53 protein-coding genes and 2 rRNA genes (2 of these 55 running past the window's edge) are annotated in these 57,671 nt (G+C 39.6%); 27 read left to right on the forward strand and 28 right to left on the reverse strand.

Going from position 1 to position 57,671, the window contains the following annotated elements; genetic code table 11:
• The 4 genes from G8E00_RS03435 to G8E00_RS03450 form a co-directional block, all read left to right on the forward strand.
• A 23S ribosomal RNA gene (locus G8E00_RS03435) occupies window positions 1–2,782 on the forward strand; it begins 110 nt to the left of the window's first position.
• Between the two features lie 198 nt (window positions 2,783–2,980).
• Window positions 2,981–3,095: ribosomal RNA gene (rrf, locus tag G8E00_RS03440) — 5S ribosomal RNA — on the forward strand.
• Window positions 3,096–3,283: 188 nt separating this feature from the next.
• Window positions 3,284–4,186, forward strand: coding sequence for an acyl-CoA desaturase (locus tag G8E00_RS03445; RefSeq protein ID WP_166221976.1), 903 nt, complete (start codon window positions 3,284–3,286; stop codon window positions 4,184–4,186).
• A gap of 172 nt (window positions 4,187–4,358) precedes the next feature.
• Window positions 4,359–5,522: an acyl-CoA dehydrogenase family protein gene (locus G8E00_RS03450; RefSeq protein ID WP_166012682.1), complete on the forward strand. Its 1,164-nt coding sequence runs from the start codon at window positions 4,359–4,361 to the stop codon at window positions 5,520–5,522.
• 49 nt (window positions 5,523–5,571) lie between these two features.
• Here G8E00_RS03450 and G8E00_RS03455 read toward each other — a convergent pair whose 3' ends face one another.
• On the reverse strand, window positions 5,572–6,180 hold the full coding sequence (locus tag G8E00_RS03455) for a TetR/AcrR family transcriptional regulator (protein WP_166221978.1): 609 nt from the start codon (window positions 6,178–6,180) through the stop codon (window positions 5,572–5,574).
• Window positions 6,181–6,341: 161 nt separating this feature from the next.
• On the opposite strand from G8E00_RS03455, the gene G8E00_RS03460 reads away from it, so the two are divergent.
• The 6 genes from G8E00_RS03460 (at window position 6,342) to G8E00_RS03485 (ending at window position 14,897) form a co-directional block, all read left to right on the forward strand.
• Window positions 6,342–8,144: an acyclic terpene utilization AtuA family protein gene (locus G8E00_RS03460; RefSeq protein WP_166221980.1), complete on the forward strand. Its 1,803-nt coding sequence runs from the start codon at window positions 6,342–6,344 to the stop codon at window positions 8,142–8,144.
• 80 nt (window positions 8,145–8,224) lie between these two features.
• Entirely contained in the window at window positions 8,225–9,106 is an 882-nt protein-coding gene (locus G8E00_RS03465) for an SDR family oxidoreductase (RefSeq protein WP_166221982.1), read from the forward strand.
• An 11-nt stretch (window positions 9,107–9,117) separates the two neighbouring features.
• Window positions 9,118–10,731, forward strand: a complete 1,614-nt coding sequence (locus G8E00_RS03470) for an acyl-CoA carboxylase subunit beta (protein WP_166012678.1) — start codon at window positions 9,118–9,120, stop codon at window positions 10,729–10,731.
• Between the two features lie 135 nt (window positions 10,732–10,866).
• A complete protein-coding gene (locus tag G8E00_RS03475; RefSeq protein ID WP_166012677.1) occupies window positions 10,867–12,024 on the forward strand; it encodes an acyl-CoA dehydrogenase family protein in 1,158 nt (385 codons plus the stop codon).
• 11 nt (window positions 12,025–12,035) lie between these two features.
• The gene (locus G8E00_RS03480) at window positions 12,036–12,872 is read left to right on the forward strand and encodes an enoyl-CoA hydratase/isomerase family protein (RefSeq protein WP_166221984.1); all 837 of its coding nucleotides are present in this window, start codon (window positions 12,036–12,038) and stop codon (window positions 12,870–12,872) included.
• 84 nt (window positions 12,873–12,956) lie between these two features.
• Entirely contained in the window at window positions 12,957–14,897 is a 1,941-nt protein-coding gene (locus G8E00_RS03485; protein ID WP_166221986.1) for an acetyl-CoA carboxylase biotin carboxylase subunit, read from the forward strand.
• Window positions 14,898–15,037: 140 nt separating this feature from the next.
• On the opposite strand, the gene G8E00_RS03490 is transcribed toward G8E00_RS03485, so the two are convergent.
• From G8E00_RS03490 to G8E00_RS03500, 3 genes are read right to left on the reverse strand one after another with little or no spacing between them, the layout of a single operon-like run.
• Window positions 15,038–15,451: a roadblock/LC7 domain-containing protein gene (locus tag G8E00_RS03490; RefSeq protein ID WP_166012674.1), complete on the reverse strand. Its 414-nt coding sequence runs from the start codon at window positions 15,449–15,451 to the stop codon at window positions 15,038–15,040.
• 14 nt (window positions 15,452–15,465) lie between these two features.
• Window positions 15,466–15,999 (reverse strand): GTP-binding protein, encoded by a 534-nt coding sequence (locus G8E00_RS03495; protein WP_166012673.1) that lies wholly within the window; start codon window positions 15,997–15,999, stop codon window positions 15,466–15,468.
• A 12-nt stretch (window positions 16,000–16,011) separates the two neighbouring features.
• Window positions 16,012–16,983 (reverse strand): hypothetical protein, encoded by a 972-nt coding sequence (locus G8E00_RS03500; protein WP_166221988.1) that lies wholly within the window; start codon window positions 16,981–16,983, stop codon window positions 16,012–16,014.
• A gap of 515 nt (window positions 16,984–17,498) precedes the next feature.
• On the opposite strand from G8E00_RS03500, the gene G8E00_RS03505 reads away from it, so the two are divergent.
• Window positions 17,499–18,368 (forward strand): IS982 family transposase, encoded by an 870-nt coding sequence (locus G8E00_RS03505; RefSeq protein ID WP_166221390.1) that lies wholly within the window; start codon window positions 17,499–17,501, stop codon window positions 18,366–18,368.
• A 129-nt stretch (window positions 18,369–18,497) separates the two neighbouring features.
• Here the strand turns inward: G8E00_RS03505 and G8E00_RS03510 are convergent, their stop codons facing one another.
• Genes G8E00_RS03510 through G8E00_RS03520 form a run of 3 tightly spaced genes read right to left on the reverse strand, consistent with a single transcriptional unit; the run spans window position 18,498 to window position 20,282 of the window.
• Window positions 18,498–19,148: a hypothetical protein gene (locus G8E00_RS03510; protein WP_166012671.1), complete on the reverse strand. Its 651-nt coding sequence runs from the start codon at window positions 19,146–19,148 to the stop codon at window positions 18,498–18,500.
• 19 nt (window positions 19,149–19,167) lie between these two features.
• A complete protein-coding gene (locus G8E00_RS03515; protein ID WP_166221990.1) occupies window positions 19,168–19,602 on the reverse strand; it encodes a ClpXP protease specificity-enhancing factor in 435 nt (144 codons plus the stop codon).
• A gap of 23 nt (window positions 19,603–19,625) precedes the next feature.
• Complete coding sequence (locus G8E00_RS03520; protein ID WP_166221992.1) at window positions 19,626–20,282, reverse strand: glutathione S-transferase N-terminal domain-containing protein; 657 nt, start codon at window positions 20,280–20,282, stop codon at window positions 19,626–19,628.
• Window positions 20,283–20,422: 140 nt separating this feature from the next.
• Here G8E00_RS03520 and G8E00_RS03525 point away from each other — a divergent pair, with 140 nt between their 5' ends.
• On the forward strand, window positions 20,423–20,668 hold the full coding sequence (locus G8E00_RS03525) for a hypothetical protein (protein WP_166221994.1): 246 nt from the start codon (window positions 20,423–20,425) through the stop codon (window positions 20,666–20,668).
• 49 nt (window positions 20,669–20,717) lie between these two features.
• On the opposite strand, the gene rpsI is transcribed toward G8E00_RS03525, so the two are convergent.
• Complete coding sequence (gene rpsI, locus G8E00_RS03530) at window positions 20,718–21,104, reverse strand: 30S ribosomal protein S9 (protein WP_004652544.1); 387 nt, start codon at window positions 21,102–21,104, stop codon at window positions 20,718–20,720.
• Between the two features lie 12 nt (window positions 21,105–21,116).
• Window positions 21,117–21,545: a 50S ribosomal protein L13 gene (gene rplM, locus G8E00_RS03535; protein WP_004811299.1), complete on the reverse strand. Its 429-nt coding sequence runs from the start codon at window positions 21,543–21,545 to the stop codon at window positions 21,117–21,119.
• Between the two features lie 323 nt (window positions 21,546–21,868).
• Here rplM and pdxA point away from each other — a divergent pair, with 323 nt between their 5' ends.
• The 3 genes from pdxA to G8E00_RS03550 are packed head-to-tail and all read left to right on the forward strand — an operon-like array spanning window position 21,869 to window position 24,535.
• Complete coding sequence (gene pdxA / locus G8E00_RS03540; protein ID WP_166012667.1) at window positions 21,869–22,837, forward strand: 4-hydroxythreonine-4-phosphate dehydrogenase PdxA; 969 nt, start codon at window positions 21,869–21,871, stop codon at window positions 22,835–22,837.
• 33 nt (window positions 22,838–22,870) lie between these two features.
• On the forward strand, window positions 22,871–23,683 hold the full coding sequence (gene rsmA, locus G8E00_RS03545; RefSeq protein WP_166012666.1) for a 16S rRNA (adenine(1518)-N(6)/adenine(1519)-N(6))-dimethyltransferase RsmA: 813 nt from the start codon (window positions 22,871–22,873) through the stop codon (window positions 23,681–23,683).
• Window positions 23,684–23,689: 6 nt separating this feature from the next.
• Complete coding sequence (locus G8E00_RS03550; protein ID WP_166221996.1) at window positions 23,690–24,535, forward strand: symmetrical bis(5'-nucleosyl)-tetraphosphatase; 846 nt, start codon at window positions 23,690–23,692, stop codon at window positions 24,533–24,535.
• An 84-nt stretch (window positions 24,536–24,619) separates the two neighbouring features.
• Here the strand turns inward: G8E00_RS03550 and G8E00_RS03555 are convergent, their stop codons facing one another.
• The 5 genes from G8E00_RS03555 to hflX form a co-directional block, all read right to left on the reverse strand.
• Entirely contained in the window at window positions 24,620–25,027 is a 408-nt protein-coding gene (locus G8E00_RS03555) for a DUF2147 domain-containing protein (protein ID WP_227591288.1), read from the reverse strand.
• Window positions 25,028–25,214: 187 nt separating this feature from the next.
• Entirely contained in the window at window positions 25,215–25,676 is a 462-nt protein-coding gene (locus G8E00_RS03560) for a DUF2147 domain-containing protein (RefSeq protein ID WP_166221998.1), read from the reverse strand.
• 96 nt (window positions 25,677–25,772) lie between these two features.
• Complete coding sequence (locus G8E00_RS03565; RefSeq protein WP_166012662.1) at window positions 25,773–26,447, reverse strand: LrgB family protein; 675 nt, start codon at window positions 26,445–26,447, stop codon at window positions 25,773–25,775.
• Between the two features lie 13 nt (window positions 26,448–26,460).
• Window positions 26,461–26,832, reverse strand: coding sequence for a hypothetical protein (locus tag G8E00_RS03570; RefSeq protein ID WP_166012661.1), 372 nt, complete (start codon window positions 26,830–26,832; stop codon window positions 26,461–26,463).
• Between the two features lie 49 nt (window positions 26,833–26,881).
• Window positions 26,882–28,207 (reverse strand): ribosome rescue GTPase HflX, encoded by a 1,326-nt coding sequence (hflX, locus tag G8E00_RS03575; RefSeq protein ID WP_166222000.1) that lies wholly within the window; start codon window positions 28,205–28,207, stop codon window positions 26,882–26,884.
• Window positions 28,208–28,479: 272 nt separating this feature from the next.
• On the opposite strand from hflX, the gene G8E00_RS03580 reads away from it, so the two are divergent.
• Window positions 28,480–29,274, forward strand: a complete 795-nt coding sequence (locus tag G8E00_RS03580; protein WP_166012659.1) for a lysophospholipid acyltransferase family protein — start codon at window positions 28,480–28,482, stop codon at window positions 29,272–29,274.
• Window positions 29,275–29,303: 29 nt separating this feature from the next.
• On the opposite strand, the gene G8E00_RS03585 is transcribed toward G8E00_RS03580, so the two are convergent.
• Entirely contained in the window at window positions 29,304–30,932 is a 1,629-nt protein-coding gene (locus tag G8E00_RS03585; RefSeq protein WP_406741448.1) for a phospholipase D family protein, read from the reverse strand.
• Window positions 30,933–31,029: 97 nt separating this feature from the next.
• Here G8E00_RS03585 and G8E00_RS03590 point away from each other — a divergent pair, with 97 nt between their 5' ends.
• Window positions 31,030–32,040: a metallophosphoesterase gene (locus G8E00_RS03590; RefSeq protein WP_166222002.1), complete on the forward strand. Its 1,011-nt coding sequence runs from the start codon at window positions 31,030–31,032 to the stop codon at window positions 32,038–32,040.
• Between the two features lie 98 nt (window positions 32,041–32,138).
• On the opposite strand, the gene G8E00_RS03595 is transcribed toward G8E00_RS03590, so the two are convergent.
• Both G8E00_RS03595 and trhA read right to left on the reverse strand, forming a co-directional pair.
• Window positions 32,139–33,449: an MFS transporter gene (locus tag G8E00_RS03595; RefSeq protein WP_166012657.1), complete on the reverse strand. Its 1,311-nt coding sequence runs from the start codon at window positions 33,447–33,449 to the stop codon at window positions 32,139–32,141.
• Window positions 33,450–33,591: 142 nt separating this feature from the next.
• Window positions 33,592–34,233: a PAQR family membrane homeostasis protein TrhA gene (gene trhA / locus G8E00_RS03600; protein ID WP_166222004.1), complete on the reverse strand. Its 642-nt coding sequence runs from the start codon at window positions 34,231–34,233 to the stop codon at window positions 33,592–33,594.
• 103 nt (window positions 34,234–34,336) lie between these two features.
• On the opposite strand from trhA, the gene G8E00_RS03605 reads away from it, so the two are divergent.
• Entirely contained in the window at window positions 34,337–35,557 is a 1,221-nt protein-coding gene (locus tag G8E00_RS03605; RefSeq protein WP_166012655.1) for a class I SAM-dependent methyltransferase, read from the forward strand.
• A 93-nt stretch (window positions 35,558–35,650) separates the two neighbouring features.
• On the opposite strand, the gene G8E00_RS03610 is transcribed toward G8E00_RS03605, so the two are convergent.
• Window positions 35,651–36,340, reverse strand: coding sequence for a hypothetical protein (locus G8E00_RS03610; protein ID WP_166222006.1), 690 nt, complete (start codon window positions 36,338–36,340; stop codon window positions 35,651–35,653).
• A 117-nt stretch (window positions 36,341–36,457) separates the two neighbouring features.
• Between G8E00_RS03610 and G8E00_RS03615 the strand changes: the two genes are divergently transcribed.
• Both G8E00_RS03615 and G8E00_RS03620 read left to right on the forward strand, forming a co-directional pair.
• Entirely contained in the window at window positions 36,458–36,892 is a 435-nt protein-coding gene (locus G8E00_RS03615) for a GNAT family N-acetyltransferase (protein WP_166012654.1), read from the forward strand.
• A gap of 20 nt (window positions 36,893–36,912) precedes the next feature.
• The gene (locus G8E00_RS03620; protein WP_166222008.1) at window positions 36,913–37,614 is read left to right on the forward strand and encodes an HAD family hydrolase; all 702 of its coding nucleotides are present in this window, start codon (window positions 36,913–36,915) and stop codon (window positions 37,612–37,614) included.
• A gap of 60 nt (window positions 37,615–37,674) precedes the next feature.
• On the opposite strand, the gene G8E00_RS03625 is transcribed toward G8E00_RS03620, so the two are convergent.
• The 5 genes from G8E00_RS03625 to G8E00_RS03645 all read right to left on the reverse strand — a co-directional run bounded on the left by G8E00_RS03625 (window position 37,675) and on the right by G8E00_RS03645 (window position 43,550).
• Window positions 37,675–37,992: a hypothetical protein gene (locus G8E00_RS03625; protein ID WP_166221135.1), complete on the reverse strand. Its 318-nt coding sequence runs from the start codon at window positions 37,990–37,992 to the stop codon at window positions 37,675–37,677.
• 177 nt (window positions 37,993–38,169) lie between these two features.
• On the reverse strand, window positions 38,170–40,305 hold the full coding sequence (locus tag G8E00_RS03630) for a 3-hydroxyacyl-CoA dehydrogenase NAD-binding domain-containing protein (protein WP_166222010.1): 2,136 nt from the start codon (window positions 40,303–40,305) through the stop codon (window positions 38,170–38,172).
• 11 nt (window positions 40,306–40,316) lie between these two features.
• Window positions 40,317–41,522: an acetyl-CoA C-acetyltransferase gene (locus G8E00_RS03635; RefSeq protein ID WP_166012651.1), complete on the reverse strand. Its 1,206-nt coding sequence runs from the start codon at window positions 41,520–41,522 to the stop codon at window positions 40,317–40,319.
• 348 nt (window positions 41,523–41,870) lie between these two features.
• Window positions 41,871–42,086: a cold-shock protein gene (locus G8E00_RS03640; protein WP_166012650.1), complete on the reverse strand. Its 216-nt coding sequence runs from the start codon at window positions 42,084–42,086 to the stop codon at window positions 41,871–41,873.
• Between the two features lie 453 nt (window positions 42,087–42,539).
• Window positions 42,540–43,550, reverse strand: coding sequence for an AraC family transcriptional regulator (locus G8E00_RS03645; protein ID WP_166012649.1), 1,011 nt, complete (start codon window positions 43,548–43,550; stop codon window positions 42,540–42,542).
• A gap of 207 nt (window positions 43,551–43,757) precedes the next feature.
• Between G8E00_RS03645 and G8E00_RS03650 the strand changes: the two genes are divergently transcribed.
• The gene (locus G8E00_RS03650) at window positions 43,758–44,879 is read left to right on the forward strand and encodes a CaiB/BaiF CoA transferase family protein (protein WP_166222012.1); all 1,122 of its coding nucleotides are present in this window, start codon (window positions 43,758–43,760) and stop codon (window positions 44,877–44,879) included.
• Between the two features lie 223 nt (window positions 44,880–45,102).
• Entirely contained in the window at window positions 45,103–46,095 is a 993-nt protein-coding gene (locus G8E00_RS03655) for a DUF2804 domain-containing protein (protein WP_166222014.1), read from the forward strand.
• A gap of 64 nt (window positions 46,096–46,159) precedes the next feature.
• Here G8E00_RS03655 and G8E00_RS03660 read toward each other — a convergent pair whose 3' ends face one another.
• The 3 genes from G8E00_RS03660 to G8E00_RS03670 form a co-directional block, all read right to left on the reverse strand.
• A complete protein-coding gene (locus G8E00_RS03660) occupies window positions 46,160–47,992 on the reverse strand; it encodes a DUF3413 domain-containing protein (protein WP_166222016.1) in 1,833 nt (610 codons plus the stop codon).
• A gap of 453 nt (window positions 47,993–48,445) precedes the next feature.
• Window positions 48,446–49,324 (reverse strand): metal-dependent hydrolase, encoded by an 879-nt coding sequence (locus tag G8E00_RS03665; protein WP_166012645.1) that lies wholly within the window; start codon window positions 49,322–49,324, stop codon window positions 48,446–48,448.
• 240 nt (window positions 49,325–49,564) lie between these two features.
• Window positions 49,565–50,455, reverse strand: coding sequence for a metal-dependent hydrolase (locus G8E00_RS03670; RefSeq protein WP_166222018.1), 891 nt, complete (start codon window positions 50,453–50,455; stop codon window positions 49,565–49,567).
• A gap of 137 nt (window positions 50,456–50,592) precedes the next feature.
• On the opposite strand from G8E00_RS03670, the gene G8E00_RS03675 reads away from it, so the two are divergent.
• Window positions 50,593–51,639, forward strand: a complete 1,047-nt coding sequence (locus tag G8E00_RS03675; RefSeq protein ID WP_166222022.1) for a helix-turn-helix transcriptional regulator — start codon at window positions 50,593–50,595, stop codon at window positions 51,637–51,639.
• A gap of 136 nt (window positions 51,640–51,775) precedes the next feature.
• Here G8E00_RS03675 and G8E00_RS03680 read toward each other — a convergent pair whose 3' ends face one another.
• Window positions 51,776–53,113, reverse strand: a complete 1,338-nt coding sequence (locus G8E00_RS03680) for a Na+/H+ antiporter NhaC family protein (protein WP_166222025.1) — start codon at window positions 53,111–53,113, stop codon at window positions 51,776–51,778.
• 352 nt (window positions 53,114–53,465) lie between these two features.
• Here G8E00_RS03680 and trpA point away from each other — a divergent pair, with 352 nt between their 5' ends.
• From trpA to G8E00_RS03700, 4 genes are read left to right on the forward strand one after another with little or no spacing between them, the layout of a single operon-like run.
• Window positions 53,466–54,269 carry a tryptophan synthase subunit alpha gene (gene trpA / locus G8E00_RS03685; protein ID WP_166012641.1) on the forward strand — a complete coding sequence of 268 codons (804 nt, stop codon included), beginning with the start codon at window positions 53,466–53,468 and terminating at the stop codon, window positions 54,267–54,269.
• On the forward strand, window positions 54,266–55,162 hold the full coding sequence (accD, locus tag G8E00_RS03690) for an acetyl-CoA carboxylase, carboxyltransferase subunit beta (RefSeq protein ID WP_166222029.1): 897 nt from the start codon (window positions 54,266–54,268) through the stop codon (window positions 55,160–55,162). Before trpA ends, accD begins: the two co-directional genes overlap by 4 nt.
• Window positions 55,159–56,448, forward strand: a complete 1,290-nt coding sequence (folC, locus tag G8E00_RS03695) for a bifunctional tetrahydrofolate synthase/dihydrofolate synthase (protein WP_171522890.1) — start codon at window positions 55,159–55,161, stop codon at window positions 56,446–56,448. The genes accD and folC overlap by 4 nt, the downstream gene beginning before the upstream one ends.
• Window positions 56,435–57,442, forward strand: coding sequence for an SPOR domain-containing protein (locus G8E00_RS03700; protein WP_166012638.1), 1,008 nt, complete (start codon window positions 56,435–56,437; stop codon window positions 57,440–57,442). The genes folC and G8E00_RS03700 overlap by 14 nt, the downstream gene beginning before the upstream one ends.
• A 47-nt stretch (window positions 57,443–57,489) precedes the next feature.
• Here the strand turns inward: G8E00_RS03700 and G8E00_RS03705 are convergent, their stop codons facing one another.
• Window positions 57,490–57,671, reverse strand: the final stretch of a protein-coding gene (locus G8E00_RS03705) for a dual specificity protein phosphatase family protein (protein WP_166222034.1). The gene runs 403 nt beyond the window's last position; 182 of the gene's 585 nt are visible here — the last part of the coding sequence; its start codon lies beyond the right edge, outside the window; its stop codon occupies window positions 57,490–57,492.

Below are 57,671 nucleotides of genomic sequence, written 5' to 3' on the forward strand. Positions count from 1 at the left end.
ATTTCTGAATGGGGAAACCCACCGATCATAAGGTCGGTATCGTATGATGAATACATAGTCATACGAGGCGAACGAGGGGAAGTGAAACATCTCAGTACCCTTAGGAAAAGAAATCAATTGAGATTCCCTCAGTAGCGGCGAGCGAAAGGGGAAAAGCCCATTAAGTCATATCAGCTTTAGTGGAACGCTCTGGGAAGTGCGACCATAGTAGGTGATAGTCCTGTACACGAAAGGGCTGATATGATGATGTCGAGTAGGGCGAGGCACGTGAAACCTTGTCTGAATATGGGGGGACCATCCTCCAAGGCTAAATACTCCTGACTGACCGATAGTGAACCAGTACCGTGAGGGAAAGGCGAAAAGAACCCCTGTGAGGGGAGTGAAATAGATCCTGAAACCGCATGCATACAAGCAGTGGGAGCCGACTTGTTCGGTGACTGCGTACCTTTTGTATAATGGGTCAGCGACTTACATTCAGTAGCAAGGTTAACCGCATAGGGGAGCCGTAGAGAAATCGAGTCTTAATAGGGCGTTTAGTTGCTGGGTGTAGACCCGAAACCAGGCGATCTATCCATGAGCAGGTTGAAGGTTGGGTAACACTAACTGGAGGACCGAACCCACTGTCGTTGAAAAGCCAGGGGATGACTTGTGGATAGGGGTGAAAGGCTAATCAAGCCTGGTGATAGCTGGTTCTCCCCGAAAGCTATTTAGGTAGCGCCTCGGACGAATACCATTGGGGGTAGAGCACTGTTTCGGCTAGGGGGTCATCCCGACTTACCAAACCGATGCAAACTCCGAATACCAATGAGTACTATCCGGGAGACAGACTGCGGGTGCTAACGTCCGTAGTCAAGAGGAAAACAATCCAGACCGCCAGCTAAGGCCCCAAAATCATAGTTAAGTGGGAAACGATGTGGGAAGGCATAGACAGCTAGGAGGTTGGCTTAGAAGCAGCCACCCTTTAAAGAAAGCGTAATAGCTCACTAGTCGAGTCGGCCTGCGCGGAAGATGTAACGGGGCTAAAACTATGTGCCGAAGCTGCGGATTTGCAATTTATTGCAAGTGGTAGGGGAGCGTTCTGTAAGCCGATGAAGGTGGATTGAGAAGTCTGCTGGAGGTATCAGAAGTGCGAATGCTGACGTGAGTAACGACAAAACGAGTGAAAAACTCGTTCGCTGAAAGACCAAGGGTTCCAGTCCAACGTTAATCGGGGCTGGGTGAGTCGACCCCTATGGCGAGGCCGAAAGGCGTAGTCGATGGGAAATTGGTTAATATTCCAATACTTCTGTGTAATGCGATGAGAGGACGGAGAAGGTTAAGTCAGCCTGGCGATGGTTGTCCAGGTGAAAGGTTGTAGGCATGTATCTTAGGCAAATCCGGGGTACTCTATGCTGAGAACTGATAGCAAGCTAATTTATTAGCGAAGTGGCTGATACCATACTTCCAGGAAAAGTCTCTAAGCTTCAGTTACACAGGAATCGTACCCGAAACCGACACAGGTGGTCAGGTCGAGTAGACCAAAGCGCTTGAGAGAACTCTGCTGAAGGAACTAGGCAAAATGGTACCGTAACTTCGGGAGAAGGTACGCTGTCGACGGTGATTCCCCTTGCGGGATGAGCTATTGACAGCCACAGAAACCAGGCCCCTGCAACTGTTTATTAAAAACATAGCACTCTGCAAACACGAAAGTGGACGTATAGGGTGTGATGCCTGCCCGGTGCTGGAAGGTTAATTGATGGGGTTAGCGTAAGCGAAGCTCTTGATCGAAGCCCCAGTAAACGGCGGCCGTAACTATAACGGTCCTAAGGTAGCGAAATTCCTTGTCGGGTAAGTTCCGACCTGCACGAATGGCATAATGATGGGGGCGCTGTCTCCAGCAGAGACTCAGTGAAATCGAATTCGCCGTGAAGATGCGGTGTACCCGCGGCTAGACGGAAAGACCCCGTGAACCTTTACTGCAGCTTGACATTGAACTTTGATCTTACTTGTGTAGGATAGGTGGGAGGCTTTGAAGTCGCGACGCTAGTTGCGATGGAGCCAATCTTGAAATACCACCCTGGTAATATTGAGGTTCTAACTCTGCTCCATAATCTGGAGCGAGGACCATGTCTGGTGGGTAGTTTGACTGGGGCGGTCTCCTCCTAAAGAGTAACGGAGGAGTACGAAGGTGCGCTCAGCGTGGTCGGAAATCACGCGTAGAGTATAAAGGCAAAAGCGCGCTTAACTGCGAGACCCACAAGTCGAGCAGGTACGAAAGTAGGTCTTAGTGATCCGGTGGTTCTGTATGGAAGGGCCATCGCTCAACGGATAAAAGGTACTCTGGGGATAACAGGCTGATACCGCCCAAGAGTTCATATCGACGGCGGTGTTTGGCACCTCGATGTCGGCTCATCTCATCCTGGGGCTGAAGCAGGTCCCAAGGGTATGGCTGTTCGCCATTTAAAGAGGTACGCGAGCTGGGTTTAGAACGTCGTGAGACAGTTCGGTCCCTATCTACCGTGGGCGTTGGAAATTTGAGAGGATCTGCTCCTAGTACGAGAGGACCAGAGTGGACGAACCTCTGGTGTACCGGTTGTGACGCCAGTCGCATCGCCGGGTAGCTATGTTCGGAAGGGATAACCGCTGAAAGCATCTAAGCGGGAAGCCTACCTCAAGATAAGATTTCCCAAGGACTATATGTCCTCTAAAGAGCCGTTGAAGACTACAACGTTGATAGGTTGGATGTGGAAGCATAGTGATATGTGAAGCTGACCAATACTAATTACTCGTGAGGCTTGACTATACAACACCCAAACAGTTGTTGTATAAAGCGACAGTTGATTCGATATCGACTAAAACAACTTGATTTAGTGATCAAGCTGGTTAAAATGAACAAATCAAAGCACTCAAATATCTCTGTTAATCACTCATTTGACCAAAGCTAGGCATACGAAGCAAAAGCAACGTAACTAAGACCATAGCGAGTAATCATAACAGTTGTGCTGGCGACAATAGCAAGAGTGAACCACCTGATCCCTTCCCGAACTCAGAAGTGAAACCTCTTCGCGCTGATGGTAGTGTGGCGTTTGCCATGTGAGAGTAAGTCATCGCCAGCTCATTATTCGAAATCCCCCTCTACGAAAATGTAGAGGGGGATTTTTTTATGCGTGGGGTTTACACGTAAGAGTGATCGATAAAATATAAAATTGAGCTTTGAAATTGCTGTAGCTTTATCTGAAAAAGAATGTGGTGAAACCAAGAAGTTGGTATATTGCGCTCAATCATAATGATAAATATAAAAACAATGTATATAAAAACAGAAGTTCCAACAATTTATGTCAATAAATTAACCAATGCAGTTTCAGGCCGTGTCGTTTGGTCACCATTAAAGTCAATCTGGGTGACAACTATGTATTTGCTTGGTATCTATGCAATTTTTTATACGTTTTCATTTCAGAATTTATTAGTCTTTTTAGTTACTTCAGCAATAACTTTATGTTTAGGTCATTCGCTTGGTATGCACAGAAGGTTAATTCATCAAAGTTATACATGTCCAAAATGGTTAGAATATTTATTTGTGCATTTGGGTGTCATTGTTGGATTAGCGGGACCATTTGGAATGGTACGCACACACGATACTCGGGATTGGGCGCAACGACAGGGTAAATGTCACACTTATTTTTCTCATGGAAGCTCATTTATAAAAGATGGATTTTGGCAATTGCATTGTGATTTGATCCTAGACCATCCTCCTCAATTCAAAGCGGAACCTATATTAGATACACCTTTTTACCAATTTATGGAAAAGACTTGGATAGTTCAACAATTGCGTTTAATGTGCATTTTATGGCTCATTGGTGGATGGCAATGGGTGTTATGGGGAACTTGTTTACGTGTAGCTGTTTCTGTTACAGGTCATTGGTTAATCGGCTATTTTGCTCATAACGTTGGACATCGATCCTGGCATGTCGATGGTGCAGGTGTACAAGGCTATAATATTAAATTTTGTGGCTTAATCACTATGGGGGAATGTTGGCACAATAACCATCATGCATTTCCAGGATCAGCAAAACTGGGCTTAGAAAAAGGGCAAACGGATCCGGGGTGGTGGGTATTACTTGTATTAAAGAGAATGGGTTTAGTGAATCATTTGGTTCTTGTTGAAGATCTACCGAAAAGAAATGAACTCATAAAAATTGACCAGTAAAGATTTTTAATGTCTGTATTGAAATTAAAATCAGTAGAATCAAATAATTTAAAATGGCTTTAGTTACGAGTGTTTCTTTATGCCAAGAAAATGACGATTCTTGCTATTAAAAAAATAAAAATAACTGTCAGTATAAAAAGGACGAAATATCAAAATATTAGGGAAATATTTGATGCAATACAATCCAATTTATTATAAAGATGAACACTTTGCATTTGCCGATGCTGTACGAAAATTTGTAGAAAAAGAAATTTTACCTCATGTAAATGAGTGGGATGAGGCAGAGACATTTCCACGTGAGCTTTATAAAAAAGCAGCAGAAGTTGGATTAATGGCATCAGGATTTGATGAGCGATATGGGGGTATCCCAGATACTGATGCTTTCTATACCTTATTGGGTTGTGTGGAGTTAGCAAAAGCTGCTTCAGGTGGTTTAATTGCATCTTTACTTTCACATATGATTGGTGCGCCTCCAATCAATAGTTTTGCAAGTGAAGAAGTTAAAGCAGAAGTATTGCCACAGATTCTGTCTGGAGAAAAAATTTCTGCGCTTGCGATTACTGAACCGGGTGGTGGCTCAGATGTAGCTGCATTAAAAACCAAAGCCGTTAAAGATGGCGATGATTATATTGTCACTGGTGAAAAGACTTTTATTACTTCAGGGATCCGTGCAGATTATTATACGGTTGCTGTGCGTACTGATCCTGAAGGAAAAGGTCCAAATGGAATTTCAATGCTATTGATTGATGCTCATACACCAGGTATTACCAAAACAAAACTGGATAAAATGGGTTGGTGGGCATCTGATACGGCACATCTACACTTTGACAATGTTAGAGTTCCTGCAAGAAATCTGATTGGTCCTGAAAATATGGGTTTCTTCGTGATCATGAATAACTTCAATATGGAGCGTTTCTTCCTTGCTGCAAGTAGTTATGGTTATGCAAAAGTCTGTTATGAAGAGGCATTAGATTGGGCACAACAACGTCGTACTTTTGGTAAGCGACTCGTTGATCATCAAGTGGTTCGTCATAAATTGGTAGATATGGCAACACGTCTGCAAACGACGCGGACATTGCTTGAAGATACTGCATATAAAATGGGACGACCAGAACTTCAAGGCAATGAAATGATTGCACAAATTTGTATGTTGAAAAATGTCGCAACGCAAACCATGCAGTTCTGTGCGGACGCAGCTGTTCAAACCTTGGGTGGTATGGGCTTTATGCGTGGCATGAAATCTGAACGTATCTATCGTGAAGTGAAGGTCAATATGATTGGTGGTGGTGCTGAAGAAATCATGAAAGATTTGGCAAGTCGTCAGTTAGGATTTTAATCGTATTCATTATTCATCATAAAAATAGGTGGCTTCTGAGTCACCTATTTTATTGAGCTGGATTTAATGTCATATCCCAAACGATATCGGTCAATTGATCTAAAGTCATTTTCCCTTCAGGTTTAAACCAAGTTACAGTCCATGCAATTGATCCACCAATCAGACGGCGCCAAATAAAAGGATCATGTTTAATTTTGCCTTGATGATGGAGCTTTTGAATAATATCGAGCCAAATTTGCTCGTAATCATTTCTGAGTTTTAACAGTCTTTTTTGATTTTCAGGCGAAAGCGCAAACCATTCGTAAACCAATACGGCCATGGCTGCACCTGTATCTCCAGATATGGCTTCTAATTCAGCTTTGATTAAAGCACGAAGTTGCTGTTTTGGATCATCAGAATTCGCAATTGCACTTTCTAGACAAGCATGATTGTAAATAATGGTTTGTTCCATCACATTTGCCAAAATATCATCTTTGGTTTTGAAATGATGAAATAAGCTACCCGATTGAATGCCGATAAATTGAGCGAGTTCACGAACAGTGGTTTTGGCATAACCTTGTTTATGAAATAAATAAGCAGCCCCTAACAATAAACGACCACGTGGTGTGTCATCAAAGCATGCAATCGGTTGGATTTGGTCAAGAGAAGTCGCAATCATTTAATTATTTTATCCCTTTTCATTGTTTGAAAGCCTTATATCTAGCGGTATTTAATTCAAGTTAAGCACTTTTGCAAATAATCATAACATTTTGCACTTTACAAACCAAGCGCTTGCTTGGTAAATTGAGTTTAAATTCTAAACAGAATAAAGAGAAGGTTATGACAACGATACATCAGGATGATCAAAAAATCGTAAAAATCGGCTGTGCATCAGGCTTTTGGGGCGATACAAATACGGCTGCCTTTCAATTGGTGCATATGTCTGACATCAATTATTTGGTTTTTGATTATCTTTCAGAAATTACCATGTCGATTATGGCAAAAGCCAAAATGAAAGAGCCGACACATGGTTATGCACTGGATTTTGTTAGTCGTGTGATGACCCCTTTAATCAAAAAAATTGCAGACAAAAAAATTAAAGTGGTCAGTAATGCTGGTGGTGTAAACCCATTGGCATGTCGTGATGCATTGCAACAAGTGATTCAAAATGCAGGACTCGATTTGAAAGTTGCGGTGGTCTTAGGCGATGACTTGCTTGATCAGCATGCTGAACTGCAGAAAACAGGCATTAAAGAGATGTTCAATGGGGAAGATTTACCTCCTCATGTGGCAAGTAGTAATGCCTATTTGGGTGCAGTCGCGATTCGTGATGCTTTAGATTTAGGTGCAGATATCGTGATTACTGGGCGAGTTGTGGACTCGGCTGTGGTGCTTGGTCCTTTATTACACGAATATAAATGGTCTTTAGACGACTATGACAAATTAGCTCAAGGCTCACTGGCAGGTCATGTGATTGAATGTGGCGCACAGTGTACAGGTGGTAATTTTACAGATTGGCGTTTGGTTGAAGGCTTTGACAACATGGGCTTTCCGATTGTTGAAGTCAAAGCTGATGCAACATTTGTGGTGACCAAACCTGCTGGAACGGGCGGTTTAGTCTCTGTAGGTACTGTGGCAGAACAAATTATTTATGAAATTGGACATCCGCAAGCGTATCTGTTGCCAGATGTCACAGCTGATTTTAGTCAGGTTAAACTGGAACAAGTTGGCGAGCACCGTGTATTGGTACAAGGAGCAATTGGTTCTGCACCAACATCGCAATATAAAGTGAGTACAACTTATCCAGACGGCAACCGTGTTTTGGTCAGTTTCTTACTGGCTGGACAAGATGCAGAAGAAAAAGCACTTGCTGTTTCAAATGCGATTCTGACCAAAGTCGAGCGTGTACTCGCACTACGTTCTGTACCACCGTTTTCAGAGAAATCAGTTGAAATCTTAGGTACAGAAACAACCTATGGTGCAAACCGTCGCATTCAGGGCAACCGTGAAGTTGTGGTGAAAATTGCAGTGAAACACATGTTTAAAGAAGCATGTATGTTCTTCGCATCTGAGATCGCTCAAGCATCTACAGGTATGGCACCCGCATTAACAGGTATTGTCGGTGGTCGTCCAAAACCATCGCCAGTGATTAAACTCTTCTCTTTCTTGGTGGATAAATCTTCTTTGAATATTGAAGTGGATATTGATGGCTCACGTCATGCTGTCGAAATTCCACAAGGTTCAACCTTAAATACGCAAACTTTGCCAGCAGGTGAAGTGGCTCAGTTACAAGGCGATGAAATTGAAGTGCCATTGGTTCAAGTTGCACATGCGCGAAGTGGTGATAAAGGTAATTACAGCAACATTGGTGTGATTGCGCGTCAGCCAGAATATCTGCCTTGGATTCGTGCATCACTCACTGAAGCCAATGTTGGCGAATACATGAAACATGTTTTTGATGGGGATACGCATAAAGTTGAACGCTATGAGTTGCCTGGCTTGAATGCATTGAACTTCTTATTGATGGATGCGCTTGGAGGTGGTGGTGTTGCAAGTTTGCGAATTGACCCACAAGGTAAAGCCTTTGCACAACAACTATTGGACATGCCTGTGAAAATTCCAGCCAATTTACTCCAAAAATAATTGCAACATTATCCGATATTTTAGATCAGACAAATTTAGACAAGATAAATAAGTAAGAATGAAAAAAGGAAAAGGGAACAATGGGTTATCACTCAATATTTAGACCAGATGCATTTGCTGACAAAGTCATCATTGTGACAGGTGGCGGTTCAGGCATTGGACGCTGTACAGCACATGAGCTAGCAGCCTTGGGTGCTCAAGTGGTGATTACAGGGCGCAAGGTCGAGAAACTGGAAAATGTCAGCCAAGAAATTACTGAAGATGGTGGGAAAGTTCATTACATCATCTGTGATAACCGTGAAGAACAGCAAGTGAAAGACATGATTGCTGAAGTGGTTGAGAAATTCGGCAAAATTGATGGCTTGGTGAATAATGCAGGCGGCCAATTCCCATCGACTTTGGAAAGCATTTCTGCCAATGGTTTTGATGCAGTCATTCGTAATAACTTGCATTCAACTTTCTTCTTAATGCGTGAAGCCTATAACCAGTGGATGGAAAAAAATGGCGGTAGTATCGTCAATATGACCGCTGATATGTGGGGTGGTATGCCAGGAATGGGGCATTCCGGTGCAGCACGTTCTGGTGTCGATAACCTGACCAAGACAGCTTCGGTGGAATGGGGGAAATCTGGGGTTCGCGTGAATGCGGTTGCACCAGGTTGGATTCTATCTTCAGGCATGGACACCTATTCGGGGCCTGTAGCCGAATTTATTATTCCAAATTTGTCAGGTAACGTGCCTTTACAACGTATGGGGACTGAATCCGAAGTGTCGTCAGCAATTGTTTACTTGCTTTCGGAAGCAGCTGCTTTTGTATCGGGTGTAACGCTACGTATTGATGGTGCAGCATCACTCGGGACACGTATTTTCCCACTATCAGATGCTAAGAATAGTGAATCCTTCAATGGTTTCCATCGTGCATTTATTCCAGACGTTATCAAAAAAAGAAATAATCAATCATAGGGAGCGTGATCATGACGATACTCCAATCTGAAATTACAGTCGGTAGTGAAGTTTTTGAAACCAATAAAAAAGCTTTATTGGCGCAAATTGAAGAAGTGCGAGCAGTACAACAAAAAGGGGTTGAACGTTCATACGCAGCCAAAGCCAAATTTGAAAAGCGAGGCAAAATTTTGCCTTATGAGCGAGTCCGCTTATTGCTCGATGCAGATTCTCCCTTTGTAGAGCTCTGTGGTCTTGTTGGCTATAACATGCATGATGACAAAGATGGTTCAGATGCAGGTGGTGGGATTATTTCAGGCATTGGGTTTGTCAATGGCGTACGTTGCTTAGTGACTGCAAGTAATAGTGCAATCAAAGGCGGAACCATGGCGCCAATGGGTGTGCATAAAACTTTACGCTTACAGCAAATTGCAATGAAGCAAAAATTGCCGATTGTGACTTTGGCTGAAAGTGGAGGTGCAAACCTCAACTATGCGGCGGAAGTATTTACTCATGGTGGAACAACATTTGCCAATCAGGCACGTATGTCAGCAATGGGTATTCCACAAATTTCAGTGGTACACGGTAATGCGACCGCAGGTGGTGCGTATCAACCTGGTCTTTCAGATTATGTGATTACGGTTCGTAAGCAAACTGAAATGTTACTGGCAGGACCTCCACTTCTTTTGGCTGCTACAGGTGAGGTAGCGACGGCTGAAGAATTGGGTGGTGCAGAAATGCATGCTCAAGTAGCAGGAACAGCAGAATATTTGGCTGAAAATGATGCTGATGGGATCCGTTTAGCACGTGAAATCTTTGAACATTTAAATTGGAAAGAACAAACACAATCGCTAGAAGTTGACTATAAAGAGCCACGTTATTCTGCTGAAGAGTTACTGGGCATCATTCCTTCAGATCCGAAACAGCCTTTGGACATGAAAGAAATTATTGCACGTATTGTCGATGATTCAGATTTCTTTGAATTTAAAGGCGAATATGATTCGCATACTGTTTGTGGTTGGTCAAAAATTGGGGGCTTACATATTGGAATTATTACCAATAATGGCCCAATTACGCCGCAAGGTGCAGCCAAAGCAGCGCAGTTTATTCATTTGTGTGAGCAAACACGTCGTCCACTTTTATTCTTGCATAACACCACAGGATTTATGGTTGGAACAGATGCAGAGCAGAACGGTATTATCAAACATGGTTCTAAACTGATTCAAGCTGTTGCCAATACCACCGTTCCAAAGATCTCCATTATTGCGCATGGTTCATATGGTGCAGGGAACTATGCGATGTGTGGTCGTCCACTGGGTCCAGATTTTATTTTTGCTTGGCCAAATTCGCATGTGGCAGTTATGGGCGCTGCTCAAGCAGGAAAAGTCTTGCGTATTGTGGCTGAAGGTAAGCAAAAAGCTTCAGGTATGGAGCCGAATGAGCAAATGCTTGATTTCTTAGAGCAAAGTACAGCTGCCAAACTCGAATCACAGTCAACAGCATTATTTAACACCGCGATGTTACATGATGACGGCATTATTGACCCTCGTGATACACGTAAAGTGCTGATCTTCTTATTAGAAACGATATATGAAGCAGAAAATCGTGACTTGAATCCAACTCGATTTGGTGTATCAAGATTCTAACTAATTACAACCTCTCCCTAACCCTCTCCTAAGAGGAGAGGGAAAATAGCTTACTTCATAAATAGGTAAGCTCCTCCCTTTATCAAAGGAAGGTTGGGAGGGATTAAAAATATTCAAAATTTAAGGAAATACAAAATGAAATTTACAGCAGAGCATGAAGCACTACGTCGTACCACACGTCAATTTATTGAAAATGACATCAATCCATTTGTGGCTGAATGGGAAGCAGCAGGGCGTTTCCCCATTCACGAAGTATTTAAAAAAATGGGTGACTTAGGTTTGCTCGGTATTTGTAAACCTGAAGAAAACGGTGGTTTGGCACTGGATTATTCGTATAACTTAGTGGTTGCGGAAGAATTAGGTCGTATCAACTGTGGCGGTGTGCCATTGGCGATGGGCGTTCAAACGGATATGGCGACCCCAGCGATTGCGCGTTTTGGTAGTAAGGAACTGCGTGATGAATTTTTAACACCAGCGATTGCAGGTGAATATGTCGCAGCGATTGCGGTATCAGAAGTTCAAGCAGGCTCAGACGTTGCCGCTTTAAAAACAACTGCAGTGAAAGATGGCGATGACTACGTGATTAATGGTCATAAAATGTGGATCACTAACTCACTTCAAGCCGACTTCTTCTGTCTTTTGGCAAATACCTCAGATGGTAAACCGCATTTCAATAAATCGATGATTGTTGTTCCTGCTAAAACACCAGGTATTAGCTTCTCGGAACCTTTAGATAAATTGGGTATGCGTTCGAGTACCACAGCGCAAGTGTTCTTTGATAATGTGCGTGTACCACAGCGTAACCTTGTTGGGACCGAAGGCATGGGCTTTATGATGCAGATGCTACAGTTCCAAGAAGAACGTATGTGGGGTGCAGCGAATGCTATGGGTGGCATGTTGAGCTGTATTGAAAAAACGATTGAATATACCAAAGAGCGTACGACATTTGGTTTACCACTGATTGATAATCAATATATTCATTTCCGTTTTGCAGAATTGATGACTGAAATTGAAGCATTGAAAGCATTAACTTATCGAGCATGTGATCTGCATATTGCAGGTGAAGATGTGACTCAGATTGCATCTATGGCAAAACTTAAAGCAGGTCGTTTAACGCGTGAAGTTGCTGATAGTTGCTTACAGTTCTGGGGGGGGAATGGCTTTATGGCAGATAACCCAGCAGCACAGTTATATCGTGATGGTCGATTGGTGTCGATTGGTGGTGGTGCAGATGAGATCATGCTCGGGATTATTTGTAAGCTTATGGGCACATTACCTGGCAAACGCAAATAAGGAGAGCAATGATGGCCGATCTACAATCGCTCAATAGCGTACTAGCAGATGACAGCATTGAGCTAGAACAATCAGGTTCGATCTTAAAAATCTGGTTAAACCGTCCTGATAGCCGTAATGCCATGAGTTTAAACATGGTCAAATCGATCATGAATGTTTTTAATGCCATTGCTGATGATAGCTCGATTCGTGGCGTGGTATTCCGTGGTCGTGGTAATCACTTCTGTGCGGGCGGTGATATTAAAGATATGGCTGCAATTCGTGCAGAAGCAGCTTCATTGGGCAGTAACAAGCCTTATATCGATTTTAATCGCCAGTTTGGTGCCATGATTGAATTGGTCGATCAAGCACCTCAAACCGTTGTTGTTGTGCTTGAAGGTGCAGTACTGGGTGGTGGTTTTGGTTTGGCCTGTATTTCGGATGTGGCGATTGCACATCAAGATGCACAGTTTGGTCTACCTGAAACAGGACTTGGTATTTTACCTGCTCAAATTGCGCCGTTTGTGGTGAAACGTGTGGGGTTAACACAAGCTCGCCGCTTGGCATTGTTGGGTGCGCGTTTTAATGGCAATAAAGCGCTACAGTTTGGTGTGATTCATGAAGTGGCTGAAAATGAAAACGAACTTGAGCAGCTGATTGAAACCACACTTGAACAGGTCAAACGTGCGGCGCCTTTAGCATCTCGTGCAACCAAAGCTTTATTGCATCGTGCATCGAGCAATGAATCTTTAAGTAATTTACTGGATGATGCAGCTGTACAATTTGCAGATGCGGTGAATAGTGCTGAAGGTATGGAAGGCACGATGGCGTTTATTCAAAAGAGAAAACCAAGTTGGGCTGATGAATAAATACATCATCAAAGCAAAAGCTCAAAGATAAAGAATGTCATGACCTCCATAGACAGGAGGTCTTATAAGAATAGTGGTGATGATATGGCGTTTTCTAAAGTTTTAGTTGCAAACCGTGGCGAGATCGCTGTACGTGTGATGCAAACAGCCAAAGCAATGGGGTATAAAACTGTTGCTGTGTATTCAGATGCAGATCAACATGCACGTCATGTACAGGTCGCAGATGAAGCAGTATATATTGGTCCATCCAAAGTGTCTGAATCATATTTGTCGATTGCAAATATTATTGAAGCATGTCAAAAAACAGGTGCAGATGCTGTCCATCCGGGTTATGGGTTTTTATCTGAAAATACTGATTTTGCTCAAGCTTGTATTGAAAATAATATTACCTTCATTGGACCAACAGCCGCTGCAATTGAATTGATGGGCAGTAAACGCCTGTCTAAAATCGCAATGATTGAAGCAGGTGTACCTTGCGTACCGGGTTATGAAGGTGATCAACAAGATATCGAATTCTTGGCTGAGCAAGCGCGAAAAGTCGGTTTCCCTTTAATGGTGAAAGCTTCTGCGGGGGGCGGTGGTCGTGGTATGCGATTGGTGCACCAAGAAGCAGATTTGTTGGAATCGTTAAAAACAGCACGTTCAGAAGCTGAAAATGCATTTGGTTCAGGCGAGCTGATTATTGAAAAAGCAGTGATTGCACCTCGTCATGTAGAAATCCAAGTTTTTGGTGATACACATGGCAATTATGTGTATCTGTTCGAACGTGATTGTTCAATTCAACGCCGTCACCAAAAAGTGGTTGAAGAGGCACCGTGCCCAGTCATGACACCTGAACTACGCCAACGTATGGGTGAAGCTGCGGTAGCTGCAGCAAGATCTTGTGATTATGTTGGTGCAGGTACGGTTGAATTTCTGCTTGATGCATCGGGCGAGTTCTATTTCTTAGAGATGAATACTCGTCTACAAGTTGAACATCCTGTCACTGAGTTAGTGACAGGTTTGGATTTAGTGGAATGGCAATTACGTGTTGCCAATGGTGAAACGTTGCCACTACAACAATCTGAACTCACATTAAAAGGTCATGCGATTGAAGTGCGACTATATGCTGAAGACCCACGTTTAGACTTCTTACCTCAGACGGGCAAAATCTTACGCTGGAAGCCAGTTGAGTCGAAAAATGTCCGTATTGACCATGGCATGTTGGCGCAAGGTGAGATCAGTCCTTTTTATGATCCAATGGTAGCGAAGGTCATTGCCTATGGTGAAACGCGTAATGATGCAATTCGTACTCTGGCACGTGCCGTAGAAGAAAGCGTATTATTGGGTGTGAACAGTAATAAAGAATTCTTAGTGAATCTACTGCGTCATCCTGTCGTGGTGAAAGGGGATACCAATACTGCATTTATTCAAGAACATTTCCAAGAAGATGTAAGCTTGAATAAACAAAGCTTAAATTTAGAAACTTTAGTCTTGGTTGCGGCATTACTGACCAATGCCTCTACACAAAGCAGTTGGAATACAGGCATTGCATTGTCATTGCCATTAAAATTACGTTATGACGACAACAAGCTTGAGCTTTTGGTCAAGCGTGATGCAACCGAAGTCACTGTTGAGTTATGTGGCGAATCACAAAGTATTCAACTGGTTGAACAAAATGCTGAGCAGTTGATTTATGTGATCAATGGTGTACGCCGTAAGATTGATTATGTGATCGAAGGCAATTTTGTTTATTTAGACACTGCAAATGGAAACGTTGCAGTTGAAAATATTACTTATTTGCCACCTGAGACGGCTGATGTTGCTGGTGATGGCAAGATCCGTGCACCAATGGATGGTTCCATTATCAATATCGTTGTCAATGCCGGGGATACTGTAACCAAAGGGCAAACTTTACTGATTCTTGAAGCGATGAAAATCCAACAACAGATTAAGTCAGATGTTGATGGTGTGGTTGGTGAAATTATTGGTCAGGTGGGTCAGCAAGTGAAAAAACGTCAGATTTTATTTAATATTGATTGCTAAAATCTGCATGTAATCTTGTTGAATCTACATGGAATAAAGGGGCTTATATAGCCCCTTTATTGTTTAATCTAAAAATTAAAAGCTTTAATTTCAATATGCGTTAAACATCAATATGCATTATTTTAACTTCAGTGATTGCATTATTTATCACTTTTGATGATCGCGACACTGGCTTCTTTTAGTGCATACAATAATTGACCAAGTAACACATCCTTAGCAACCAAAGTCACAATAACCATAGGATGCTTGGGTGCAGGTACTGACGTGAGCACGGCTTTACCATTCTCTGCATCTAATGTGATGCTATGGCATCCTGTTAAATTGATTTCATTAAGAAAGGCACTGACCATTGCTAAAATCGAGCTACCGACTGCAGCAAGCTTACTGGTATTGTAATTGCTCTTACGATACACAGAGCCAAGTTCAAAACCATCTGTTGAACACACCATCACAAATTCGACACCTTTGACATTCATCAAGACGTCATTAATCTGCGCTTTTGCAAAATTAACAAGTGATTCTGGAGCTGTACGTTTGTCTAGTGCATCGAGCATGCTTTTTTATCCTGTTATAGGTATTTAACTTCTAATGATGTAACGAGTACTTCAATGAGCATCAGTACATCGTCGTGTTGTCGAGCATCAATAAAAAATAATGGGAACTGATAATGATTATCTAAGAGCCATTGTCTATATTGATGGGTCGTTTTTTTAGGATCTTGGTCTATATGTGTTATTCCTATCGTTATATTCTCACTAAAATTTTTAAAAATATCAACATAATGTGTTAATTCTTCTATTGGATTTTTTAAGGAATGATCGACCAGAACAACAATTCCAATTGCACCTTTACAAATCAGATTCCACATGAAGTTAAATCGATCTTGACCAGGGGTACCATATAATCCAATTTTACTGCCATCGTCGAGGGTGACTTCACCATAATCAATACCAACTGTTGTTTCCATTTTTTGATGGCTAATATTGTCAGTATTGAGTACTTCGGTTGCTAAAACCGGAATTTCAGATAAAGATTTGATGGCTTCTGTTTTACCTGAACCAATAGAACCAGCAAAGACGATTTTAAGTTTATGTAAGATCATATGTAATCCAGTTTAGAATCCAAATCGTTTTTTGAGTTTAGAGAAAAAGCCACTAATTAAAGCTGTATCTTCATTGTCATCTTGCCCTACAATTTTTTTGCCAAACTGGCACTGTTTTTCAGTTTTTTCAAAAGCATTATTGATGGCTAAGTGCGCAGCGATAAATTTTTGTACAAACTTTACGGGTAGCTTTAAACGATTTGCGATCTCGGAAATTTGTCCGCCTAGGGAAAAGCTTGCAGAGAGCTGCAAAAGACTTTTTCTATCAATGTCCATCGGTTGGACAAAATACTGGATTTGATAATAAAGATTTTCATCTGGCAAATTTATGAGATTCTTAGAGTTCCAGATCAAATGGAAAATCCAATCTTCTAAATTAAACTGATGTTTAAATGAGACTTGTGAAAAATCAATTGAAGATGCAGGTGAATGATGTAATGAAATATCGGTTTCAATATTGCTTCTCGTTTCTGGCATCCAAGCAAAATGACCACGATGATCAATGATTGATAAAGTGCCTAAATGATCGCTCAGATGGAGCTTTCCACTATCGTAATTGAATAATGACGTAAAAAAACTTGGACTGAGTAGACCTGTTTGATTATCGGTTGATTGAGCGCTCGAGCTTGAATCTAAGAGTTGATCATCTGAAGCTCTAGGTTGCATTAAACTTCGATCAAACCAGTTTTTAATATGACCTTCATGCATGATTGGAACGCTTAAAATATTTTCTTCTAAATTATTCTTCTCACGATCTTTGGTTATTTTTAAATATGGTGTGTTTCTGGTATTAATAATGGTTTGTATATTTTTTTGATCAAAAAATATTTCATTAATCAGTAAGATTTCTGCATCAGGATCAGAAATATTTGTCCAATGAATCAAAACTTTGTTTTCAAATACCTTTTGTAAGTCTGATTTTAATTCTGTTGTAATACCAATACCTAACCCCGAGATTGCAATATTCACACTTGTGGGAAGCATAAAACCCTCCTTTTATAAAGTGACTTATTTAACATTTTAATTTATATTTAACTACTATTTATCAATTTGAATTTATAATGATTAAATATCATTAATTTTCATAATATATATCTTTAGTCGCATGTTTTAAAAATGAATTGATTATCTATTAAATTAAAATAATTTTTATTTAATTTTTTAGAAAAACTTAATTTTGTATTTGTGTTTATATTCTAGCATTACAGAATATAATTAAAGCATAATGCAATTATTATATTTAACTAAGAAATACAAAAAACACAATAAAAACAATAGCACATATCGTTTTGTATTTTGTATCTAATTGTATATATAAATAAGTGAAATAATTTTAATGTGTGATTTAGTTTGATTATTATAAAAGATATATTAATTAATAGATTTATTTTTTAAAAAATGATAACTAACCCGAATCGCGGATAAGAAATTGACTTGAAAAATAGAAGGACTAGAGCCATCAGTTGAGTTACCACACCAAACTCACAACCCTAGTCCTAATGTTCAATAGTACCGAATTATTCTGCTTAATTGATGACTTTTTTCTACAATTTGAAGCAACTTATTGGAAATTTCTCAAGCAAGATGGCAAACTTTCAAGAATCCGAGTTGCTCAACTCAGTCTTTCAGAAATTATCTTTATTGCTATTTGGTATAAATCCTCTCATTTCACTAATTTCAAAGCCTTTTTCACTTGGTTAAAAGAAGATAAAAGCTATTTATTTAAATACTTGCCTTGCTATCAAAGGATGATTCATCTGATCAATATGCACCAATTGGCTCTACACGCTTTGCATGTGGCGCTGATGAAAGGTCAAGAAACACAATATTTATGGATTGATTCAACAACTCTGCCAGTTTGTAAAAATCAACGTATTCAACGCCATAAATCATTAGTCCAAATTGCATCACGCGGTAGAAGCTCAATGGGTTGGTTCTATGGCTGTAAATTACATATTGCGATGAATCAATTTGGTGAAATTACCTGTTCTGCTTTATCGAATGGACATGTTGCTGACATAAAAATGGTTGAGCAATTAGTTGATGGCCTAAAAGGAAAAATTTACGGGGATCGAGGCTACATCAGCCAAGAATTAAAGCGCAGGCTGCAAGTTCAAGGTATTGATTTAATTACTTATCATCGGAGGAACATGGAATCTGTTCAACTCAGTGCATCAGATGAATATCACCTAAGGCAACGCAATAAGATAGAAACATTATTCAGCTTATTGAAAGGGCAATATCATTTAGTGACGAGTAAAGCACGTAGTACTTATGGATTTCTCAGCGGAATTTATGCTTCGTTATGTGCATATCAATTAACCCATCGAAATAAGCCAACGATTCAAATTATGGAGTCATCGGCTTAAGCAGGATTCGGGTTAACTAATAATTGTTAATATGGTTTTAATGATTTTTTTAAGAAAATAAAAAAAGCGACCTTAAGGTCGCTTTGGGTTTTGTAAAATTTTAACTGGATCAAATGAATGTTGCGAAAATTAAAATACAGCTTTAAGGGCAGTATACAGAATCCATAATATAACCAATGCTACAACAGGCTCTAAAACTTTGGCCCATGCAGGAACTTCTGCAACTGTAGGCTCAGCAATTACGTGTGTATCATCAGAATGTTGGTTATTCACCATGTGATTAAACTCCTTCATCGTGTCTTCCAATGATAGCTCTTCCTGCTCGATTCGTTGAGAGCCAATTAACTCATTTAGCTCATTTGTCGACCAAACCCAATCCTTGGCTTGACCAGAGAGGTGTTCAATTTGTCCTAATAACAGTTCACGCATCCCTGAAATTTTGTAATTTCCAGTATCGTCAAGCTGTTTGAGCTCATTGAGTTGTAAACTTAGAATATCACTGGTCGATGATTCCAATTCAGATTTCGGTAGTGTCGACTGATTGGACTGTGCGGTCGTGAGATGGCGTGCAACTTCTTGGATGTAGAGTTGATCTTGAGATTGTATCTCTTGATAAATTTTTTGCTCATCCTGACGCCACAAATTGATCAATTTACCTAAGGTTAAAGCATTGATTTCGCTGATATAGAGATTTTGCTCTTCAATAGAATACTGCTTAAATAACTGAGGCTTCTGAATCTTAATCTGCTCAGTAAAATATTGTACTAAATCAAAAGCCATCAAAATCTCCTATTGTTGTTTACTCTAAAATTCTCAAGCTTGGTTTTTTCTTAGGTGTTTCATTTTCTTGTACATCTGTATGTGATGATTCTATAGGATTATCATCCAGATTAACATTGGCATATTCATCAGGATCAAAAAATAAGCCTTGACCATTTTCTTTGGCATAAATACCCAGTACCGCATTGAGTGGTACATAAATATCTCTAGATGCACCGCTAAAACGTGCAGAGAAGGAAATGGCATCATTACTCATATGCAGTTGATGTACCGCACTCGGTAAAATGTTGAGGACAATTTGTCCTTCTTGTACAAATTGAGTCGGTACATCGGTATTTGGTCTTGTCGCATCAACCAATAAGTAAGGCGTAAGATTGTTGTCGCAAATCCATTCATAGATTGCACGAGCAAGATATGGACGGGTAGGGGTTAAATTCAATTCTTGTTCAGACATGAGCAATAACTCTTTTGATTTGCTTAGGCAGATGGGTTGATAAATGCACTATAGCGATTTTTTTCTTGAATCGTCATGGACTTAACAAAAGCAGGACGATTAAAAATACGTTGACAGTACAGCAATATAGGTCGACATTGTTGTGCAGGGAGTTCAATGCCCATATGTTTTAACCGTATGAAAATTGGCGCTAACATGCAATCTAAAATTGTAAAATTTTCCGACATAAAATAGGGAAAATGTTGAAATAGGGGCGTTAGAGAAATTAGCGTATCTCGAAGTTTTTTCTGAGCAGCCGCCTTGGCTTTCGTATCTAAAGTATCAGGATGACGCAACATAATATCGGCGAGTTTTAGCCAGTCATTTTCCATGCGCCAAATATATTGACGTTGTTCGGCACGCGGTGCTGGTGCATCGGCATACAGTTTATTTTGACGATAACGATCATCTACATATTCAGAAATAATCGCTGTATTGAAAAGTTTAAGATTATTTTCAATCAGCATCGGAAGTTGATTATAGGGATTGAGACTTGCAATATCTTCATCCTGTTCATCTGCAATAATCAGCTGGTATTTGATCTGCTTTTCTGCAAGGACATAACGTATCCAGTGAGAGCGAAAATCATCTGCATGGCTGTACAGCGTAATACCTTGAAGTTGTGCGTTTTCGAGTGTCATATTCCAAAAACAGTGCAGAGTGAATGGGATAGCATACTAAAAATAGCCGTTAAAATCACGATACAAATTTTTGAATCATCCTACTTTTTGATTTAGTGAGGCAATTGAATGGCTCATTGGATCTTTTAAGGATCTAGATGATGATTGACCTGAAAATTTTGAGCACATTTTTGGCTTGTATGGATTTTATTGGGTTGGGGGTAGATCTCTATGTCAATAAAGCCTTTTGGCAAAGCGAAGAACTTTGCTTAGATGAAGGTGATGTTGATGAAGAAATTGATCATTGCTTAAAAATGGCGAATATCATCAGGAAGCGCTCAATCGGAAGTGTGTTCGTTGCATGCTTGATTTTACTAATTTTACTTCTTAAGACTTTTCAGGCGTAAAAAAAGCCTTGGAAAATCCAAGGCTTTTTTGTCCGATTCGGTAAACGAATTAACGTTTAGAGAATTGAGGACGTTTACGTGCTTTACGTAAACCAAGTTTCTTACGTTCAACTTCACGAGCATCACGAGTAACGAAACCAGCTTGACGAAGAGCAGGTTTTAAAGTTTCGTCAGAAGCGATCAACGCACGAGTAATACCGTGACGGATAGCGCCAGCTTGACCACCAATACCACCACCTTTAACAGTGATGTAAAGGTCAAACTTTTCAGTAACTTCTAAAAGTTCTAAAGGTTGACGAACAACCATACGAGCAGTTTCACGACCGAAGTACTGTTCTAATGTGCGGTTGTTAATTACGAGTTTACCAGTACCAGCTGATAGGAAAACACGTGCAGTTGCGGTCTTACGGCGACCTGTACCATAGTTAGTAGCCATGTGCTGTATCCCTTAGATGTCCAAAACTTGTGGCTGTTGAGCAGTATGTGGATGCTCAGTACCAGCGTACACTTTCATTTTTTTGATCATTGCATAACCAAGAGGACCTTTTGGCAACATACCTTTAACAGCACGTTGGAAAATTTCTTCTGGTTTGTGAGCAACTAACTTCTCGAAGTTAGTTTCACGAATACCACCAGGGAAACCAGTATGGCGATAGTATTTCTTATCAAGTGATTTTTTACCAGTCACTTGAACTTGTTCAGCATTGATCACTACGATGTAGTCGCCAGTGTCAACATGAGGAGTATAAGAAGTCTTATGCTTACCGCGTAAACGACGAGCGATTTCAGTCGCAAGACGACCTAAAGTTTTGCCAGAAGCATCAACAACATACCAGTCGTGTTGAACTTCAGCTGGCTTAGCGCTGAGAGTTTTCATTAACCACTACCTATTATAGTTGGTTTGGACGGTGGAGTCTGTCCAAACAAAAGGAGACCGAATTCTAGCGGAAATAACGCAGAATCACAATCGAAATATAAAGATTTTAAGCGTCGCATTTTAATGGATAACGCAAGGAAATGAAAGTGTTTAAAAGTTATTCAATTAATAATTTACAAATTAATTTGCCAGCGTGATGTAAGACGCGCTTTTCATGCATTTAACATGATTTGAATAAATTTTAGCGTGAATAAAGATCTTTTCAGTTTAATGAAATACTTCAGGTATATAATAGTTAGATTCAGCAAGTTTTTAGGTGAAATATGCTTCCTCTTTACGTGACGAGTGGTGAACCCGCAGGAATTGGACCAGATATCTGTCTAAGTCTTGCCGATCGTATCGATGAGCGACCTATTGTGGTTTTAGCCGATATTCACATGTTAAAACAACGTGCTGAACTATTAAAACTGAATATCGAACTGATTGAATATCAAGCTCAGACTCAATCATCTTTAAAAGGTCAGTTGTATGTTGAACATGTTCCATTACAACAAGACGTGATTTTAGGTGAGCTGAATCCTCACAATTCAGCCTATGTTTTAGAACAACTTCGCCGTTCAGCAGAATATGCCATGTCAGGGAAAAGTGTCGGGGTTGCCACTGCGCCAGTACAGAAATCAGTCATTAATGATGCAGGTATTCATTTCAGTGGACATACTGAATATTACCAAGAGTTCGCTGGCGTAGACCGTGTGGTGATGATGCTTGCCACAAAAACCTTGAGAGTTGCTTTAGCCACGACGCATTTAGCACTTCGTGATGTGCCTGACGCAATTACCACTGAGCGTTTACATCAAGTCATCGATATTCTTATCCATGATTTAAAAACCAAGTTTAAAATTGATCATCCGCACATTTTAGTCTGTGGCTTAAATCCACATGCTGGTGAAGACGGTTATTTGGGCATGGAAGAAATTGAAGTGATTAATCCTGTACTTCAGACGTATCGAGCGCAAGGGATTGATATGAGTTTAAGTTTACCCGCGGATACTTTATTTACCCCTGAAAATTTAAAAAATGCAGATGCGGTTTTAGCGATGTATCACGATCAGGGCCTACCTGTGTTAAAATCTCAAGGATTCGGGGAAGCCATTAATATTACCTTAGGTTTACCTTTCATTCGTACATCAGTTGACCATGGTACAGCACTCTCCCTTGCAGGTACTGGACGCGCAAAAAGTTCAAGTTTGCATGTTGCTGTTGATTTAGCGCTAGATTTGGCTCGTCACTGATTTTGTATCACTTATTCACGTTGGAAATGTTTTATGTATCAAATTAATGCCTTAAACCCAAAAGAAGAAGGGCATCAGGCTCGAAAACGATTTGGTCAAAACTTTTTACATGACCAACGTGTCATTGCGAAAATTGTCCGTTCGGTGAATCCGCGTCCGGGTGACAATGTTTTAGAAATTGGTCCTGGTTTAGCGGCATTAACATCACCACTAATTGGTGAATGTGATGCATTGACAGTGTTGGAGTTAGACCGAGATTTAGCAGCAGGTTTGCCTGGTCGTGTGCCACATCCTGAACGTTTAACCATTATTGAAACTGATGCATTGCGTTACGACTATTCACAGTTATTTCAAGAAGGTCGTCCTTTACGTGTTGTAGGCAATTTACCCTATAACATTTCTACCCCTTTGCTTTTCCATCTCTTAGAGTTTGGTGGTCAAGTGAAAGACATGCATTTCATGCTACAAAAAGAAGTGGTGGATCGTATTACCGCAGAGCCAAATACCAAAGAATATGGTCGTTTGTCAGTGATGATTCAATACTTTTGTAAACCAACTTTCTTATTTGAAGTGCCACCAGGATCATTCAATCCACCACCGAAAGTGACATCTGCTGTATTCCGCTTAGAACCATACCAAGACAAACCCATTGTGGCGAAGAATGAGAAAGCCTTAGCTCGATTGGTTTCACATGTATTTACCCAGCGTCGTAAAACACTGCGTAATAGCTTAAAGGGCATGTTGGTGGAAGATGGTTTTGAAAAAGCAGGTGTCGATCCAATGGCACGTCCTGAAACGTTGACTTTGGCTCAATTTGTGGCTTTATCTGACAATATGGTGGCTTAACTCATTATGGCACATGCGATTCGATACAATTATGTGATAGGGGATGTGCAAGGCTGCTTTGAAGCACTCAAAGCTTTGCTGAAAGAAATCCAATTTGATGCTGATCAGGATTTTATCTGGTTTGCAGGTGATTTGGTTGCTCGTGGTGAAAACTCGGTAGGTGCTTTGCGCTTTATCAAAAAACTTGTTGATAATGGTGTTGCGGCAACGGTATTGGGTAATCATGACCTAAACTTATTGGCCGTCGCACGTGGCATTAAAAAGCTCAAAGATAAAGACCGTATTGATGATGTAATTCATGCACTTGAAAGCGATGAATTGATCGATTGGTTACGTCGTCAACCTTTATGCTTATTTCCCAATGAACAGACGGTTTTAACGCATGCGGGTATTCCAAATATTTGGAATGCTGAAAAGACAGTGGCTTTAGCTAAAGAAGTAGAAACAGTCCTTCAAGGTGATTTTGATCAACTCGATGACTTTTTAAAAGATATGTATGGTACAGAACCTGATCTATGGTCCGATGATTTACACGGCAATGCTCGCTTACGTTGTATCACGAACTATTTGACACGTATGCGCTTAACTGACGAGGCAGGGCGTTTAGAATTTAGTTTTAAAGACGCTCTAGATGAACCGATGCCTGTAGGATTCCAGCCTTGGTTTGAGTTTGAATCAGAAACGGCAAAAACACATCAAATTGTCTTTGGGCATTGGGCTGCTTTGCAAGGGAAAACCATTTCAGCTCAGATTCAGAATGTAGATGGTGGATGTGTTTGGGGAAATCAGTTGATTGCATACCGTTTGGAAGATCAGCAGTTATTTTCAGTTGATAATCCAGTCGTGGAATAATCAGAATGACTCAAAATAAAAGCCACATGATGTGGCTTTTATTTTGAGTAGGGAATAGATAAAAAGAACGAGGTCTAGGATCTATTATTCTTCACGATACCAAGTTTGGCTTCGTCCAAGTGCTGACACACCGACAAAACCGCGTAGTTTTAAATTTTTTCCATTCGCACTGAGTTTCGCTTTTACTGAATAAAGTTTGCCTGATAGTGGATCTAAGATTTTACCACCACCATACTCGGTTTCACTTTCTTTCTTTAATCCGTTTAAAACATTTAAGCCAAGCATTGGCTTGTCCTTAAAATCACCTGGACAGTTTACACAAGATTCTTTAGGCGTATATCCTGGTCGAGGTGTTACTCTAACAATTTTTCCAGTATATGTTCCATTCGCTTCTTTAGTGATTTGGATAATCCCTTTTGAGGTACCCGTTTTATCATCGATATTGCGCCATGTTCCAACAATATCTGCACCCCAAGTCACCCCAGAAGTCATAAGACCGCATGCTATAACCAATAAAAGATTTCTTTTCATACTTCAGTTCCATTGATTAATGAAATATTAGTTTAATTTTCGTACTAAAGTTTTGTTTAATTAATAACCTTATGGCTTAAATTAAAACAATTTGTTCATTTTTTCAAGTACATCGAGAAGAAAAGCCCATGATTATTAGCTTTTCTCTTTACTCTGCACGTAACCAAACTTGGCTACGTCCTAAAGTTGAAAGACCTTTCACAAACGCTTTTAAACTGAGTCGTTTGCCATTGCTTGAGAGCTTAATTTGTGCAGAGTAAATATTGCCACTCAATGGGTCAATGATTTTACCGTGTGCAAAAGTATTTTGCTTAATTTTCTTGATGCCAGTAAGTACATCTAAACCTAGAATTGGTTTGTTGGTGTATGGTGCTGGACAATTAACGCAAATCTCTTTGGGTTTATAGCCAGGTCGAGCATTAACTTTTTTGATTGTGCCTGTGTATGAATCGCCTTCTTTACGAATTTCGATAATGGCTTTCGGGGTACCTGTTTTGTCATCAATCTGATTCCAAACACCTGCAATATCTTTACTGTTTAAAGCATTAGCAAGGGTAGGCATGCTCAATGAAGCCAAAAGTATTCCGATGAGTATTATGATTGATTTCATATTCTGATTCCCCTTATTGATGACAGTAAATTATTATTCACTGCGCATCATAAGTTTAAAATATATGTAAATCAATCACATAATTTTTATAGTGATTTAGAAACTATTTAAAAACAGAACAAAGCTTGGCAGCCAAATGGCAGTAAAGGTTGCATTTACGGCCATACCGAATGCAGCATATCGACCAGCAACACTACCACGTTGCCATGCTTGAGCCGTACCAATCGCATGTGCAGCCAGACCGAGTGCTAAACCTGAAGCACGTTCATCATTGATATGTCTTAAAATCAGTGGTGAAAATGCAGCACCAATCACACCCGATAAAATCACAATTAAAATAACGAGGCTAATGGGTGCATGTAATAGGGTTGCGATATTAATTGCAATAGGCGTCGTTACAGCACGGGTTGCAAATGCCATAATTGTAGAATCTGCCATATGCAGCAGGTATGCCAATCCCATGGGTAAAGCAACGGCACTGATACTGGCAAAAACCAATATGCCAACAATCGCCTTGAGTGGTAAGTCGTCGTAGCGCATAGCTGCTAAAGGAATGGCAAGGGCAACAGTGACATAACCTAAAAGGTGATTAAAAAAGGGATTAACATTGGCCATATAGTTTTCGTAAGGAATACCGAATAAAAACAGCAGACCAATCACGAAGAACATACCAAAAACAATCACGGGAATTTGCGGTATTTTTTGATTTAATGGTTTAGCAACCAAGTACGCAATAAGCGTAATAAAGAATCCTGAAAGAATAGCGATCATTTGGTTTTACTCCTTATAGCCAACGTTTAGCAATTTTGGCGTAAAGCCATAATGGAATTAGCGTACTAACAAAAAGCACCAGTAAAAAAAGTGGGATCTCTTTACCCATATGCGCCATCATCAATAATGAACCGGCACTAATGGGTAAAAATGCAAATGCACTTTCTTTCATGATTTTATTGTTAGTATCTACAACGCGACTTGGAATTTTTCCAACTTTTCTCCAGATCACTAAAACAATTAGTAAGCTCAATAAACCCATGAGATTACCCAGTTCAGGGTGGTTGAATTGTGTTGTGATCCATACGCACCCTTCACGGAATCCGATGATGAGTATGAGTGTGCCGATCCAGGCTGGCCAATCTATAGTTCTAATCCATTGCATTTTCATTCTAACTTTTAATTACACTTATCACGTTTTAACTGATTTAGTCTTAAATTTCAAACTCTTCAAGAGGTCTCTGAAATTGTTTGGCCTTTTCACCCAAGATTTCATCAAGAGGTAAATGTGCTTGTTTAATGAGTTGTTCCAATTTATTTGGAGCAATAATCACATGAAGTATTAAATTCCCTTGTTCATCATAATTTTCAGATTGAATGACATTTAAGGCATAAAGCTGTGTTCTTAATTTGCCATAAGCTGGTTTTAATACCACATCAAAACTCTGAATCTGCCCCATTAAGCATTCTTGAACAGCTTGTTTTAATAAGTCTAAACCTTGAGATGCATGTGCTGAAACATAGACTCGATCGGGTAAATGTGGTTCAGCATATACAATTTTTGCTTCTTCACCTGAGCGATCAATTTTATTGTAGACGCGTAAAATTGGAACTTGTGTACCAATTTCTTTTAGCACCTTTTCAACAGCTTCAATTTGCTCGAGTTTGTCAGGACTACTTGAGTCAATCACGTGTAAGAGTAAAGTGGCTTCGACTGTTTCTTCAAGTGTTGCTTTGAAAGATTCGACTAAAGCATGAGCCAAATTACGGACAAATCCAACTGTATCTGCCAAGACTAAAGCCCCAATGCCATCCCAATTTAAGCGTCTTAATGTTGGGTCTAGCGTTGCAAAGAGCTGATCTGCGGCATACACATCGCTTTGTGCCAAAATATTAAACAGGGTTGATTTTCCTGCATTGGTATAGCCGACCAGCGACACTGTAGGAATTGCTGCTTTTTGGCGTGCAGCTCGACCTTGCATACGGGTTTGACGTACTTTTTCTAATTTATCTTTGAGTTGTGAGATGCGTAGTCTGAGTAAACGACGATCTGTTTCAAGTTGTGTTTCGCCAGGTCCACGTAAACCAATCCCACCTTTTTGACCATCAAGTCCCATACGTCCACCGACCAGTCGTGAGGACAAGTGATCCAGCTGAGCCAATTCAACTTGTAGTTTACCTTCATGTGTACGTGCACGTTGTGCAAAGATATCTAAAATCAAACGAGTTCGATCAATGACACGGCATTTGATTATTCGTTCAAGATTACGTTCCTGCGAAGGTGAGAGTGAGTGATCAAAAATGACGATATCTGCTTCTAAAGATTTGACCAGTTCAGCAATTTCTTCAGCTTTGCCCGAACCTATAAAGTATTTGGGATCGGGTTTCACACGTTGTGCATGAATATGTTCTAAAATTTCAGCACCCGCTGACTGAGCCAGAAGGCGAAACTCTTCGTCATCAAGGTCATCCAGTATTTGTACTGAAACACTGATGAGTACAGCACGTTCGCTACCTTGATGTTGCTCAAAATCTTCCACTCAGTTCTAACTCGAATATAAAACTATATTTTAGTTGAAAATGGAGCAGGAAAGGGAATTAGATTGCAACAGTAAATGAAGTGTTTCTAAGTTCGGTGTTGATCAATGCGTATCAGAATTTTTACGAGCAATCGGAATATGATTATGTGGTGAAATTGATCATGATGATGTTAAACGTGAGCACTTTAAATCAATGCAACTTTAAAGAGAACAGTATAGAATGAGTAAAAATTAATGAAAAAAAGCTCTAGTTTTTGATTAGTGACCCATTTATGACTCAATCTGTGCCTAAAAAGCTAAATTCGTTCTCCAAAGCCATGTTATATACCCAAAAAATTGCAGCAGGTATTGCCGCTGTGATGGAAGGGTTTTATCTGATTTTTAGGCATCAGATGTATAAGGAACCCAATAACCCCAAGAATACACGTTATGTTCAGCACTTTTGTCGTCGAATGTGTCAGGTATTTAACGTTGATATTCAAATACACGGCAATATTCCACGCGAACCAGCACTTTGGGTGAGCAATCATATTTCGTGGATTGATATTCCTGTGGTTGGTTCAGCGGCACGCGTGTTTTTTTTGGCAAAAGCTGAAATTGAAAATTGGCCTGTAGTGGGTAAGCTTGCCAAAGGTGGTGGAACGTTATTTATCAAACGTGGGTCTGGTGACTCAGTGCGTATACGCGAACAAATCGCTGAGTTTTTGTCGGAAGATATTCCTGTGCTGTTTTTCCCAGAAGCAACCACGACAGATGGCACAAAAGTTAAAAAAATCTATGGCCGGATTCTGGGTGCAGCCATTGAAGCCAAGCAACCGATTCAAATTTGCTTAATCTGTTACGTGAATCGTGAAGGCAAGCTCGATACAATTGCGCCATTTGTAGGCGATATTAGTTTTATGGATCATGTCAAAGCAGTACTAGAAATGCCTAAAGTGATCGCACATATTAAAGCGTTTCCTGCTATTCAGACCGAAGGTCATACGGTAGAAAGTATTACTGAACTGGTTCAGACGACCATGCAAAATGGTTTAGCTGAGTTACAAGCTGAAGTACTCAAACCTTAATTTATGCTTAGGTTTAACCTATTGAAGGATTACATGAAACCTTCAATAGGGAGCCAAGAAATCACTTTAATTCCTGCTCTTTTTAGAAAATTCATTTTCGGTTCTTTGGTCAATGTCCGAATCCCATTCGGCGTGGTCAATTGCCAATTAATCTTACCTTTTGAATCCAGCACCAGCTTATAGGCATAGTATTTTAAATTAGCATCCATCGTCTTATGCACAGCATTTGCCAAAGGTTTGCTGTTTAAAATCACGCCAATCTCTGTATTTAAGTTTGCAGATCTCGGGTCAAAATTGAATGAGCCAATAAATACTTGCTTATCATCGAGTGCCATGAGTTTTGCGTGCAAACTTGAACGGCTTAGACCTTTAAGACTTACTCTGGACTTTTTCGAAATTTCTGGATTATTGATGTTTTGATATTCTTCAGGGAGTGCAGGTAAAAACTCATAAAGCTGTACGCCGTTTTTCAATAAGTTTTTTCTATATTTGGCGTAAAAGGCATGCACGAGCGCCACGTCATTGGCTTTGAACGAATTGGTTAAAACGCGGACATCTACCCCATTTTGTGCAAGTCGACTCAAGTGCGCTTCCCCAATATCTTGAGGTACAAAATATGCAGAAATAATATCGACACTTTTTTCAGGAACTTTTAAGCGCTGAACCAATTGGAAGTTTAAATGCTCTTCTTTCTTCGCTTTGGATTTTACTTTTTCTGGTGAATCTTTGATGATTTCTGCTTTTACCCAATCAAGTTGGATATCACGATTCAGCCATTGATCAAAATCATGCGTTTTATTGCTTAAATCTAAATAGTTTTGTACCGTAACTTCTTCATAATGCTTTGTGAGTTGTTCCTTTAAGCCAGGGTAGCGAAGTGTATAACCATGGCTAACGATATTACGTACTTGATAGGCATAAGGATGGTTCCAATACTCATCAAATGAATGGCTAATATCATCGACAGCTTGACCCACCAACATCACATCAACATCTGAAAATTGATAATTGTCACTCACGTTATAATATTGATTACTCATATTACGACCGCCAATGAGTGTTATCTGATTATCGGCAGTAAAGGTTTTATTGTGCATACGGCGGTTGATACGCTTTAAATCTAAAACCATATCAATGGGACGGAATTTGCGAAATTTGTATGGGTTAAAGAGTTTAACTTCAATGTTAGGATGCTGATCAAGAGCCAGATAAATACCTTCCATTGCTTTGGCGTTATTATCATCCATCAGCAGGCGAACTTTAACCCCACGATCAGCCGCTTGAATAATTTTATACAGCGCCAATGCACCGACTTTGTCGTTATCCCAAATGTAATATTGCAAATCCAGCGTTTTTTCAGCTTTATCGATCAGTTGAATACGTGCAGCAATCGCTTCAAGTGGCTCGTATAAAACATGATAACCGGTCAAATCTGGGTATTGTTGCTTGAGCGGAGACACAATTTGAGACAGCGTCGTGTTTTCGGTGTCAATGTCATAGGCATATTGAGGAATAATTTGTTGCTGTTTAGGCAGGGTCGAACATGCTGGAATTCCTAAGATTAGGCATGAACTCATCATTAAAATCGCTGTTTTAGACGATTTTTTTGCGGATCTATTTTGAGTTGATGGGTCTAAGGTCATGTTCGTGTTAGGCATAATCTATTCTTTGAACTCGCTATAGTAGAGTATAATTGTCTCGATTCAAAAGATAAATAATGATATCCGCGCAATTTCAGGCGCATAGAGATTGAATATGTGGACAACCGATAACATTCTAGTGGCTTTTTATATTTGTTTTGCAGCGGTATTCCTATGGGGAGTTGCGCAGGCATGGCGGAGTCAATCTAGGACTGAAACGATCCATCCATTTAAATCATTTGTTCATTTATTGGCATTCTACCTATCTTACTTACTTTTTCCATTGATCATATTTACCTTATATGCGGGCTATACAGCAGTATTTAGTCTGCATGAAAGTGTTTTTATTTTCTTATTGTGCTGTGTTCTTATTTATGCACGATTTATTGAACCTCAATTGGTTAAAATCAATCGTATCACATATAAATTGAGCTCAGATCAAGCATTTAAACAGCCTGTTAAAATTGCTTTAATTGCAGATTTACATGTCGGACTGTTTTCTGGAGATGAACGCCAATTAAGGACCATTGTCGATAAAATAAATGCTGAGAAACCAGATGCGGTGGTTGTGGCAGGCGATTGGACGTATGAACCTGAAAATAAACTTGCAGAAGAATTGGCAGTATTGAAAGAAATACAAGCCCCTGTTTATTCAGTCAATGGCAATCATGATGAACAATATCCTGGTCCACCCATTCAAGCGCTCTTAAAACATGCACTCGAAGTGAATGATGTCATGGACATCGAAGGTAAAATTGTTGAATTTGATGAATTTCGTCTTATTGGTGTAGGTGATTTGTGGGCAGGGAAAGCGGATATGCGTTATATGCCAGATTTACCACAAGATAAACCTTGGCTGATTTTGTCACATAACCCAGATACTGTAGATATGGTACCTGAGTTGCCAACTCATCCACTGATGCTGTCAGGACATACGCATGGTGGGCAGGTCGAACTCCCTTGGTTAACCAATTACGTGATGAAAAAAGTATCGATCTTAGGTCATAAACGTGGTTTGTATGTGCATGAAAATGCGAACGTATTTGTCAGTGTAGGTACGGGGATGGTCGGAGTACCATTTCGTTTTCGAGTACCACCGATGATTGATATTATTGAGTTATATTGATCTTAAAATCGATATATTAAACGCATGATTGGATTGATTTTCATTGAATAGAAAGTAAAAAAGCCGACATAAAAGTCGGCTTTTTATTGATTTTATTTTTAAATCTGATTATTCACATCATCATTTTTGGTTTCACGAATCATCATAAATGCAAATAAAGACAACAGTGATGCCGCCGTTAAATAATAACCTACAGCATAAAGCCCATATGTGGTTGCAAGTTTAGTCGCGATCAGCGGTGCAAAAGATGCACCTAAAATACCAGCCAAGTTAAAGGTCAATGCTGAACCGGTATAACGCACTGAGGTTGGGAAAATTTCAGAAAGTACTGTTCCAATAGGACCGTATGTTAATCCCATAATACCTAAACCGATACATAAGAATAAGAACACCACGACAGTATTACCTGACTCCAACATGCTGGCAAAGAATAAACCGAAGATTGCAGATGTAATACAGACCCCAATCGAAGTTGCTTTACGTCCAAATTTTTCAGCAAATACAGCAGAAAGGGGAATAAATGCAGCAAAACATAGCGTTGCAATCAATTGTAATTCTAAGAATTCACCACGTGAATAGCCGAGTTTGGTTGTTCCCCAGTTGAGTGCAAATACTGTCGTTAAGTAGAAAACAACGAAAGTACAAATGGCTGCAATTGTGCCTAACACCAGCATTGGAAAATGTTTGGTCACAACCGTCATAAACGGAATATTCACTTCTTTTTGCTTTTCTAAGACTTTTTTAAATGCGGGTGTTTCATGAAGTTTTAAACGAATCCATAAACCCACAATCACCAGTAATGCACTCGAAATAAATGGAATACGCCAGCCCCATTGCATGAAATCTGCTTCAGACATAAATGCGCCAAGCAGTAAGAATGAACCTGTGGCTAAAATAAAACCAAGTGGAGCACCCAGTTGTGGGAACATCCCATACCATGCACGTTTGCCTTCAGGTGCATTTTCAGTTGCAAGTAATACCGCACCAGACCATTCACCGCCCAATCCTAAACCTTGTCCTAAACGACAAAGTGCTAATAATAATGGCGCTGCAATACCGATTTGTGCATAGGTTGGTAAAAGACCAATACAGACGGTCGAGATACCCATAGTCAGCAAAGCTGCAACCAGTGTGGCTTTTCGTCCAATTCGATCCCCCAAATGTCCAAACAGTGCTGCACCAATCGGGCGGGCAATAAATGCAATTGCGAAAGTCGCTAAAGATTGAATGGTGGCTGTCGTTGGATCTGTACTTGCAGGGAAAAATAAATGCGGGAAAATAATGACCGCTGCAGTCGCATAAATATAAAAATCGAAGAACTCGATGGTGGTTCCCACTAAACTTGCAGTAAGAACACGTGTTTTTGAATTTGCGGGTTGTGCTGTTGTCGCTGTATTTGATGACGCCATAAGAAACCTTACACTTACTAAAAATAAAAGACATTAGTTTTAAAAGCGTAATCTTTTTAAAAAAGGCGTAATTTCTTAAAAAAATACGAAATACCACTTCAATTCACACGTCTAGGGTCGCTAAAACAGTGATGAATATGGGTTAAATCACGTACAGATAGATGCTGAGGAAGTGTGATCCTGCACCAATCAGTACAAAAATGTGCCAGATAGCATGCGTGTATCTTACCTTTTTTAGCGCATAAAACAATGCACCAATCGTATAAGCCAGCCCACCAATAATGAGAAATATAAGACAATCTTCACTTAAATATTGTTTCATATCATCCATTACCAGTAAGGCAAGCCAGCCCATCACGAGATAGGCAATCAAGGAAATTTTTTGGAAACGATGGATGAAAACTAATTTGAACAGCGTGCCAACGAGCGCAATTACCCAAAGTGCAATGAGTAAGTAATGCGCTTTGGCGGTTGGTAGGGCAATGGCAAGAAAGGGTGTATAGGTGCCAGCAATCAAATAGTAAATCGCGGTATGGTCTAATTTCTTGAACCAATAACGTTTATTTTCATCTTGGGAAAAATGATAAATGGCAGAACTGGAAAAAAGTAAAACCATACTCAATGCATAAACCCATAAGCCAAAATATTGACCTGCAGGTAAATAGCTTCCTTTAATCAACATAAAAATACTGGCAATCAGGGCAAGAAGGGCTCCAAAGGCATGACTTATCGCATTTATTTGTTCTTCACGTGGATCATAACCCTGTTGGATTATTTTTGTCATAATATGGCTGATTCTATAAAATATACATTTGTATAGTAATACAGTTTTACCTTTAAAGTAAGAACATTTAAAATACCCTTCTAGATTGATTTGAGTTTTGACTATGTCACAGGTGGCTACCCCGTTTATTCAGGAACAACAATTTTTGGATCTTGTATTGCAAGCCATTGAAATAAATAAAATTGATCGATTGGTATTCAGCCAATATAAAGGTGAATTGGTCGACTTACTGAAAATTACGATACGTATGATTCAGTTAAACAATGAGCCTGTTTTGAATGTGCTTTATCATCACAAAACTCAAGATATCACCAAAAACTATCCTTTAGATGAAGCACAAAATTTAATTGAAGAACTGATGTCGCAATGTAAGCAAGCCAATTTATTTAGCTTGGATGAAGAAATTCAAATCAAAAAAAATAAAAAGAAAGCCATGTTAACCAAGAATGCTAAAGTTGGTGCATCTACCGCTGTAAAAGCAGAGCAGGGACATGATCGTGAAAAACATCGGTATGTAGAGCAATCTTCACCATTTTTAAAAGCACTAAGCATCACTGATGAAAAGGCGCAAATCATTCCAAGCATGGCACGCAAATGGAAACAGATTAATAAATTTGTCGAAATTTTCTCTGGTGCTTTGTCGAATATCAATGTCAAAGATCAGCAGCTGAATGTTGTTGATTTTGGATCGGGCAAGGGTTATTTGACCTTTGCTTTGTACGATTATTTGCAAAAACAAAATTTATCGCCATCAGTCACTGGGGTGGAACTGAATGATAAGATGGTTCAGTTTTGTCAAAAAGTGGCGCAAGACGCAGATTTTAATCAGCTACAATTTTTCCAAGGTGATGTGCGAACTTATCATCCAGAAAATTTAGATGTGATGATTGCGTTACATGCGTGTGATATTGCAACTGACTTCGCGATTCATACGGGTATTCGTTTAAATGCATCGATGATTATGTGTGCGCCATGTTGTCATAAAGAATTGCGTCCACAAATACAAAGTCCAAAGGTTTTACAGCCGATGTTGCAGTTTGGCATTCATGCAGGGCAACAGGCTGAAATGTTAACAGATACCATTCGTGCGTTATTACTCAAAGCGTATGGTTATGAAACCAAAGTCTTCGAATTTGTAGCCTTAGAGCATACCAGTAAAAATAAAATGATTTTGGCAACGAAACGAAAAGATTTTACTGAACCTGATCAAGTGGTATTGGAGCAGATTCATGCATTGAAAGAGATGTATGGCATTCAAAAGCAATCTCTGGAACTTTTATTAAATGATGCGTGGGATCAACAAGGGATTGGGTGTAAGTGTTGATTGATGATGAGTGTTTATCAATAATTTGAAAATGAGTAAAGTTTCAATAAGCCTTGATTTGAAAAGGCTTATTGAAACCGCTTTGATTAATGATTATTTTTGATTTTCTTTCATGAGTTCTTCTTCAGTTGTACCTGTAAATTTATTAGTAACAGTGCTTGGAAAGTAGTTAGGGTCATCCATTTCGGGAATCAACTTTTCGCCCACTCTATGAATGAGAATACTTGTTTTTAGTGTTTCTTTCGGAGCTTTAGAAAAAGCATTAGTCATTAAATTGAGTGTTGCTACCATAAATTGGGCATCACTTTGTGTCGATGTTTTTTTTGGTATTTTGATATTTTTTTTATCTAAAACAGTTAATTGGCAGATCAAGGGAACTTCATATGTTTTTTCCTTCTTAATGATTTCTCCATTTCTTATACAGCTTTGATAATCAGCAGCTTGTGATTCGAACTGACGTTTCAAAGCTGGTGCAACGATCTTGAAGTCTTGTTCATTAAACTGTTCTTTAAATAAACCTAACATTAATTCTAAAGTTGAGGATGGTATATCACCACTTCGTTCACGTAATGTCTTTGCTTCAGCTTCTGAAATATTAGCGGTTGCTGCAGCAAGCGGAATACCAACAGCATCTTGGTTGTCATGTTGGAAAGAAAACAATCCAATAGTACTTTTCGTGATGATGTTAATACGTTCCACATCAGTTTGTTTTGCATAGATGTTTTGTATTGGAAGTAAAAGTGAACTTAATATTAAAATTTTAATTTTATGATTTGAAAACATTATTATTCTGCTGTTTTGTCGTAAATATAGTGAGATTAAATTCTAAAGTATTCGGCTCAAAAATTGAATATACAGCAAGAGATGTAAGATGTTTTTATTTAAGTAAAGGTTTCAATCATGGATAAAATTTATACTACTGCCGCAAGTTGGGATAAATTAATAGCAGATGCAATGCATATTCGTGAGCAAGTTTTTATCCAAGAGCAAAACATTCCAGAACAAGATGAGTGGGATGATCAGGATGAAGTTTCTTTACATTTTATTGCTTACGCACTTTGTAACGAGTTTAAAAAACCTATTGCGACAGCTCGACTTTTACCTAACCACAGTATTGGAAGAGTGGCTGTATTAAAAGACTATCGTGGTCAAGGCATAGGACGATTGATTATGCAAAGTATCATTGAACATGCCAAGAAGGAACATCGTGAGTTTCTTAAATTATCATCCCAAGTTCATGCGATTCAGTTTTATCAAAGCTTAGGTTTTCACGTAGAAGGAACAGAATATCTAGACTGTGGAATTCCACATATAGATATGATCATGACATTATAAATTTTCAATCATGAGGGGAGATGATGACCATTAAAGCCGTTTTATTTGATCTTGATCAAACCCTTTTAGACAGAACAACATCTTTAAAGAAATTTTTAAATTGGCAAATTAATTTTTATCAGCTTGTTGATTCCGATTTAAAAAATGATTTTATTCAAAGATTCTTGGTGTTAGATGCCAATGGTTCGGTATGGAAAGATCGTGTTTATGCACAGTTGATTGAAGAATTTCAAATTATGCATCATTCCACTGAAATATTATTGCAATCGTATATTCAAGACTTTAATAAGTTTTGTACGCCGTTTGATGGTGTCAAAACCACCATTGAAGCGTTATACGAAAATGGATATAAACTCGGTTTAATTTCAAATGGCAAATCACCATTTCAAGAACACAACTTTTATGCGCTAGGTTTAAAACAATATTTTTCGAGTATTATTGTTTCAGAAGCAGTGGGCTTAAGAAAGCCTGATCCTAGAATTTTTCATTTAGCATGTGAACAACTCAAAATTTATCCACAGGATGCAATATTTGTTGGGGATAATTGGGAGGCAGATATTCAAGGTGCACGATCATCTGGACTACAAGCACTCTATTTTCAAGGTGGGGAGCTGCAACATCAGCCTCAAGCAACTGAAAAAAATATCATCAATAATTTTAGTGACGTGTTAAAAGTGATCCAAACGCTTCGCAGTCAACAACTTGAAAGTGACGAAGACTAAAAGCAATTAACATTATATGTGTAAAAAAAGCGCTTATAAATATAAGCGCTTTTTTATCATTTAATGACTGTGTTCTTTATTTTCATCATGCGCTTTTTGATGCGCCTCTTCTGCAGCTTGGGTCGTTGCTTGACCAACATGAGCTGCGTGTTCTTCATCCGTCATATTCATTTCAGCTGCGGTTTGTCCTTCATTTGCCGTTGCATTTTCCGTGCTATGGTGACTATGAGCAGCAGATTTGTTTTGACTTGGCATGTAATCTGGTTCGTTTGTTACTGCTAAGTAAAAGAAACCAAGGAAAAAACAACTCAAAATCGCTGAAATAATCAGTGATTTCCAGCCCCATGGTGATTTTTCGGGAGAAGTTACATCACTCATAATAGGATTTCCTATTCAGGTATCAAAATATTTAGCACATTGTTATAGCACAAATTGACCACCAACGAAAAACAATTCCTTAAATGCTTAAAAAAATTATGTGTTTTATTTGAACTTTATTGAATAAAATAAGGAGCATAAAGCTCCTTATTTTATAGTGATAAGTATTGAGGGTATTTATTGAATCATTTCACCTGACTGAGCCTTTTGCTTTAAAAGATCTGGTGCTTTGAAACGTTCACCATATTGAGTTTCTAATTCGTTGGCACGTTTCAGGGCTTTTTCCAATCCGTATTGATTAAGGAACTGCAACGCTCCACCTGTCCATGGGGCAAAGCCAATACCGAAGATCGAACCGACATTACCATCGACTACAGATTCAAGGACACCTTCTTCCAGACAGAGTAACGTATCTAAAGACTGCACAAACAGGAAACGGTCAATCATTTCTTGTTCAGATATCTGTGTGTCTTTTTTCCAATGACTTAAGCCATCCCACAGGTGTTTTTTGCCACCTTCTGGATAATCATAGAAACCCGCACCTGCAGCTTTACCTTTACGGTCAAATTCATGAATCATCTTATGGATGACATCATCGGCACCCGAACGTGGTAAATCTTTACCTTCAGCTTGAAGCGCCTTACGTGTTTCAGATGTCACATGCTCTGACAAAGTTAAAGAAACTTCATCTTGAATCGCCAATGGTCCAACAGGCATACCTGCTTTAAGTGCTGCCATTTCGATACGTGCAGGGTTTACACCTTCAGCCAAAAGACGTAAGCCTTCTTGAACAAAAGTACCAAATACACGACTGGTGAAGAATCCACGACTATCATTTACGACAATTGGGGTTTTACCAATTTGTTGTACATAGTCATACGCTTTGGCTAAAGTCTCGGCAGAAGTTTCTTTCCCTTTAATGATTTCAACCAATTGCATTTTGTCGACAGGGCTAAAGAAATGCAGACCAATAAAGTTCTTGGCATCCTTACTTGCCTTTGCTAAACCTGAAATCGGTAAGGTTGATGTATTGGATGCCATCACGCCACCATTCACCAAGTGCTGTTCAGCTTCTTGGGTCACTTTGGCTTTGAGTTCTTGGTTTTCAAAGACTGCTTCAATAATCAGATCACAACCTTGTAGATCTTCATTAGATGCTGTTGGATGAATTAAAGATAAAATCTGGTCACGTTTTTCTGCCGTCATACGACCTTGAGAAACACGTTTATCAAGAAGTTTTTGGCTATAGGCTTTACCTTTTTCAGCAGCCTCAGTAGAAATATCTTTTAAAACAACCTGAATTCCTTTAATTGCCGTTGAATAGGCAATACCTGCACCCATCATGCCTGCGCCTAAAACACCGACTTTGGTGGCCTGCCATTTCGCGACATCTTTTGGACGGCTTGCACCTGATTTAATCGCATTGAGACCATGCCAGAATGTACCAATCATATTTTTCGAGATTTGACCTGTCGCAAGGAAGGTGAAATAACGAGATTCAATGGTCAGTGCGGTATCGACATCTACTTGAGCACCTTCAACTGCAGCCGCCATAATGGCTTCAGGCGCAGGGTAACAGCCCTTGGTTTTGTCACGAAGCATTGCAGGAGCAATGGCAAGCACTTGAGCCACTTGAGGAGAAGATGGTGTGCCACCAGGAATTTTGTAGCCCTTTACATCAAAAGGTTGTTGCGACTTCGGATTTGCTTTGACCCAAGCGATTGCTTTGTCAAACAACTCTTCAGCAGTCTCAGCAGTGTCGTGAATGAGACCTAATGATTTTGCTTTATCAACACCAAATTGTTTACCTTCCATCAAAAATGGAAATGCATTTTGAAGTCCCAATAGGCGAACCATACGCACAACACCACCACCACCTGGCAGTAGACCTAGCGTTACTTCAGGCAAACCAAACTTGGCTTTTGGATCATTTAAAGCAATACGGTAATGACATCCTAAAGCAATTTCCCAACCGCCACCCAACGCCGTACCATTTAAAGCGGCAACAACAGGTACACCCAAGGTTTCAATATAGCGAAACTCTGCTTTCATCTTCTGAATCATGTCGAAAAATTCAGGCGCTTGTTCAGGCTGAGCCTGAATCAGTTCGTCTAAATCGCCGCCTGCAAAAAAAGTTTTCTTTGCAGACTTAAAAATAATGCCGGTAATGTCTGTTTCAGATTTAAGTTTGCTGACGATATTTTCTAAAGCGACACGAAAGTCACCATTCATGGTATTGGCAGATTGGTTTGGTGAATCAAGTGTAAGGATGATGATGTTATCGGCATTTTTTTCGTATTGAATTGCGCTCATTCTTGTTCTCCTTATACCAGCTCAATAATGGTCGCAATACCCATGCCACCACCTACACACAACGTTGCCAAACCACGCTTCTTACCTTGACGCTCTAATTCATCCAATAGAGTGCCTAAAATCATGGCACCAGTTGCGCCCAATGGATGCCCCATGGCAATTGAGCCACCATTGACATTGACTTTGGCAGGATCGACCTTGAGTTCATTGATAAAACGCATAACCACGGCAGCGAATGCTTCATTGACCTCAAACAGATCAATATCATCAATGGTTAAGCCTGCTTTTTCTAAGGCTTTACGTGCAGCAGGGGCAGGACCTGTCAACATGATGGTTGGGTCTGTACCGACCAGTGCAGTAGATAGTACTTTGGCACGTGGTTTTAAGCCTTGTTCTTTCACTGCTTTTTCAGAAGCAATCAGTACTACCGCTGCACCATCGACAATCCCTGATGAATTCCCTGCATGATGTACATGGTTAATCTTTTGCGCTTCAGGATATTTTTGTAGGGCAACAGCATCAAAGCCCATACCGCCCATCATTTCAAAACTTGGATTAAGTTTTGCTAAACCTTCAGCTGTTGTGGTGGGTTTAATAAATTCGTCTTTATCTAAAATGGTTACACCAGCTTTATCTTTGACAGGCACGATCGATTGATCAAAACGACCTGCGGCTTGCGCTGCTGCTGCTTTTTGTTGAGAGTTTGCTGCAAAGGCATCGACATCGGCGCGGGTGTAGCCGTCTAAAGTGGCAATCAGATCAGCCCCAATCCCTTGTGGAACAAAAGTCGATTTTAAATTGGTTTCAGGATCAAGCGCCCATGGTCCACCGTCTGAACCCATCGGAATGCGAGACATCGATTCAACGCCGCCTGCAACAACTAAGTCTTCCCAGCCCGAACGGACTTTTTGGGCTGCCAAATTGACAGCCTCTAAACCAGAAGCACAGAAACGGTTAATTTGAACCCCAGCGACATCATCATTCCAGCCTGCAGCAATCGCAGCAGTTTTAGCAATATCTGATCCTTGATCACCAATAGGTGTAACACAACCCAAAACAATATCATCGACTTTAGACGTGTCTAAGTGATGACGTTTTTCTAATTCATTTAATAGGGTTGTTAACAGGGTAATAGGTTTAACTTCGTAAAGTGAACCGTCTTTTTTCCCTTTTCCTCGCGGTGTGCGAATGGCGTCAATAATATATGCCTCGCTCATATGCTTTCCTTTTTTATGCATTAAAATTCTTTTGGTGAGTTCGAGTGTAATCGATCTAGATGATTGTGCAATGACGAGAACGGAATAGTCGTTTGATCGTTTTGGTCATTAGCCAGAGAATGGGCATTGAATGATCCAACAACTTGTATATGAATAAAGGAGTAAGAAAAGTAAGAAAAAGACAGGGGAAAGCGTGGGGGAAGGTCAGGTTGCTGTTTTATTGTTTAAAAAAGATGTGAGATGAAATCAAAAAGGTAATATTCAGAAACAAAAAAAGCCGAACAAGTCGGCTTTTTTATCACAATAAGAAAAAGGAGATGCCTTTTTCTTTAATTGTTTATATATCGATTATACAGCAACAATGTTTACAGCATTTGGGCCTTTTTGACCTTGTGCGATGCTGAATTCAACTTGTTGACCTTCCATTAAAGTTTTGAAGCCAGAGCTTGCGATTTCGCTGAAATGAGCAAAAACGTCTGGACCATTTTCTTGTTGAATGAAACCGAAACCTTTAGTTTCGTTGAACCATTTAACAGTACCTTTAACTACAGCTGAGTTTGACATAATAAATCCTATGATTTTTAATAATTTTAAGTCATTTAACTGACCAATGAGACTTAGAAAAATAGTACAGAATGAAGCTTAAAATCTGAAAAAACGAAGGATTATGACTAAAACTGCGATACTTAAAGAAAATTTACTGAATCAAAACTTTTTTCTAATATGACCCATCCTACAGCAATTATCATAATATTCAAGATATTTATATTAATTATTTAATATTTTATAAAGTTCAAGCGATAACGACAGAACACTAAAAATGTCAAAAAGTGAAAATACTGCCTAAATCTTGAAAGCACTTATGGCGTGTTGATATGTATCAACTGGCGATTGATGCATCCTGAATGAATGTAAGATATAAAAAAATTATGCATTAAGGGTCTGTTGATATTTCAATCATATGTGAAATATCAACAGACCTTAAACATGGGTTAATTTATTTGATGGAACAATAAATCAATGATAGCCATGCAATTGGCGATATAGACCAGGGGTTACTCCCGTCCACTTTTTAAATGCACGGTGGAAGGTACTGGTTTCACTAAAGCCCACTTGTTGAGCGACATCTTCTAGCGTCAAAGATGGATTCAATAGTAAGTGAATTGCAGCATCACGACGTAAGGCATCTTTTACACCTTGGTAGCTTTTACCTTCAGCAGCTAAACGGCGACGCAAAGTTTGCGGAGACAAGTAAAGCATCGCTGCCACATCATTGAGTGTCGGCATTTCTTCACCAATTTGGCTCTTCAATACTTCACGAATACGTGATGTCAAAGAATTGGTGTTTTTAAATTTCACTAGAAGTTTTGCAGGCGCGCCTTTTAAAAACTCTTCCAAGGTGTTTTCATCTTGGCGAATAGGCAAATCTAAATAATCAGCTGCAAAGGTGATTTCAGTACGGGCTGAATCGAACTGGATGACTGGTGCAAAGAACAGTGCATCGTACTCGTCTGCATGAGCAGGGCGTGGATAAGCGAAATGAACACGTTCAAGTGGAATACGGCGTTCAATGAGCCAAGATGCTAAACCATGCCAAATCATTAACATACTTTCAGTAATGAAATGATCTGGATCCATTGTTCTTGGAATAATAGGCACTAAACGAGCTTCGTGCTTGTCTCGTTCTAACGATACAGACCATTCTTCACCAAACAATTTATAAAATTGTGAACAGCGTTCTAAAGCGTCACCCAAGGTTTTCGCATGGATGATCAATTGACACATGATGGCAAAAGTCCCTAAACGGCGTGGTTGAATATCGAATCCAACATGTTCGTCTTGGGTGACCATCCATAACATTTTAACAAAACGAGTGTATTGTTCAGGTGATATACGAGCTTTAGGTTGGCGCAGTAACTCTGCTTCAATCCCTACATGTGAGAGCAAGGTTTCAATATCCATGCCTAGGCGTTTAACCCCAGTCAGAGCTGCATTTACGAAGTGGATACTGATCGTATCGCGGCTCATGTTAAATCCTTCAGTCTCTTTGATATTCACTTGTTCCTGACCTAAATGACACTAAATAAAAGTAAATTGGCAATTTACACTAGAGTAATTGCTCTTTTACATCATAAATTGCTGAAATGTTCAAGGTAAATGGCTGAACATGACATTGTGTTATGAGTTTTATATTTCTATGATGGGTGAAAAATCCACATTATATTGGTAAAAATAATGACACAAGCCGCTTTACAAGGACTCAAAGTACTCGATTTTTCTACCCTATTACCTGGACCATTTGCCACTTTGTACTTAGCTGATCTTGGTGCAGAGGTGGTTCATATCGAATCTCCAAGCCGTCCAGATTTGATACGTTTACTTCCGCCATTTTCCAATGGACAAGCATGTTCGCATAATTATTTAAACCGCAACAAGCAATCTGTGGCTTTAGATCTTAAAGATCCAGAAAGTATAGAACGAATTAAACAAAAAATAACTGAATATGACATTGTGATTGAGCAGTTTCGTCCAGATGTCATGAAGCGATTGGGTTTGGATTATGAAACATTATCAGCAATTAACCCACGCCTCATTTATTGCTCCATCACTGGCTATGGTCAAACTAGCCATTATAAAAACAAAGCAGGGCATGACATTAACTACATTTCACTGTCTGGGATTGCAGGGCATTCAGGTCGGCAAGACAGTGGTCCGCCACCTATGGGGATTCAGATTGCAGATGTTGCAGGAGGTTCTTTACACGCAGTGATTGGCATCTTAACCGCTGTTATTGAACGTCAACGTAGTGGACAAGGGCAATATATTGATATTTCAATGACGGATTGTGCTGTGGCGCTGAACAATATGGCAGCCGCGGCTGTTTTAGCGGGTGGTGAACAGCAACAAGCTGAGCAAGAACATCTAAATGGTGGGACATTCTATGATTATTACCAAACTCAAGATGGACGTTACCTTTCAATTGGCAGCTTAGAACCACAGTTTATGAGTGGTTTGTCTCAAGTTCTAGAATTGCCAATACTGCTTGAGAAAGGCGCATCTTTTGACCGAGATGATCGAAAAGCAGTAAAACAGGCGATTCAAGATCAAATTAAAACCAAGACACTTGATCAATGGGTAGACATTTTTAAACCTTTAGATGTTTGTGTTGAACCTGTTTTACATTTAGATGAAGCCCTAAATTCAGAATTGGCGCAGCAACGTGAGTGGGTCGTGAATGTACCATTAATTCCAGATTCGAATGAAACAGAAGCTCAACTGGCATGTCCGATTAAATTTTCACGTTCTAAAGCGCAGTATCATTATATTGGTCAAGCCTTAGGCGAAGGCAATTGGTAAAGCGCAGAAAGTTCATCTTCAAATTATTTTCATAGATTTGAGGTCAAAGATACGTACCTACATACAAATTTTAAGTGACATTGGAATACTCAATATTCTAATGTCACTTTTTTATTGCCACTAAATAACTAAGAAATTTGCTAATTGTGAAAAATCAGTAATAATAAATGCGCGACTAAAGTCTAATCATCATGGTTATGGACAGCTATTGGACTGTTAAAAAATGGATTTAATACAAGCGAATGGTCAACCACATTATGGGCGTTTCACTGAACTGCCGACCACGATCGCCCTCGATAAATATGTTTATAAAACGCCTTATGGCAAAGTTCTCAATGGCTGGCGTAAACGACTCAAATATAAAAAATTCAAGTTTTGTAGTATTCAGCATGAACACTACAGTATTGGGATTGCGATTGTAGATCTGGCTTGGGCGGGGCATGGCTTTCTGTATATTTATGATCATCTCAGCCAAAGTGTTTTGGAATGGAATGCCATCAATCTATTTGCGCATAATACTGTGGTCGATGAACAGCCCTTATTCAATCAAAGTCATTTTAAGCATTCGCCATTTCAATTTGATTTTCAACATGCCAATGGCGTGCGCTATGTTCAGGCGGTTAAACATGGGGAAGAAGTTTTAAAGGCACGAATTTTTTGTGCAGGAACTGATGCATTATCATTATGTAGTCCGACAGGAATCAATGGTTGGACGTACACACAAAAGCTTACGACTTTGGCAGTTGAAGGTTTTTTTATCAATAAGCAAAAGCAAAAAGTCGAATTTCATGAAAAGACCTTTGCAGCACTTGATGACAGCTGTGGTTTTCTAAGACCAGAAACGGCGTGGTTTTGGTTGTCATGCAATTTTTGGGACAAAAAAGGTAATCGAGTCGGGATAAATCTCGCTTCTGGTGTCAATGAAAGCTTTGGCAATGAAAACTGCTTATGGATCAACGGTCGACTCTATGCTTTAGCAGATGTGCTATTTGAAATCCAAGATGAGCAGCATTGGAATATTCGCTCTTTGGATGGAAAACTCAAATTGACAGTTGAAACCAGTTGGCGTCGTTATGAAAATTTAAATCTGAGCATCGTCGGCAGTCAATTTAGTCAATGGCAATCTAAGATCAGTGGTCAAATTGAAACAGAAGATACCATCGTGGAGTTTGATCAAGAATACGGTTTATTGGAACAGCATTATGCCAAATGGTGATTGATTTTCACTTTAAAAAAACCACGCTGAAATAGCGTGGTTTTTATATGGGGAAGGGATGCATTTATTTATTAAAACGGCTGATTTGTTCAAGAGCAGCTTGTAAATAAACTGGATTAGGTTGCTGATCTTTCAACGGACGATTTTTCTTATCCAACATGTCATATTGACCTACGACACCCACTTCAAGAATATTTTTTGGTGTAATCACAGCATAGCTACTATAGTTTGACGCTAAAATCCAATCACGTTTCACTTCATTTCCTAGAAGATCTTCACCAACTGCATAATCTTGAATCGGATTATCTACCCCTAAATAATGCTTCATAAGCGTAGGGACAATATCTTGATGACTGGTTAAGGTATTTGCATTCCATAATGAACGTTGCTGTCCATCGGGCGTGATGATTGCAAAAGGAACTTTAATTTGCGGGTCAGTATAATTGCCATTATGCCCCCAAAAATTGTCCATATTGTCATTAATCTCTTGACCATGGTCACCCGTGATCACAATCACAGTATTCTTTAAGTCACCTGTTTCTTCGAGTTTATCAATCACTTTTTTTACGAGACTATCGACATAATGAACACTGGTTTTATATCGATTGAGCATGAGATGACGATCTGTATCATTATTGAGTTTTAAGTAATTAATCTCTTTCAACATTGGTTCAAAACGTTTTGGATAATCTTTTGGAAAATCATAACCATGAGGTGAATCATAAAATAAGAATGAAAACTTAGGTTTATTTTTATCCTGTTTAGCGTACCAATTTAACCAATCTTGGGTCATGCTCTGGTCAATTTCGACAGAAGAATCACCTGTTGAATGTGTTCTCAAATTTGGAATCTTAGAAAAAACAGTTTGATCAAACTCAGGATTGGTCAATTTGGCCGCAGCGAAAATCCCCATTTGATAATTAAGGGCTTGTAAACGATCTATAAATACAGGACTTTGCTGATTGACCAGTATTCCTTGCCAATATGTTCCAGGAATCGCATAGAACATGCCAAAAATCCCCGTACGGGTACAATTTCCTGTCGAGTAATGCTGATTAAAGATTTGACCTTTTTGCGCTAAATACCACATATTTGGCGCATTCTCAGCATTAAAGGTATCTGAACGCCATGAGTCGACCACAATAAACATGATATTTTTAGGTTGTGAAACAGGTGAAGCTTGAAGTGGGTGTAAAGGGTAGTTCACATCACTCTTACGTTGTAGCGACATGGCTTTTTGTGTCGCTATGGCTTTCTCATCCATCCAACCCAGTTTCTTCATTGTTTTATTGGAGGTCATTGGATAAAACAGTGGTAAGTAGCGTTTAACGACCGTTACAGGTTGGTACACATGTGCAGCAGCCCATACATGAATACTATGTGTTGCTAATAACGTCACTAGGGTTAGCCATGCAAATTTTCGACTGATGTTCCACTGCTTCAATGTCGAAGCTTTTTCTAGTTTTAAGATGAGTAGATATTCTAAACACCATAGCAAAATGATGCCTGTGATGACCATGAACCAAGTGCTTAAAGGGAATTTAACCACTTGCCCAGACATGACCAATTCCAACATGACTGCATTGATATGAAAGCGATATTGTGAATACACAAAGGTATCGATGACCAAAAGAATCAGTGCGAATGTAGCGACGCCAGATTGTAAAAGTCGTCTGGGTGTTTGAGTTAAAAACAGTACTGGAAGAAGGATAAACCCCATCAAAAAACTTAAAGTGGCCATGTGGGAAAATGTGCCACAGACAAGAAAGCTGAAACCTAACACATCAGTTGGAAGTTCAGGTAAAAAAGCAAAGTAACGGCATGCAATTAACATGCTGATGAGAGCATTGCAGATGATTAGATAAACATGTGCCTGAAATTTTAATTTAAACGTCATTTTTGTAATACATAGAATTCTATAAATTTTTATGTTTAGTCAATTCTCAAATATTAGAGATATCTGAAAAAAACAGTGTTGAATACCACATATTATAAGTTAGATTTTGTTGTAAATCACATTAAATGACATTTTGGTTAAATGTTTTAAACAAAATTATGCTGATAAGAACTTACAGTGCGTGAGCTGAGTGTAATACATGAAGTGATTAAAAATAATTGGAAGTCATTACAAGCATTGAAATAACAGAATTTAAGCGAAAATGGTTGTTCAAATGGATAACTAAGCGCTTAGATGCTTGTTTAGATATGTTATTTGATTCCATATGCCGTGATTGAAATTAAGACGTTATGAATCGTTTTAAAACTCAAGCCTCTCATATCAATAAGGTAAATAACGAAGAAGGTTATGTCTTAGTTGAAAGCTAATGATAAGAGGATAAAGTCCCTATCCTCATGAAGATGCAGCTTTCCATAAGGCTTGACCCGCAGCGATGGGATCATTTGTTTCGAGCAAAGTTTCAATCCAAATATCATATTGAGCAATTACAGCATGTTGACTTGGATGAAAATCTGAACGATACCAATCTAAGTATTCTTCTTTCTTTACCGTTAAAATGCCTTGACGTCCCAACAACCATTTCAAACCAGAATGAAACATCTTCATGCGTTGGATTCTGGTAAACCCATCTTGTTTTAAAAGTCCATTGGTACGTTGCATGGTAAAACCAAACATCATGAGTGTGACTAAGGTTAGTGCAAGGTATCTTGATGCATTTGAAGTTTTTGCAACATTTTGCATGACATCAAAAGCCACATCACGATGTTCCATCTCTTCAATACTATGCCAAGCAAACAATGCCCGAATATAAGGATGTGCATCTTGCATGGTGGCTTTGTTTGAAAAAAAAGTCGAGGCCATCAACGCAGTCAAATGTTCACAAGCGGCTGTAATAGCAATATTAAAACTTTTCGGATAACGTTTTAGCGCATGTTTAAAACGTTGATTGACCTGATGGATAAATTTGTCTACAGGCATCCCTTGGTTAATCAAAATCTGATTCATTTTGTCATGGGCAATTCCATGCTGCGCTTCTTGCTGAATAAATTCAGTAACCCGATTCGCCAAGTGCGGATCTTGAATTTGATCTCTGAACAAACGCACACATTGAATGAAATAACGTTCACCATCTGGAAAAGTCAGACTCAGCGCATCAAACACACGTGTTTTAAATGCATCACCACCAAACCAAAAGCGAGGAATCTCATCGAGTTTAAAATCTAGATTTTTTCGGACCACAGGTTGCAATGATTGTTGTAATGGCGCATTCATGTGATGTTATTCCTTATGTATGACATTTGAAGATTCTTGCTTCTTGGTCGATTCTTTCTGCTTGAAAGTCAGTCTGGCTTCTAATCATTATGCAAAACAAAATCGCTAAAGTCGGTATCTCAAAAGCACAAATACTCTGATCAAAATGATCAATCAGAGCAAATGGGTAGATCATCAATGACGTTCATACCCAATCACAAAGGCAAGTTGAACCTGCCTACATTGTCAAAATCTAAATTTCTATTTTGCGGCTTGCCAGAATGCTTCACCTGCTTGAATTGGATCATTGGTTGCTGCCAAGGTATCTACCCAAACTTGATATTGATGAATGACAGGATGTTGACTTGGATGGAAATCTTTTTTGAACCAATCTAAATATTGGCTTTTCATGGAAGTTAACATGCCTTTTTTACCAAAGAACCAAGGTAAACCTTTATAGAGCATTTTGACTCGGTCTAAACGACTAAAGCCGTCATATCGCAACATGACATCTGTTCGGTAAAGTGTGAAACCAAACATCATAAAGGTGGTAAATGCCAGTGCAAATTTACGTGTTGCTTCAGGAACTTCGCCGACTTGTTTCATGACATCAAAGGCAACATCACGATGCTCCATTTCCTCAATCGCATGCCAAGCAAGTAAAGCTCTGACATAGGGATGAGCGTCTACGAGAGTTTCTTTTTTGCTATAAAACGTTTCTGCCATCAGCGCAGTCAAATGTTCAGCCGCAGCGGTCATGGCTATGTTGTATTGTGGTGAACGTCGTGTCAGTTCGAATTTAAAAATTCGATTTAAATGTTGAATGAATTGATCGACAGGCATGCCTTGTTCTTTCATGACTTTATTCATTTTGTCATGTGCCATACCATGCTGAGCCTCTTGACGTATAAAGTCTGCGACACGTGCTTGTAGATCTGGATCTTTAATTTTATCTCTAAACAAACGGACGGATTCAATAAAATAACGTTCGCCATCTGGAAAAGTCAGGCTTAATGCGTCAAACATACGGGTACGGAATGGATCGCCACCAAACCAAAAACGTGGAATTTCATTGAGTCTAAAATCTAAATTTTTACGAACTACAGGTTCAACAGAATAAATCGCATTGGGATACTGTGTTAATGCATTCATCTTATTTTGCTCGCATTAGGTTTTATCTCAGTATGTCGACTATTGGTCGGTTTGTTTTGACAGTTCTTGCCATTTTTTATACATTTTACGACAAATGAAAATCAATCATGTCAAAAAGAACCAAAGAGAGGAAGTCGATGAAGGAATTGCAAATTCCGAATGGTTATTTCCATTTATGGCGAAATTATTTGGCTGAACAGGGTGTAAATGGTTTAGAAATTAAACAAATTCAACCCTATAAAAAACAGATTGAAAATATCTTGGACGCGCCTATTGCGCAGCAATCATCTTACCCGTTGTTCTGGAACATCATCGAAATCACTCAAAAACAGCTCGATAAACCACAATTAATTTTTGAAATGGCAAAAGGGGTAAAGCCTGAGCATTTTGGTGTATTGGGGTATATGGCAACACGTAGCACCAGTTTTGCCGAAGCCTTAAGTTATATTTTAAAGTTTAGTCGCTTGGTGATTGATGGTGATGAGATTATTCCAATGCAGATGCATCAGGAACAGCAAAATATTATTCTGAGCTGGCCCTACATAGATGATGATTTCAATTTAATTAATGAATTGACCAACGCCTTAATGATTGAATTAGGAAGGAAAATTGTGCCACTGGACAATTTTCCTTTAAGGCGAGTGGGCTTTGCGCACAGTGCTCAAATGGCACAATTTCATTACCAAAAATTCTATGCCTGTGAGGTTGTTTTTGATCAGCCAGATTACACTTTGGTGATGAGTACAGAAAGTTTAAATATACAAATTCAACAAGCAGATCCGTCACTTTTACAGCTATTGATTCAGCAGGCTGAAGAAGCCATTGCAAGTAAGCCCAATCATGAAAATATGGCGCGTCAACTACATTTAATTATTGCTGAATATTTAAAAATTCAACAGCAAGCACCTAAAATTGAAGATATTGCTAAAGAATTGCATGTTTCGGTTCGAACATTACAACGTCAATTGAAAGATTTGGGCAGCTCATTTAAGCAAATTTTAGAAGCAGAGCGTATGAAGCACTGTGAAAAATTGTTGGCGCAACAGATGAGCCTGACCGATATTGCACTGCAACTGGGTTATTCAGATCAATCTGCTTTGGCAAGAGCCTTTAAAGCACATACGGGGCAGACCTTATTGCAAATGAAATATCAACTCAAAGAAGATAAAAATCAGTCTTTATAATACTCATTGAATATCACAATGCTAAGCATGGTATTGGCAATTTATTTTAAAATGCATCTTCAAATCATAAAGGGCAAGCATATGCTCACCCTTCATCGTCTTACCTATCTGATCGATTTTGCACAATTCAAAAAAACTAAGAAGCAACTGATTTTAACCGTGGATAACGACATACAATCGCTAAGATGGCACAAACAGCCAAAATCCAGCAGTAGTAAATATTACTAATCAATTCTACAGGTGAGAGTTTGGCAATCGAACACGCAAGTAATAATTGAGCGCCATAAGGAATCAAACCTTGCACCACACATGAGAAAATATCCAGTAAAGCGGCGGCACGTTTTGGGTCAACGCCGTACTCTTTTGCAACTTCACGTGCCATATCGCCTGATAAAATAATGGCAACAGTGTTATTGGCAACAAAAAGGTTAGACAAAATGACCAAGAAACAAATACCGATTTCACCCGCACGTTCAGCACCCACTTTAAACAATCGTGTAATGCTGTAAATACGTTGAATGAGCCATTCTAAGCCGCCTTCTTTTTGCATAATGGCAGACAAACCACCTAAGAACATCGACAGTAGTGCCACTTCAAACATGCCGACAAAACCATCGTAAATTGAAGTATTGAGTTTCAATACGGTGAAATCAGCATTTAAAAACAGTCCAATCACACCAGAAATCACGATACCGATGGTTAACACAGCCAAGACATGTAAGCGTGAGAATGCCAGTAAGAAAACAGCAATATAAGGCAGAATCAGCCAAATGTTATATGCCTTAAATTCGATATGTTGGCTTCCATCGCTTAAGATGAAATAGGCAAGAATGGTTAAAATGGCTGCAGGTAAAGCAATCCAGACATTGACACGGAACTTATCACGGAGTTCAACATTTTGACTGCGAGTGGCCGCAATAGTGGTATCTGAGATCATGGATAAATTATCGCCAAACATCGCACCACCCACCACAGCACCAATGGCAGCGACAGTTGAAATATCAGTGACTTCAGAAAAACCAAAGGCAATTGGGGCACAGGCTGCAATGGTGCCCATAGATGTTCCCATTGCAGTTGCAATAAATGCTGAAATGAGGAACAGCATAGGGAGAACAAACTGTGGCGGTATCATCGATAGACCAAATTGTACGGTTGAATCGACACTACCAATCGTACTGGTGATACTTGCAAATGCACCTGCCAGCATAAACACCATAAACATCAGAATTAAATTCGGGTGACTGGCACCTTCTAAAAAATCTTCTATAGCTTGGTTGAGTTTGCCTCGATAAAGCAGGACTGCAAGGATAATTGCTGGAATTGCAGCAACTGGAGCTTTGATTTGATAAAAGGCGAATTCAGTCCCAATGATTGAGTGGTAAATACCACTGCCTAAAAATATGGCTAAAAAAACAATAAGGGGAATCAGGGCAAGTGCTCGGGCTTGAGCTTTACCTGGGGAGTGTGTGGTCATATCAAAAGTAATAAATAAGTAAGCGCGCGTAGTATAAAACAGCTTTTGCAATTTAAGAAAAATTTAAATGTAAACTCTAACTGTCTTTTTTTTAAAAGTTTTTTAAAAAATAAAGCTAAGTTGATCTTAATATTGATGATTTTAAAAAAATCAAAAAATAGATGTTTTTGATCATTGTGAAAAAAATCAAAATATTGATAAATGTAGCACTGGGTTGTTCAACGAATATGAGACAGAATTGTACAAGTTTTCACTCTATTCAATGAGTAAATAATAGCGTTACAATGAGATGTCTTGTATTTTTACAAAACAAACTCCTCAATTTTATACAATTCAAGGAAAGTACAACCCTATGTCACGTTTAGCCACACGATTTGCAAAGCTTAAATCTCAACAGCGTAAGGCTCTTGTTTCTTATGTTATGGCAGGTGACCCACAACCTGAAGTAACGGTTCCATTGTTACATCGAATGGTTGAGGCTGGGGTAGATGTAATTGAACTTGGATTACCATTTTCCGACCCAATGGCAGATGGTCCAGTCATTGCTTTAGCTGCTGAACGTGCTTTAGCCGCTGGAACCAACACACTTGATGCATTGAATATGGTCAAGCAATTCCGTGAAAAAGATGCGGAAACACCTGTGGTACTTATGGGGTATTTAAACCCTGTTGAAGTCATTGGTTATGAACGTTTCGTGTCGATTGCCCATGAAAGTGGTGTAGATGGTGTACTTCTCGTGGATTTACCACCAGAAGAAGCAAAAGATTTAGATGTGGTATTGAAGAAATACGATATGGATCAAATCTTTTTGCTCGCACCAACTTCAACGGATGAGCGTATTTCGCATGTAGCCAATCAAGCGAGTGGTTTCATTTATTATGTATCACTTAAAGGTGTTACAGGTGCAGCAACACTTGATGTGAAAGAAGCTGCTTCACGCATTGAGAAAATCAAGTCTGTTACCCAAGTCCCTGTGGGTGTCGGTTTCGGAATCAGCGATGCTGCTTCAGCGAAAGCGATGGGTAGTGTTGCCGATGCTGTCATTGTCGGAAGTGCATTTGTCAAACCTTTTGCAAACGTTGCACCAGAACAAGCTGCTGAGCAAGCGGTCAACAAAGTCAAGGAGCTTCGAGCTGCGCTCGATGAGTTAGTATGAATCAAGAAGTGAAATCAGGCAAAATCCTGAGCCCCTCGACACCATGGACAGAACGTTCCGTGCCGGGCATCAATGTTCCTGATGAACAACAAACATTAAAAGCAACATTTACAGAGCCGACGATTGAGTGCCCTGAATGTCATGCTTTGGTGACACGTACAGCCATGTCTTTCAATGCTTATGTTTGTCCACAATGTGACGAACATTTGAAAATGAAAGCACGTGATCGTTTAAATTGGTTCTTTGACCAAGCTGAACAAGAACTCGGTCAAGAGTATTTAGCCAAAGATCCACTGCATTTTGTCGACAGCAAGCCTTATCCTGAGCGCATGAAAGATGCGCAAGAGAAAACAGGTGAAACTGAAGCACTTATCGTAATGCAAGGTCAGATCAAAGGCTTATCAATGATTGCTTGTGCTTTTGAATTTGACTTTATGGGCGGTTCAATGGGTACAGTGGTTGGTGACCGTTTTGTGCAAGCAGCTGAAAAAGCGATTGCAACAAAGCAGCCACTCATTTGCTTTGCAGCATCTGGTGGTGCGCGTATGCAAGAAGGCATGTTGTCTTTAATGCAAATGGCACGTACTTCAGCCGCGATCCAAAAGATGAAAGATGCACATGTACCTTATATTGTGGTGTTGACGCATCCAGTATACGGCGGTGTAACGGCTTCACTTGCAATGTTGGGTGATGTGCATATTGCTGAACCGAAAGCCATGATTGGTTTTGCAGGTAAACGTGTCATTGAGCAAACGGTACGTGAAAAATTGGAAGAACCGTTCCAACGTGCTGAATTTTTGCTTGATCATGGTGTAGTCGATCAAATTGTCCATCGTCATGCATTACGTGATACAGTCTATCGTATTGTAGCGAAGTTGATGAATTTGCCTTGATGCATACAGCACCATTAGAAACAGAAAATTTACAAACATGGCTCGATTATTGGAGCCATGTTCACGTCACAGGGATTGATTTAGGTTTAGAACGCGTCATCCCTGTCGCAGAAAAATTAGGTGTAGTTTCACCACAAGCCAAAGTATTTACTGTTGCCGGAACCAATGGCAAAGGCTCTACCACCACGACATTAGCCTCGATTTTGAATGCCCAAGGTTATAATGTCGGTCTGTATCAATCTCCCCATATTTATCGTTTTAATGAACGCGTCAAACTCGCAGGTCAAGAAGTCGATGACCAGACCCTCATTGATGCATTTGTCTTGGTCGATCAAGCTCGCCGTGAATGTGATTTAAGTTTGTCATTCTTTGAAGCAACCACTTTGGCCGCTTTTGTGATCTTCAAACAGAAACAATGCGATGTTTGGGTGCTCGAAGTTGGATTGGGTGGGCGACTCGATGTCGTCAATGTGGTGAATCCTGATGTCGCTGTGATCACCAATATTGGCTTAGATCATACCGACTGGCTAGGTGATACCATTGAAAAAATTGCTTTTGAGAAAGCAGGCATTATTCGTCCAGATATTCCCGTGATTTTTGCAGGGCAACAAGAACTCCCTCAAGCGATTCAGGATAAAGTGGATCTATGTCATGCCAAACTTTATACACTCAATCGTGATTATTTTTACCAAGATGCCGGTGATGGCAAAACATGGAATTTCGCCACTTCAGGTACAACATTAAAACTTCCTCTCGGCCAACTTGCTTTAGATAATATTTCCACTGCAGTTGCAGCAATATTGGTCAGTGATTTAAAAGTCAGTCAGCAAGCAATCGGAACTGGAATTGAAAGTGCTCGTTTACAAGGGCGTTTTGAAGTTCGTCAGATTCAAGGTAAAACGGTCATTTTCGATGCTGGACACAATCCTCATGGTGTTGAGTTTTTGTTAAAGCAATTGCGAAAATTTCTAGAATACAATAAACAGTACACAGAAGTGATTTCAGTTTTTTCCATGTTGGCTGACAAAGATATTAATTCTGTTGTTAAGTTATTGAAAAATGCTGTATTAATGTGGAAAATTGCACCGCTGACTGTGCCTCGTGCAGCGTCAATGGAACAATTACAATCTGCATTGCAACATGAAGCAGTACAACAATTTCAAAATGTACATGCAGCATTTCAATCAGCACTTGAAGAATCCAAAAATAATCAGCTGATTTTGGTGTGTGGCTCGTTTCATACCTTAGAAGCGGTCTGGGAGTATTTAGAGAATGTCAATGAATAACAAACAACGCTGGATGGGAGGTGTTGTTTTACTAGGCGGTGGTGTATTACTGGCAGCGCTGCTTTTAAAAGGCAAAGAAGAAATACATCAAAAACAAGTTCAAACACAACCTGTTGAAAATGTACAGCAACAAGGTGATGGTTCAGGTCAGCCTGTACAACTCCAACCATTGACAGTCGATGTGGAAACTGAAAAGCGTCTACTTGAAGAACAACGTCGTGCGCGAGAAAAAGCGGTTGCTGAACAAGAGTCTAAAACGGCTGAATTCCTAAGAATGCAACAGGAAGCTGAAGCGGCTGCAGCACGTAAAGCTGCAGAAGAATATGCTGAAATTAATGCGAAGCGTAGTGGTGCTCAAGGTGCAGATATTCCCCCTGAAATTATTGAAGATGATAAAGCCAAAGCGCAACGTTTAGCGGCCGAAAAGAAAAAAGCTGAACAGCAAAAGCTATCGGATCAAGACAAAGCACTTGCTCAACAAAAAGCCAAAAATGAGCAGTTAGCGGCTGAGCAAAAACGTAAATTAGATGAACAGAAAAAAGCAGAAGCGACCAAAAAGGCCGCTGAGCAAAAGCTCGCAGCAGATAAAAAAGCTGCTGAAGAAAAAGCCAAGACAGAAGCAACAAAGAAAGCTGAATTGGCTAAGAAAGAAGCTGAACAGAAGAAACGTCTAGCTGAAGAGGCCAAGAAAAAAGCCGAAGCAGAAAAAGCAAGACAATTGCTCGAAGGGACAGACAAGCCGCAAGACAAGCAATGGATGGTTCAAGTGGCTTTGGCAGCCAATGAAGCCAATGCAGATGCAGTTGCAGCTAGACTTCGTGCCAAAGGCTATAAAGTCACCAAGAGTCCAACCTCTAAGGGTATTCGGATTATGGTTGGACCATCGAAAGATCGTGAAGCCGCAGATGCAACACGTAAAAAGATCAATAGTGATGAAAGTTTAAATATGAAGTCTGCATGGGTGATTGACTGGGTGCCTTTAGACAAACGTTAATTGATTCAAGTTCAAGTAGTTTGAACTTTAATGATGCATGTTTAAATTTAAGATGGATTCGAGAGTTGCTCTTGAGTCCATTTTATATTTTCAGGGCTAAACAATTTTTCGATATTGACCCATATCTTATGGAAACCATATCCACCATGTTTCATTTCCTGAATTGCATCTTCAGTCTTCCACCCCTCAAAGAGAATACGATACATCGCAATACTGGCACCTGTGCGGT

This window comes from Acinetobacter shaoyimingii, assembly GCF_011578045.1.
Lineage (GTDB): Bacteria > Pseudomonadota > Gammaproteobacteria > Pseudomonadales > Moraxellaceae > Acinetobacter > Acinetobacter shaoyimingii.

What these genes read in the sequence shown, in the direction of transcription:
- G8E00_RS03610 (WP_166222006.1), bottom strand. Translation starts at nt 36,340, where the DNA reads ATGTTTTCAAATCATAAAATTAAAATTTTAATATTAAGTTCACTTTTA.
- G8E00_RS03510 (WP_166012671.1), bottom strand. Translation starts at nt 19,148, where the DNA reads ATGGCTTTTGATTTAGTACAATATTTTACTGAGCAGATTAAGATTCAG.
- G8E00_RS03455 (WP_166221978.1), bottom strand. Translation starts at nt 6,180, where the DNA reads ATGATTGCGACTTCTCTTGACCAAATCCAACCGATTGCATGCTTTGAT.
- G8E00_RS03635 (WP_166012651.1), bottom strand. Translation starts at nt 41,522, where the DNA reads ATGAGCGAGGCATATATTATTGACGCCATTCGCACACCGCGAGGAAAA.
- G8E00_RS03460 (WP_166221980.1), top strand. Translation starts at nt 6,342, where the DNA reads ATGACAACGATACATCAGGATGATCAAAAAATCGTAAAAATCGGCTGT.
- G8E00_RS03490 (WP_166012674.1), bottom strand. Translation starts at nt 15,451, where the DNA reads ATGCTCGATGCACTAGACAAACGTACAGCTCCAGAATCACTTGTTAAT.
- trpA (WP_166012641.1), top strand. Translation starts at nt 53,466, where the DNA reads ATGTCACGTTTAGCCACACGATTTGCAAAGCTTAAATCTCAACAGCGT.
- G8E00_RS03620 (WP_166222008.1), top strand. Translation starts at nt 36,913, where the DNA reads ATGATGACCATTAAAGCCGTTTTATTTGATCTTGATCAAACCCTTTTA.
- G8E00_RS03480 (WP_166221984.1), top strand. Translation starts at nt 12,036, where the DNA reads ATGGCCGATCTACAATCGCTCAATAGCGTACTAGCAGATGACAGCATT.
- G8E00_RS03500 (WP_166221988.1), bottom strand. Translation starts at nt 16,983, where the DNA reads ATGCTTCCCACAAGTGTGAATATTGCAATCTCGGGGTTAGGTATTGGT.
- G8E00_RS03550 (WP_166221996.1), top strand. Translation starts at nt 23,690, where the DNA reads ATGGCACATGCGATTCGATACAATTATGTGATAGGGGATGTGCAAGGC.
- accD (WP_166222029.1), top strand. Translation starts at nt 54,266, where the DNA reads ATGAATCAAGAAGTGAAATCAGGCAAAATCCTGAGCCCCTCGACACCA.
- G8E00_RS03585 (WP_406741448.1), bottom strand. Translation starts at nt 30,932, where the DNA reads ATGCCTAACACGAACATGACCTTAGACCCATCAACTCAAAATAGATCC.
- trhA (WP_166222004.1), bottom strand. Translation starts at nt 34,233, where the DNA reads ATGACAAAAATAATCCAACAGGGTTATGATCCACGTGAAGAACAAATA.
- G8E00_RS03660 (WP_166222016.1), bottom strand. Translation starts at nt 47,992, where the DNA reads ATGACGTTTAAATTAAAATTTCAGGCACATGTTTATCTAATCATCTGC.
- G8E00_RS03520 (WP_166221992.1), bottom strand. Translation starts at nt 20,282, where the DNA reads ATGACACTCGAAAACGCACAACTTCAAGGTATTACGCTGTACAGCCAT.
- G8E00_RS03595 (WP_166012657.1), bottom strand. Translation starts at nt 33,449, where the DNA reads ATGGCGTCATCAAATACAGCGACAACAGCACAACCCGCAAATTCAAAA.
- G8E00_RS03665 (WP_166012645.1), bottom strand. Translation starts at nt 49,324, where the DNA reads ATGAATGCGCCATTACAACAATCATTGCAACCTGTGGTCCGAAAAAAT.
- G8E00_RS03470 (WP_166012678.1), top strand. Translation starts at nt 9,118, where the DNA reads ATGACGATACTCCAATCTGAAATTACAGTCGGTAGTGAAGTTTTTGAA.
- G8E00_RS03700 (WP_166012638.1), top strand. Translation starts at nt 56,435, where the DNA reads ATGTCAATGAATAACAAACAACGCTGGATGGGAGGTGTTGTTTTACTA.
- rsmA (WP_166012666.1), top strand. Translation starts at nt 22,871, where the DNA reads ATGTATCAAATTAATGCCTTAAACCCAAAAGAAGAAGGGCATCAGGCT.
- G8E00_RS03475 (WP_166012677.1), top strand. Translation starts at nt 10,867, where the DNA reads ATGAAATTTACAGCAGAGCATGAAGCACTACGTCGTACCACACGTCAA.
- G8E00_RS03580 (WP_166012659.1), top strand. Translation starts at nt 28,480, where the DNA reads ATGACTCAATCTGTGCCTAAAAAGCTAAATTCGTTCTCCAAAGCCATG.
- G8E00_RS03630 (WP_166222010.1), bottom strand. Translation starts at nt 40,305, where the DNA reads ATGAGCGCAATTCAATACGAAAAAAATGCCGATAACATCATCATCCTT.
- G8E00_RS03645 (WP_166012649.1), bottom strand. Translation starts at nt 43,550, where the DNA reads ATGAGCCGCGATACGATCAGTATCCACTTCGTAAATGCAGCTCTGACT.
- G8E00_RS03590 (WP_166222002.1), top strand. Translation starts at nt 31,030, where the DNA reads ATGTGGACAACCGATAACATTCTAGTGGCTTTTTATATTTGTTTTGCA.
- G8E00_RS03560 (WP_166221998.1), bottom strand. Translation starts at nt 25,676, where the DNA reads ATGAAATCAATCATAATACTCATCGGAATACTTTTGGCTTCATTGAGC.
- G8E00_RS03485 (WP_166221986.1), top strand. Translation starts at nt 12,957, where the DNA reads ATGGCGTTTTCTAAAGTTTTAGTTGCAAACCGTGGCGAGATCGCTGTA.
- G8E00_RS03570 (WP_166012661.1), bottom strand. Translation starts at nt 26,832, where the DNA reads ATGCAATGGATTAGAACTATAGATTGGCCAGCCTGGATCGGCACACTC.
- G8E00_RS03650 (WP_166222012.1), top strand. Translation starts at nt 43,758, where the DNA reads ATGACACAAGCCGCTTTACAAGGACTCAAAGTACTCGATTTTTCTACC.
- rplM (WP_004811299.1), bottom strand. Translation starts at nt 21,545, where the DNA reads ATGAAAACTCTCAGCGCTAAGCCAGCTGAAGTTCAACACGACTGGTAT.
- G8E00_RS03680 (WP_166222025.1), bottom strand. Translation starts at nt 53,113, where the DNA reads ATGACCACACACTCCCCAGGTAAAGCTCAAGCCCGAGCACTTGCCCTG.
- G8E00_RS03655 (WP_166222014.1), top strand. Translation starts at nt 45,103, where the DNA reads ATGGATTTAATACAAGCGAATGGTCAACCACATTATGGGCGTTTCACT.
- G8E00_RS03515 (WP_166221990.1), bottom strand. Translation starts at nt 19,602, where the DNA reads ATGTCTGAACAAGAATTGAATTTAACCCCTACCCGTCCATATCTTGCT.
- G8E00_RS03670 (WP_166222018.1), bottom strand. Translation starts at nt 50,455, where the DNA reads ATGAATGCATTAACACAGTATCCCAATGCGATTTATTCTGTTGAACCT.
- G8E00_RS03450 (WP_166012682.1), top strand. Translation starts at nt 4,359, where the DNA reads ATGCAATACAATCCAATTTATTATAAAGATGAACACTTTGCATTTGCC.
- G8E00_RS03505 (WP_166221390.1), top strand. Translation starts at nt 17,499, where the DNA reads ATGTTCAATAGTACCGAATTATTCTGCTTAATTGATGACTTTTTTCTA.
- G8E00_RS03495 (WP_166012673.1), bottom strand. Translation starts at nt 15,999, where the DNA reads ATGATCTTACATAAACTTAAAATCGTCTTTGCTGGTTCTATTGGTTCA.
- pdxA (WP_166012667.1), top strand. Translation starts at nt 21,869, where the DNA reads ATGCTTCCTCTTTACGTGACGAGTGGTGAACCCGCAGGAATTGGACCA.
- G8E00_RS03525 (WP_166221994.1), top strand. Translation starts at nt 20,423, where the DNA reads ATGATTGACCTGAAAATTTTGAGCACATTTTTGGCTTGTATGGATTTT.
- G8E00_RS03640 (WP_166012650.1), bottom strand. Translation starts at nt 42,086, where the DNA reads ATGTCAAACTCAGCTGTAGTTAAAGGTACTGTTAAATGGTTCAACGAA.
- G8E00_RS03605 (WP_166012655.1), top strand. Translation starts at nt 34,337, where the DNA reads ATGTCACAGGTGGCTACCCCGTTTATTCAGGAACAACAATTTTTGGAT.
- G8E00_RS03675 (WP_166222022.1), top strand. Translation starts at nt 50,593, where the DNA reads ATGAAGGAATTGCAAATTCCGAATGGTTATTTCCATTTATGGCGAAAT.
- G8E00_RS03565 (WP_166012662.1), bottom strand. Translation starts at nt 26,447, where the DNA reads ATGATCGCTATTCTTTCAGGATTCTTTATTACGCTTATTGCGTACTTG.
- G8E00_RS03625 (WP_166221135.1), bottom strand. Translation starts at nt 37,992, where the DNA reads ATGAGTGATGTAACTTCTCCCGAAAAATCACCATGGGGCTGGAAATCA.
- G8E00_RS03445 (WP_166221976.1), top strand. Translation starts at nt 3,284, where the DNA reads ATGTATATAAAAACAGAAGTTCCAACAATTTATGTCAATAAATTAACC.
- G8E00_RS03555 (WP_227591288.1), bottom strand. Translation starts at nt 25,027, where the DNA reads ATGACTTCTGGGGTGACTTGGGGTGCAGATATTGTTGGAACATGGCGC.
- rpsI (WP_004652544.1), bottom strand. Translation starts at nt 21,104, where the DNA reads ATGGCTACTAACTATGGTACAGGTCGCCGTAAGACCGCAACTGCACGT.
- G8E00_RS03615 (WP_166012654.1), top strand. Translation starts at nt 36,458, where the DNA reads ATGGATAAAATTTATACTACTGCCGCAAGTTGGGATAAATTAATAGCA.
- G8E00_RS03465 (WP_166221982.1), top strand. Translation starts at nt 8,225, where the DNA reads ATGGGTTATCACTCAATATTTAGACCAGATGCATTTGCTGACAAAGTC.